This is a genomic window from Sedimentitalea sp. XS_ASV28 (assembly GCF_041224545.1).
GTDB lineage: Bacteria > Pseudomonadota > Alphaproteobacteria > Rhodobacterales > Rhodobacteraceae > Sedimentitalea.
The window spans coordinates 56,934-99,582 of sequence record NZ_JBGFGP010000090.1; the positions used below are offsets into that span (position 1 = coordinate 56,934).

A 42,649-nucleotide genomic window follows, 5' to 3' on the forward strand; every position below is an offset into this window, starting at 1 on the left:
CATCCTGCCGGGACTGCAACGGGCGATCGAGCAGGCAGGGGGGCGTTTCGTCGACGAAAAGCTGCGCGAATTGTTCACCGGCGATATCGGCGGGATGGATCAGCAAAGTGTGCAGAAGCGGCGGCAGTTCGCCCTGCGGGCGCTGATGCCGCTGGCGGTGGCGATCCTCAAGACCTGCGAGACGGCGGTCGAGTTTGAACCGCTTTCGCTCGGCATTCGTGACATCCTGCCGCTGGATGAGGGGTCCGCGGACGATCAGCACATGCCGCCCGCTCTCATCGCCTATATCGAGGACGCGGCGCACGACCTCGGGGCGGCGGATTTCCGTCTGGCCGATGTGCAACTGACCTTCAGCCGCGAGGACGTGGATGCCATTGCGCGCGAGGTCTTTCAGAAGGCATTGAGCAACCTTGCGGAGGTCATCGATCATCTCGGCGTTGACGTGGTGCTGCTGACCGGGCGTCCATCGCGGCTTCCGGCGGTGCGTGCGATCCTCGAAGAAATGCTGGTGGTGCCGCCGAACCGGTTGATTTCGATGCATGATTACAAGACCGGGCGCTGGTATCCGTTCCGCGATCCGGTGACTCAGCGGATTGGCGATCCGAAATCGACGGTCGCGGTCGGGGGCATGCTGATCGCGCTGAGCGATGGGCGCATCCCGAATTTCAAGGTGACCACCAGCGCATTCCGCATGCAATCGACCGCGCGCTATATCGGTGAAATGGACACCTCGGGTCAGATCATGAACGAGCGTGTCCTGTTCGCGGATGTCGACCTTGACGCCCGCAAGACCGAAAGCGACCTGATGGCGCGGATCACCATGTATACGCCGATCTATCTCGGCTCACGCCAGCTTCCGCTGGAGCGCTGGACGACGACGCCGCTCTATCGGCTCGACTTTGCAACCCAGTCGGCACAGGCGCGCGCGCCGCTGGCGGTGACATTCGAGCGCAGCGAATTCGACGAGGATCCGGAGCGCGAGACAAGCGAGATCGCCTTGCGTCGCGAAGCGATGCGCGAGGCGTTCGCTGTGACCGAACTCGAAGATAACGAAGGCACGGGCATGAAGGTGAGCGAGGTCGAATTGCGACTGCATACGCTGGGCTTTCAGGATGATTACTGGATCGATACGGGCCTGTTCCGGTTGTAAGAGGTGACGAGAATGACGGCGCAAGAGCAACAAGACCTGTCAGCGGATTGTACCGCGTTCGCAGAGTTGACCGCGCAGGCCCAGGCGTGGATCGAAGACCCCGAAAACGCGGAGATCGTCGGCGTCGAAACCAAGTCGCTGGTGCAGATGATGCGCCGCAATGCGCGCCGCGCGCGCCGTCTGGCCCGTGCGGCGCAGACGCGCATGTCGGTCAGCGTGTTCGGCCCCAGCCAGGCCGGCAAGTCGTTTCTGGTGTCGGTACTCGCCCGGCCCGAGAGCGGCCCGCTGATCGCGGATTTCGACGGGCCCGGCGGACCGCTGGATTACATCCGCGAGATCAATCCCGAGGGTGAGGGCGAGAGCACCGGGCTGGTCACGCGGTTCACCATGGACCGTGCACCGACGCCCGAGGGGTTTCCGGTGCGGTTGACCCTGTTGAGCGAGGCCGACATCGTGCGGACCCTGCTCAACAGCTTCTTCATGGACGGGGATCGCTCGGAACTCAGCCCCGAACCCACCGAGATCGCCGCGCATCTCGACAGGTTCAAGGCGCGCGCCGCCGGGGCCTGTCCGGGCATGACCGGTGACGACATCTATGAAATCGGCGAATATGTCGAATCCGCCTTCGGTCGCGAAGCCTATGCCGTGGCCCTGCGACCGTTCTGGGAAGAGGCCGCGACGATCGTACCGAACCTGAGCGTCGCGGACCGCGCGGCCTTCCTGGCACCTCTCTGGGGCAATCATGAGGCGTTTTCCGACCTTTATACCCGGCTGTCGGATGCGCTGGCACAACTGGGACATGCGGAAGAGGTCTATGCCGGGCGCGATGCGCTCATTCCGCGCGAGAGCTCGATCATCGACGTCAAGACCCTGTCCGGCAAGGCGGACGGGACACCGCTTTCGGTGGTTGCACAGGGGCGCGCGCCGGTGAGCTTGCCACGTTCGGTTCTCTGCGGGCTGGCGGCGGAACTGGTGCTGCCGATGCAGACCTTGCCGTCGGCGATGTTCGCCGAGACCGACCTGCTGGATTTTCCCGGCGCGCGCAACCGTTTCGAACAGGACCTTGGCAAAGCGTTTGCCGGCGGAGCCGAGAAAATTCTGCCGGAACTGCTGCTGCGCGGCAAGGTCGCCTATCTTTTTGACCGCTACGTGCAAAATCAGGAAATCACCTCGATGCTGCTCTGCGTGCCGGACAGCAATATGGAGACCGTCGATCTGCCGGGATTGGTGCAGAACTGGATCGGCACGACGCATGGCGCGACGCCGCAACTGCGCGCGAGCACAGATTGCGTGCTGTTTGTGGTGCTCACCAAGTTCGACAAGCATCTGGGCGACTCGGCGGCGCAGGGCGGGGACGAAACCCGGTTCGAGCGGCGCATGGCGGCGTCACTGCTCGAAAAATTCGGCCGGGGGAGCGACAACTGGGTCGGCGAGTGGACGCCGGGACAGCCGTTTTCAAATTGCTTCTGGCTGAGGAACCCCAACTTTTATGTCGACGGGTTGATGGAGTATGACGCGGCCAAGCGCGAAACCGGAATTCGCCCGGACAAGCAATCTCGGATGTCCGAATTGCGTGCGGGGTGTCTGGCCGCCCCGGCGGTACAGCGTCATTTTTCCGATCCTGCCGCCGCCTGGGATGCGGCGCTGGCGCTGAACGATGGCGGGGTCGGCTACCTGATTTCCGCGCTCGAACGGGTTTGCAAGCCCGACAGCAAACTGCGCCAGATCGTGGCACAACTGGATCAGGCGCGGCAGGAGTTGAAACAGGCGCTCAGCCCGTTCCACGTGGCCGACGACGTCGAAACCCGCATCGAAGAAAAGAAACAGGTGGTAAGCCGCATCATCGACGATCTAGAAGAGGCATTGTCGCGGCATCGCTTTGGCGCGGTGCTCGCCTCGCTGATGGTCGATCAGGACGAGATCGAGGGGCGCATCGCGCGTGTGCCAAGCTCGATCCGGATTTCCAGCGCGGTCAGCGCGGCGGGTGCCGCCAACGGAGCGGCCGCCAGCGCGCCGGTGCTGCAACGCCCCGGACGACCTGCGCGCCCGGCTCCGGTTGCGCGCAGCGAGGCGTCCGAGCCAGCCGGTACCACCGATCCCTCTGATGTGCGCACCATGACACTGGAACAGTTTCAGTCCGAAACCGCGATCGAACTCTGGATCGACCGCATGAAGCAGTTCCGCGACGACCGCGCCCGCCGCAGCGCCTATGGATTGGGCGATACGACGGCAGGGGACCTGGTTGCCGAACTGATCCACGCGGCGCGTCGCACCGGGCTGGGCCCGGACACGGCAGCGGGTCTCAAGGAGATCAACTTTGGCCTGACAGTCGAGAAACAGGCACAGCCTGCGGCGATCCTCGGTGCCGAAAGCATCAACCGGTTTGTGTCGACCCTGGGTATGCTTGACCTGCCGGAAAGCGATCGTCCGCAGGTGCAGACGCCGGATGGTGGCACGAGGGCGATCTTCAGCGCGCCGCCTGCGGCGGACAGCGTGGACAACCTTCCCGCGACACCACGGGCTACGGCGGAACAGATGTGGACCGATTGGGTCTTTGCGCTGGATGCGGTGGCCCATGCGAACGCCAAGGATGGCGTGGGCGGGGAAATCAACATCGAACAGAACCTGCGCCTTGGGGAGATCCTCGCATCGCTCTCGGGAGCGCGTGCTGCATGAGCCTGCGGATACATCCCGATCCTCAGGAACCTGCCGGCGGCTATGCCTTCCTTGAACTGGAAGCCGACAGCCTGGCGGACGAACCGGTGCGGGTTGCGGTGTTCGATGCCTATGCGGAACGGTGGCTGGCGCCGCCAGAGGCAAACGGCGTCGGCGGCGCGGAGCCGCACTGGCAGAGCGAACGCCACGAATTCGGCCCCTACGAGGTTTATCGTCACGACGGTGCCGACTGGGTAAGGATCGGGCCGGAGATCGTCGATCAGCTCGGCGAATATGCGCCGCTGCGCTTCATGCTGGCCGATCAGGTACATGATACCGTCTGGCCCGACGATGTGCCGCCCCGTGCCGGCGCTGCGATGCTGGGCGGCTTGCAACCGGTGGGGCGCAAGCGGGCAGAACTCATCGACCGCCGCGTCGCGCCCGCCGTGATCGACGACCCGGATGACGACATGCGCGACGATGACGCGCAGGATGACGGGATCGCGGAACTGCCTGATCTGACAGGACCCGAGGACGCGGATAAGGCGCCGGGCGCGCGGCGCGGCCGGTTCTGGCTCGTGCTGCTGCTGGCTATTCTGATCGCGGCTGCGCTGGCGTGGTATTTCCGGCCCGAACCGGCCCCGGATCCCGCGCCGCGCGTCGTTGCGGAATCAGCGGCACCTTGCACCCGCGAGACGCTGGCGGCGACCGATGGGGGATTTGGTGCCATCGCCGAGGCCATTCGCGCCTGTGGATCGGATGTGCAACCGGACACCGCGCTGAGCCTTGTGGAAGAGGCCGCCGCACGGGACGATGCGGATGCGTTGTTGTTGTTCGGGGTGCTTTACGACGGAGAGGCGCTCGATCCGCGTATCGAAAACCTGACCGGGCTTACATTTGCGGATGATCCGGCGCAGGCGGTCGAATATTATGCCCGTGCGCGCGATGCCGGGTCCGGCGAGGCGCGCACGCGGCTTGAGCAGGCCTGCGCGCGGCTGGCCAGTGACAACGCGACCTTGGCAAGAGGGGCCTTTGATGATTTCTGTTCGTGATCGGGGTCGTTTCCGCACCGCCATCGCCGGCTGCCTGATCCTGCTGGCGCCGTTGGTGGCGGCGGGCGGGGTTCTGGCGCAGGGCGCGGACCGGCCCCTGCTCGTCGAGGGGCGCAAGACGGTCTATCAGCGGGTTCTGACCCGTCCTGGTGCGCTTGGCTATCCGGCGCCGGATGCGACGCCGTCGCGGGACTATTCCGCGTTTCAGCCGCTCTATGTCTACGAGGTCCAGCCGGGCTGGTTGCGGGTCGGCCCGTCGATCAACGGTGGAGCCGAATCGTGGGTTCGGGCCGACGCTACGGTGCCGTGGAAACAGAATATCGTTGCGGCCTTTACCAATCGCGCCGGGCGCGAGCGCCAGTTCATCTTCGATAGCGAAGAGCGGCTTCGCGGGCTGATGGAGCACGAAGCCCTGCGCGACATGCAGGCGCAGATGCTGGAAGAAATGGCGAGCGACAGCTTGAGCGACACGCGCGGCGTCGTTGCCGTGGAACCGGCGGAATATGTCAATATCGTCGATCGGCTGTACCTGATGCCGATTTTGGATTTCGTGCAGGATCTGCATCCGCTGAACTACGAGGAAAACCTCTTGATGAAGGTCGCCTCGGTGCCGTTGCGCGAAGCCGACGAACCGGCGCAGGCGCAGGCCGACAGCTTTGATGCGGGCATCGTGTTCGTCTTTGACACGACGCAGTCGATGGACCCCTATATCGCGCGCACGCAGGCGGCGGTGGAACAGGTCATTGACGATCTGCGGGGCACCGAGATCGGCGAGCGCGTGCAGTTTGGCGTCGTGGCGTTTCGCGACAACGTCGAAGCAGCGCCCGAGCTGGAATATCGCACCCGCACCTTGTTGCCGCTGCAACGCCGCCAGGACCAGACCCCGGTTGTTGCCACCATCCGTGCGGCCACGCGGGTGGCGCAGGCCAATTCTCCGGGCTTCAACGAAGACAGCCTTGCGGGGGTCGAGGACGCGGTCGATCTGACCGATTGGGACGGCGGCGGGCAGGATCCGTTTGATGCGCGTATCGTGATCCTGATCACCGATGCCGGCCCCAAGGATGTGCGCGATCCCAACGCCCGCAGCCAGATCGGTGTGAGAGAGCTGCAACGGGACGCGCAGGACAAGGGTGTGGCGATCATGACCCTGCACCTGCAAACCCCGGCGGGGGGTGGCGCACAACACGCTTATGCGGCGGCGCAGTATCGGGAACTGTCCCGATTCCATGATGACACATTCTATTACGGGATCGCGGATGGTTCGCCCCAGGCGCTTCAGGACTCGGTCACGCGGCTGGTCACCGGTATCACCGACGTGATCCGCGTTGCCCGCGATGACAGGCCGGTGTTGGCTCCCGAGGACTCGGGGCAGGAGATGGTCAATCTCGGTCTTGCCTTGCAACTGGCCTATCTCGGGCGGCTGCGCGACACCCAGGCACCGGACGTGATCGAAGGATGGGTGTCGGAAAAGGCGGTCGAGGAGCCGACGAAACTTGCCATCGAACCCCGGTTGCTGGTGACCAAGAATGAAATGGCGACGATGGCCGACCTGCTGTCGCAACTTCTGACGCTGGGCGAACAGAGTCGCGATGCCGAGGACGCGGCCAGCTTTTTCACCCAGGTGCGCGATGTGGTCGCACGCATGGCGCAGAACCCCGACAGGCTGATCAATACCGAAAGCGACACGCTGGGCGGGGCGCTCGAATTTCTCGACGATCTGCCCTATGAGAGCCAGCTGATGCTGACCACCGAGGAACGCTGGGGGCAGAGCGCGATGAACCGGCGGGCCATTCTGGACGGGATGCGGCAAAAGCTGGTGCAATATCGCAAATGGTTGCTCGATCCCGAGGTCTGGACTGCGCTTTACGATGACGCGCCGGATGGCGAATACGTGTTCGCGATGCCGTTTGACGTATTGCCATAGGGGCGGCGGTGCGCGGATTGATCCTCACCAACGGGCTGATCGAACTGCGCGATGGCGACCGTGCGTTCCGGCTGTGTGTGGATCGGCTTGCGCTCGATCCGGGACAGGCGGTGGCGCTTACCGGGGCCAGCGGGTCGGGCAAGACGCTGCTGCTCGAACTGCTCGGCCTGTTGCGCCCGCCAGCTGCCGGAACCGGTTTTTCCTGCGACGGTCGCGATCTGGCCGCGCTTTGGGGCAGGGGGGCACGCAATCCGGAACTCGCGCGGATGCGTGGGCGCACATTCGGGTTTGTGCCCCAGACAGGCGGCTTGATGCCCTTTCTGACGGTTGCCGATAACATCGCCCTGCCGCAGCGCGTGACCGGGCGCGCCGATGCGGATTGGTGCGCGGCTTTGCAGGGCCGGCTCGGGCTTGCCGATGTCGCCGCATTGATGCCCGCTGCCCTGTCGATCGGTCAGCGTCAGCGCGTGGCCATTGCGCGGGCCCTGGCGCATCGTCCTCCCTTTGTCATCGCCGATGAACCGACGGCGGCGCTGGACAGCGACTCGGCTGATGTGGTGCTCGAACTCCTGCTTGCGACGGCAGCGGAACAGGGATGTGGCGTGATCCTGTCCAGCCACGACACGACGCGCATCGCACGCTTTGGAATGCCGCGCCTCATGCTCGGCACCCACGCGGAAAACGGGGTGGTGACCAGCAGGCTGGAGCCGATGCCATGCTGATCGCGAGCCTTGCGTGGCGCGACCTGATGCGCGATCGGTTCTTCCTGTTCTGCAACGTGGCGATCATGGTTGGCATCCTTGTGCCGCTGCTCGTGTTGCTGGGCGTCAAGAACGGCGTGTATGCGGCGCTGATCGGCGAGATGATGGCGGATCCTGCGAGCCTTCAGATCGACACCCAGGGCAACGCATCGTTCGTGGACAATGACCTGTCGCCCCTGCGCGATTGGCCCGAGGTTGCGTTCATGACGCCCAAGGTGCGCGGGCAGTTCGATTTCATGAATGTACGCGCCAAGGGGGGGCGTCGCATGCGCCCGGCGCTGGTCGTGCCAACCGGTGAGGGCGATCCAACCTTGCCGGATGGGGTGCGAGTCAGCGGCAAAGCGGTCGCCGTCAGCGCGCAATTGGCCGCGCAACTCGATCTGCAGGCCGGTATCGAACTGCAATTGATCAGCCAGGCCGAGGGCCGACCAAGGCAGCTGGTCCTGCCCGTCACCGTGGCGGCCGTCCTGCCCGAAGCGGCCGTTGCCGGTCGCGCGGTTCTGGTGCCGTTCGAGATGCTGGATCTGATCGAGGCGTTTTATGACTCCTACAGCCTGCCGGACTACGGTATCACCGGCACCCGTGATCTGGCCGAGCGGGTTCCGTCTTATGAAGGCGTTCGTGTCTATGCCCGCAGCCTTGAGGATGTGGCCGCGTTGCAGGCGCGCATCGAGGACCATCTGTCAATCGGGACCTCCGCCCGCACGCGCGAGATCGAGAGCCTGCTGGGGCTGGGTCGCAAGTTGAACCTGGCGCTTGGACTGACCGCCGCGCTTGCGGCCCTGGGCCTGGGCGCAGCACTGGTGCTCGGCTTCTGGTCGGATGTCAGTCGCAAGAAGGTGGTTCTGGCAGGAATCGCACTGTTGGGGATCCCCGGACATGCGCTGGCGCTGTTTCCGGTGATACAGGCGCTGATCACCTCGGTTTTTGGACTTGTCGTCTCATTCCTGCTCTATCTTGGGGCCGGGCGCATCGCGGAGGCCATGTTCGGTCGGGGTCTGCCGGGCGGCGCGCCGCTGACATTGATCCCGCTCTGGCAAGGGGTCGCGATTTGCATCGGCGTTCTCGTGCTGGTGCTCGGCGCGGCGGGGATCGCGGCCTGGTCGGCACAGCGGCTCGACCCCGCGAGCGTCCTGCGAGAGGGGATGTGACGATGCGCCTCTGGCTGTTGGCCTGTTGGACGTTGTTGGCATCGCCGCTTGCGGCACAGGAGTCATGGCCGCGTGATCTGGTCGATCCGGCGTTCGAAACCGCCCCGGCCGATCTGATGCTGCCAATGCCCTGCGGCGCGGCGATGGCATTTCAACAGGTCAATGTTCCGGTCGAGGCCGATGATCCTCTGGCCGACCGCCGGGTCCGGCTGGGCCAGACCGGGGATCAGACCGGGTATTCCGACTATCTGCTACCTGCCTATCTGCGTGGCCCGTTCCTCGACCAGGCCACCGGGACAACACATTATTTCGTCGCCCGCTATGAGCTTACGCGGGGCCAGTACCGGGTATTGATGGGCGATTGCGATCCGCCGACCCGTACCGACCGGCTGGCGCAGGGCGGGCTTGGCTGGCTCGATGCGGCGGCGCTGGCGCAGAGCTACAACGAATGGCTGCTACAGAATGCGGCCGAACGCTTGCCCCGCGCCGATGGCATTCCCGGTTTCCTGCGCCTGCCGACCGAGGCGGAATGGGAATATGCGACCCGTGGTGGCGCGCGGGTGGATGCGACCTTGTTTCCGGCCCCGTTGTTCTTTGGCAACGGAGACATGCGGGAATACGCGCTATTTCAGGGCGGCGGCGCGTCTCGCGGAACGCTGGGGCCCGTGGGTCTGCGCAAACCCAACCCGCTGGGTTTGTTCGATGTCTATGGCAATGCTGAGGAACTCATGCTCGAGCCCTTTCGCCTGAACGCGGTCGGGCGGTTCGGGGGACAGGTCGGGGGTATCGTCACGCGCGGCGGATCCGTGCTGTCCACGGCCGATCAGATTTACAGCGCGCAGAGGACCGAATATCCGCCCTATGATATCGACAAGGGCACACCATTGCGGGGTGAAACCTTTGGCCTGCGTCTGGTTCTTGCGGCCCCGATTGCGACAAGCGATCAAAGGTTGAACCGCATTCGCGAGCGCTGGATGGAACTGGCCAATGCCGACGCGGTCGAAACCGATGCAGACCCGGTTGCCCGTATCACCACGTTGATCGAGGCCGAAATCGACCCGAGACGCCGTGACGAACTGAACGATCTCAAGCTCGAATTCCGGCGTGCCCGCGACCGGACCCAGACCGCGTTGCAACAATCGGCGCGGGCAACCCTGCTCGCCGGTGCGGTGTTTGTCGAGTCGCTTGACGAGAATGCCGCAGATATAACCAGCAAGGCGAGCAATATCCGGATGCTTGTCGATCTTCAGCGCGCCGGCGACAACAGCGCGCTCTATGGCCGGCAGGTCGAAAAGCACGTCGCGGAAATCAAGCAGATGCGCCACGTGCAATCCACCTATCTGCTGTCTTTTCGCGCGGCATTGGAAACCCTGGCAACGGATATCGAGACGGCGGATCGCAACGCCGCCTATGGCGTGCTGCGCGAGGAGCTTGCCCTGTCCGATCGGGAAAACACCTTGCGGACACTTGAACGGTTCTGGGACGATCTCGCGACTTACGAGTCCCGTCCGGACATGAGCCCCGCGCAATTGCTTGAGGTTGCCCTGCGCTGAGCATCGGCGCCGGACTCTTCACTTTGCAGCCAGAAAACGCCGTTACACGCGCATTTCAGCCTGCGAATCTTGACAAGACGGGCGATGAATGGTCCGCTATGCGCGTGAGAATTGGTATTTCAACCGCAAAGGACGCTTGGCCGGGATCGTCCCCCTTCCTGAGCGTCCTTAAAAGCGCGAGGTTAAAATTATGTTCAGCAAGAAATTAATGACGTCTTTCGTGATCGCCAGCATGATCGCCGTACCGGCTCAACGTGCCGTGGCGGGGGATGCAGGCAAAATCCTGGGTGGCGCGCTGTTGGGTGCGGCCATCATGCATGGTGTCCAGCAGAACAAGCAGCGCCAGCGCACGACCACCACACGCCGAACCTATAGCAGCGGTATTTCGTCGGCGCAGCGGGCCGAGAACCGCCAGGTTCAAACATCCCTGAACTACTTCGGCTATCATGTCGGAACGGTTGACGGATCTCTGGGACGCATGAGTCGTGCCGGCATCTCGCGTTATCAGGCCGATATGGGATTCCAGCCCGATGGGTATCTGGACACCTATGAAAAGGACTTTCTGCTGAGCAGTTACCAGCGCGCGCTGGCCAGCTCGTCGGTTCCGCCCTACAACCAGATCGTCGCAAGCCAGGGCTATGCGGGCCTGTTGCGGACCTATCGGAACGAGCAACTGGGTATCCAGACGCCCAATCCGAATATTCAAAGCGCCGCGGCGCAGGCCCCTGCACCCGCACCGGCCCCGGTGGCGGTCGCCCCGGTTGCTGCGGTCGCTCCGGCTCCGGCACCCGCACCAGCCCCGGTTGCGACGCAACCCGAGCCGGTCACGGCACGGGCGGACACCGGTGCTTTGCCGGATTTCACTTTTGGCCAGGTGCCGAAATCGGTGAATGAGTATTGCAACGAAATCAACGTGCTGACCGCAGCCAATGGTGGCATCACCACGGCGGGCCGGGTGACGGATGCCGAGTTCGCTCTGAGTGAGCAATTTTGTCTCGCGCGGACCCATGCCATGGCAGAGAGCACGTCGATCGTGTCGACGATCCCGAACATGACAGAGGCGCAGATTTCGCAGCAATGCGAGGGACTGTCGCAGGCGATCGCGCCACATATGGCGGCGCTCGACACCGCGCAGCCCGACAAGGTTGTGGGCGATACCGCCGGGTTCCTGAAGAATTCGGGCCGCCCGATGGATCAACTGGTTTCGGCGGGCAAGGTTTGCCTGGGTGTGGGCTATCGCACCGACAATGCGGCGATGGCGCTGGCGTCTTCCGTGTTGCTCGCCTCTGCCGGTCAGCGTGGATATGGCGAAATGGTCAGCCACCACACGCGTGAAGGTTTCGGGACGGCCAAGGCGTCGTCGCAGCAATCCGGCGCGTGGATGAACCTTGCCCTGGAGGCGTCTGCCGCTGGCGGATCACCCGTTCTGGGGCAATCGTCGGATCGTGTCGCCGTTCTCAGGGAAGCGATGCAGGGCGGCAGTTCAGGGTCGAATTCGGCAGCACTTCCGGTATTCACGGTTCCGTCGAACAACTAAAGCGTTTCGCGATTGACTTGAAACATCTGGTATAACCTGACGCGTTGAAATCTTTGATTTCAGGCAGCGTTAGGTGATTCAGGTTTATCGCGAAATGCTATAGGGGCGGGCCAAACGACCTGGGCAAGCAACGCATCAAAAGACCCCGGCAAGCGACAAGCCCGCCGGGGTCTTTTTTGCGCAGAAGGCACTGCGTGTGCCGTATTCGCTGGAAATGCAAAATCTGACCCGAAACTTCCGCGATTGCCTTGGAAATGCGAACTCGCCTAGCGCGTCGATATATCTAGGTTGAGTTCGCGTTGCGTGAGTCGGGTTCATCGCGAAACGCGTCAGATTTTCTTCTTGAGGATTTCCTTGCGCTTCTTTTCGTATTCTTCCGGCGAAATGGCGCCGGCATCAAGTGCGGCTTTCAAATCCGTGAGTTCCTGACCCGTAGTGGTGGTTGTCATGTTCGTCGTATTCCGCGCGCCGCCGCCGCCACAGGCCGAAACCGTGGCAAGTGACAGGATGAGAATGCCGCTGATCGCGATGCGTTGCATGATTATTCCTTGCTGCTCTGTGGGTCGTGCCGCATGAGTATATCCACCGATTTGCATCGACAAGGTTAACGCGCGATACGCGGAGCGGAAATTCAGTGCGCACGTTCTGATATCAGGACTGGAATTTCCCGGGCAAACCGGTCAGCGTGAGTTGACTGCAGTATTCGGAGACCCGGCATGATCATCGTTCACCACCTCAACAATTCGCGCTCGCAACGGATACTCTGGCTGCTTGAGGAACTGGGTCTGGAGTACGAGATCAAGACCTATAAAAGGGATCCGGAAACCAACCTCGCGCCGCCGGAATTGCTGGACATTCATCAACTCGGCAAGTCGCCCATGATCGAAGATGATGGCCGCCTGATCGCCGAAAGCGGCGCAATTGTCGAATATATCTGTTCGCGCTATGCGAACCATATGGTGCCGCCGGTCGATAGCGATGCTTGGATCACACATCAGGAGTTGATGCATTTCGCCGAAGGATCGGCGATGACGCCGATTCTGCTGGCGCTTTATGTCGGTAAACTCGGCGCGGCCGGCGCGCCCCTTGGTCCGCGGATCGAGCAGCAACTGGGAGTGCATTTCAATTACATGGAAGCGGTCCTGCGCCCGTCCGGGCACTTCGTGCTCGATGATCTGTCGGCGGTGGATATCATGATGAGCTTTCCGGCCGAGGTCGCCGTGCGTCAGGGACGGGGCGACGCGCATCCGAAGCTGGCCGAATTTGTCGAACGGATCCATGCGCGCCCCGGATTTATCCGGGCGCTGGAGCGCGGCGGCAGCTATGCCTTTGCATGAAGCCCGAAGCAGGTGCCGCGGGCCTATCCGCCCTTGAGCCTCTGCATCAGGAACACTTCGCTGTCCGGCTGAACCGGTTCTGTCAGGCTGCTTGCGATGACCCGGCCATCCACCGCGACCGACACGCCGGCATCAATGGCATCCTGTAGTCCCGGATGGGCCCTGACGAGGCCCTCAAGGACCTCGCCAACGGTTTCCGCCTCGACCTCGACCTTGTCCTTGCCATCGGCAAGGGCACGCAGGCCGGACCAGAGGTTGACCTCAACCATCCCGCTGCCGTTCCAGCGCCGCGAGAATGCGGGGCGGTGACATCGGCAATTCGCGCAGGCGCACGCCCGCCGCCGCCGAGACCGCATTGGCGATGGCCGCCAGCGGCGGGCAGATCGAGGTTTCACCGACGCCGCGCACACCGTAAGGGTGGCCCGGGTTCGGGACCTCGACAATGACCGTGTCGATCATCGGCAGATCGCTTGCCACCGGGATGCGATAATCAAGGAACACGGCGTTTTGCAGGCGTCCGTCATCGCCATAGATGTATTCCTCGTTCAGCGCCCAGCCGATGCCCTGTGCGGCGCCGCCCTGATATTGCCCCTCGACATAGGTGGGGTGAATCGCCTTGCCCGCATCCTGCACAACGGTATAGCGCACGACGCTGGTCTTGCCGGTTTCCGGATCGACCTCGGCATCCACGATATGGGTGGCAAAGCTGACGCCGGCGCCTTCGGGCGTGGCCTCGAAATGACCAACGATGGGCCCACCGGTCGCCCCCATGCGTCTGGTGATCTGATCGATCGGCATCGGGTCGAAATCACCTGCGTTGGGACCGGACGGCACGGCGCAGCCGTTTTCCCATTTGACCGCATCCTCTGGGATACCCCATTTTGCAGCGGCACGGGCGCACAGTTTCCTGACCGCATCGCGTGCTGCTTCTATTGTCGCAAGACCGCTGGCATATGTCACGCGGCTGCCGTGACTGACCTCGTTATACCCGAGCGTCGCGGTGTCGGCGATGGTGACGCGGATGTTCTCATAAGGGATACCCAGTTCTTCCGCCGCCATCAGCGCCATGGATGCCCGGCTGCCGCCGATATCCGGTGTGCCCACCGCGAGCTGCGCGGTGCCATCCTCGGAAAGTGCAAGCGTGACAGCGGTTTCGCCGCCGTGGTTGAACCAGAAACCGCAGGAGATTCCGCGCCCCTGGCCGGGTTTCAGCGGTGCGGAATAATGCGGATGTGCCTTGGCCGCCTCAAGCGTTTCCACCAGACCGATCTGGTCGAACATGGGACCAAAGCTCGCCTTGGTGCCCTTTTTAGAGGCGTTCTTGAGCCGGGTTTCGATCGGATCGAGATCCAGTTTCTTGCACAGTTCATCGATCACCGATTCCACGGCAAAGGCGGCCATGGGCGAGCCGGGCGCGCGGTAGGCGGCCTGTTTGGGGCGGTTGGTGATCACGTCATAACCAACCTGGTGAACGTGCTTGAGCGCATAGGGCGCAAAGGCGCACATGGCGGTGAATTCCATGGGTGCACCGGGAAAGGCCCCGCCTTGCAGGCGGAACACGCCCTGCGCGGCGGTAATGGTGCCGTCCTTCTTCATGCCGATCTTGATGTCCATGGATGTGGACGCCGTGGGGCCGGTCGCCTTGAACACATCCGGGCGCGGCATCACCAGCTTGACCGGCTTGTTGGTCTTGCGCGCGAGCGCGAGGGCAACCGGTTCGATGAACACCGCCGTCTTGCCGCCAAAGCCGCCGCCGATCTCGGAGGCCGTGACGCGCAGGTTGGCTGTTTCGATTCCGAGCAGGGCGGCGCAGATTTTCTGTACGTTCCAGTGACCCTGGGTGCAGCACCACAGCTCGCCCTTGCCGTCACCGCCCAGCGTGGCGAGACAGGCATGGGGTTCGATGTATCCCTGGTGGGTGGCTTCTGTACGGAAGTGATCCTCGATCACGAGGTCAGCCTCGGCAAAGCCGGCCTCCACATCGCCATGACCGCTTTCGTGATAGCGCACGACATTGGGGTGCAGCCCCTCGGGCACCGATTTGTCGGCCGCACCCTCCCGGATCACCGGTGCGTCATCGGCCATCGCCGCATCGACATCGGTGACATGGGGCAGGACCTCGTATTCCACCTCGATCAGCTTGGCGGCATCCCGCGCGATCAGCGCGCTGGTCGCGGCAACGGCAGCAACCGCATGACCGTCATACAGCGCGGTGTCGCCCGCCATGACGTTTTCAAGAATGTTCCAGTTTTCGCCGGTCAGGCCGGTCGCAAAATCAGCACGGGTCACCACCGCCTTGACCCCGGCAAGCGCCTCGGCCTTGCTGGAGTCGATCTTCTTGATGCGGGCATGGGCGTGGGGGCTGCGCACGATGGTGGCGAACAGCATGCCGGGCGCGGTGACGTCGGCGCCGAAACGCGCGCGCCCCGTGACCTTGTCGAGCCCGTCCGGCCGGTTCGGTCGTGTGCCGACCTGAGTGAATCCGCTGGTTTTTCGATCGTCAAGTGCCATCACGATGCCTCCCGCATCTCTGCCGCCGTATCCATCACGGCGCGAATGATCTTGTCATAGCCGGTGCAGCGGCAGAGGTTGCCCGCCAGCCAGTAGCGTACCTCGGTCTCTGTCGGGTCCGGGTTCTTTTCCAGCAGCGCCTTGGTCGCGACCAGAATGCCGGGGGTGCAGATCCCGCATTGCAACGCGGCATATTCGATGAATTTCTGTTGCAGGGGATGCAACTCTTCTCCGGTGGCCATGCCCTCGATGGTGGTGATTTCGTGCCCGTCGGCCTCGGCCCCCAGCATCAGGCAGGAACAGACAAGGCGCCCGTCCAGCGTGACCGAACAGGCCCCGCAATCGCCGGTGCCGCATCCTTCCTTGGCACCGGTCAGTCCAAGCCGGTCGCGCAGCACGTCCAGCATGGTTTCGCGCGGGTCGCACAGGTACTCGACCTCGTCGCCGTTGATCGTGGTTGTGACGTGTATCTTGCTCATGATCAGCTGTCCTTCTGGCCCGTGGCGCGGGCATAGGCGATCCGGGCGGCGCGTTGCGCCAGAACGCCTGCAACATGGGTGCGGAACTTGATTGTGCCGCGTTTGTCATCAATCGGGGAACAGGCGGCGCTGGCGGCCTCCGAGAGCGCGGCCAGCGCTGCGTTGTCCAGCGTGGTGCCGATGATCGCCTGTGCCGCCTCCTCGACCAGCAGCACGGTCGGCGCCACCGCGCCGAGGGCAACGCGGGCCTCGGTGATGGTGTCGCCGTCAACGCGCAGGTTGATACCGCAACCGACAACCGCGATGTCCATCTCGGTGCGCGGAATGAACCGAAGATAGGCGTCGCCTCCATTCTCGCCGCGCGGCGGCAGTGTGACCCGGGTGATCATCTCGCCACTGGCGAGGCTGGTCTTGCCCGGACCAGTGGGAATGTCTTCGACGGCGACCTCACGCGTCCCGTCCAGGCCGCTCACCGTCACGGTTGTGCCGGCGGCGACCATCGCGGGAACGGCGTCGGCGGCAGGCGAGGCGTTGCAGAGATTGCCCACCATGGTGCAGCGCCCCTGAACCTGCGTCGAGCCGATCAGGTCGGTGGCCTCGACCACGCCGGGCCAGTCACGGCCCAGTTCTGCATGTTCTTTCATTTCGGCCCCGGATACGGCGATTCCGATCTGCCAGCCGCCTTCGGGCGTGCGGGTGATATCCTTGACGCCATCGATGCACTTGACGTTGATCAGGGTGTCCGGGGTCAGGATGTCGGCACGCATCTGGACGAGCACATCCGTGCCCCCCGCGAGAAAGCGTGTCACGCCGTCGGCCTGCGTGGCGATTGCGATTGCGTCATCGAAACTGGTCGGGGTGTGGTACTGCATGTGTCGGGCTCCCGCTGGACTTGCGCCGCAACTGTTTCAGATCGCGCGGGCAACGGCAACACCCCGCAGACGGATTGCATCGCGCCTGGACCTGCGCTTAGGATCAGGCCAGATCAGCAGGGGGCAGGACATGACAGAGTTGAACGGCGCAGAGAGTCTTGTGCGGTCGCTGATCGCCAGCGGCGTGGATACCTGTTTCACCAATCCGGGAACGTCAGAGATGCATTTCGTGGCGGCGCTGGACAAGGTGCCGGGAATGCGGTCGGTTCTTGCGTTGTTCGAAGGCGTTGCGACAGGCGCGGCGGACGGCTATTTCCGGATGGCGGAAAAACCGGCCTGCACGCTGCTGCATCTGGGGCCGGGGCTGGCGAACGGGCTGGCCAACCTGCACAATGCGAAAAAGGCCGGCTCCGGCGTGGTCAACATCGTCGGCGAACATGCGGCCAGCCATATCGAGCTCGATGCGCCGCTGACCTCGGATATCGCCGGTATCGCCCGCCCGATGTCGCATTGGGTACATGCCTCGATCAGCGCCGCAGACGTGGGTGCCGACGCCGCGCGCGCGGTACAGGCGGCACGCACCCCGCCGGGGCAGGTGGCGACGCTGATCCTGCCCAGCGACACGGCCTGGACGTCGGGCGGGCAGGTGGCCGAGCCCTTTGCCGTGCCCGAGCGTGGCCATCTCGATACCGCCGCGCTGGACCGTGCGATTGCGGCGCTGGACGGGCCCGACAGTCTGCTCTTGCTCGGCGGTCGTGCATTGACCGAAGCAGCGTTGGAGACGGCGGGGCGGATCGCGGCGCAAACCGGGTGCGCGTTGCTGTCCGAGTGGTCCAACGCCCGGATGGAGCGGGGCGCGGGGCGGGTTGCCGTTGGCAAGGTGCCTTATCCGATAGATCTCGCGCTTGAGGCGCTCGACAGATACCGACGCATCGTCCTTGTCGGCGCGCGTGCGCCCATCGGGTTCTTCGCCTATCCGGGCAAGCCTGCGATCCTGAGCCGCGACGGTGCCGAGATCATTTCGCTCGCCGGGGCAGGGGATGATCTGGCCGGAACGCTCGAGGCGCTGTCGGATGCAGTTGGCGCCTCGCGGATGGCTCCGAGCGGTGTCGGCACCCGTCAGGACATTGCTCTGCCACAAGGGGCGGCGACCCCGGAAACGATCGCTGCGGTTCTGGGGCGGACGATTCCCGAACACGCCATCGTGGTGGACGAGTCGGTGACCACCGGGCGCGGGTTCTTTGCGGCGACCACCGGGGCCGCGCCGCACACATGGCTGAACAATTGTGGCGGTTCCATCGGGTATGGCCTGCCGGTGGCCATCGGTGCGGCAATTGCCTGTCCGGATCGCAAGGTTCTGGCGCTGACCGGCGATGGAAGCGCGATGTACACGCCACAGGCGCTCTGGACGATGGCACGCGAGCAACTGGATGTGACCATCGTGATTTTTGCCAACCGCAGCTATGAAATCCTGCGCGGCGAGCTGACCAATGTCGGTGTCCGCAATCCGGGCCCGCGTGCCATTGACATGCTGTCGCTGAGCCGGCCCGACCTGGGCTGGGTCGGGATGGCGCGGGCGATGGGGGTTGACGGGTGTCGTGCCGGGGATGCGCCCGGGCTCGAGGCCGCGATCAAAACCGGTCTGGCAAAGCCGGGTCCGTACCTGATCGAGCTGGAGTGCTGAACCGCGATGCCCTGCGACCGGCGGGCCGCCGGTCGTTGCGCTTTTCGGATCGGGGGCCGCAACCGCGTTGCGGCGCGCCGGTCTCAGAACGGAATTTCGTCGTCCATGTCGCGTGAGGAAGGCGCGCTCTGACCGCCGCCATACTGGTTGTCCTGCGGGCCGCTGTCATATCCGCCCCCCTGGCCGCCGCCATAGCCTCCCTGGCCTCCGCCGTAGCCACCACCGCTGCCGCCGCCGCCATCGCGACCGTCGAGCATGGTCAGCGTGCTGCCGAACCCCTGCAGGACGACCTCGGTCGAGTAGCGATCCTGTCCCGACTGGTCCTGCCATTTGCGTGTCTGCAACTGGCCCTCGATATAGACCTTGCTGCCCTTGCGCAGATATTGTTCCGCGACCCGCACCAGCCCTTCGTTGAAGATCGCGACCGAATGCCATTCGGTCCGCTCGCGCCGTTCACCGGTATTGCGGTCCTTCCATGTTTCGGACGTGGCGATCCGCAGGTTGCAGACCTTGCCGCCGTTCTGAAACGTGCGCACTTCGGGATCGCGGCCAAGGTTTCCGATGAGAATGACTTTGTTGACTGAGCCGGCCATGGCGCTTCCTGTTCCTGTGAGTTGTAGACTGACTGCGAATCCTGACGATCCGGTTTGCGCCAGCCTATACGTCCGGCGCCGGGGATAAAACATTGGAAAAACCCGTCGTGACGCCGATGTCTGGTCTTTCCGGACGAATTGGGTATATTGCGCGCCGAGGAACAGTGAGCAGGAAGTGAACCGGATGCGCATGTTGGCGTTGACGATTGCGATTGCCGGGCTGGGAATGACACATGCCGCAAAGGCGGACATGTTCTCGACCCGGGGCAAGCGGGACCTCTTTGCGTCGCAGACCCGGGTGCTGGATGGACGCGCAGCCAAGCAATACGCCAACTCGGCCCGGCTGAAGCCACCCACGATCCACACACCGAGCAAGGGCGGCGTTCAGACCTATCGCGGCAAATACCGTGGCAAGTACCTGAACATGGCCAAGGAAGCGGCCCGGCGTCATAATGTGCCCGAGGAATTGTTCGCCCGGCTGGTGCAGCAGGAATCCGGCTGGAACCCGAACGCACGCTCGCACAAGGGGGCGCTCGGATTGGCGCAGTTGATGCCGTCCACCGCTCGCGCCCTGGGGGTCGATCCCCGGGACCCTTACGAAAACCTGGATGGCGGCGCACGATACCTGGCCCGCCAGTATCGGGAATTTGGATCATGGCGCCTGGCGCTGGCCGCCTATAATGCCGGCCCGGATGCGGTCAAGAAACACGGCGGCGTTCCCCCCTACAAGGAAACCAAGAATTACGTAAAGGTGATCTGGGGCAGCTAAAGCGCTTCGCAATTGATTTGAAACATCTGGTATCACCTAACGCGTTGAAATCCTTGATTTCAGGCAGGGTTAGGTGATTCAGGTGTATCGCGAAACGCTATAACGCGCACTCCGCGACGCGCACCACCGGCCCGTTTAACGGCGAAAGGGGCCGGCGTCGGTAACGTCTATTCGGCGGCGACCTTGATCACCGGTTCCATTTGTGCGAGTTTTTCGTCGCTCAGGTGGCATTTGATCTGGTGATCGCCTGCCAGCATCCGGATCGGTGGCACCTCGGTTTCGCAGAGATTGCCGGGCACTTCGGATTTCCAGCGGCAGCGGGTCTGGAACGGGCAGCCGCTGGGCGGGTTCATCGCCGAGGGAATGTCGCCCTCAAGGACGATATGTTTCTTTTCGACCGACGTGTCGGCGATGGGAACCGCAGAGAGCAGCGCCTCGGTATAGGGGTGATAGGGCGGCGCAAACACCTGATCGGTGGTGCCAAGCTCGACCACGTGGCCGAGGTACATCACCATGACCCGATCCGACAGATACCGCACGATCGAGAGGTCATGGCTGATGAACAGCAACGTGGTTTTCTCGTTGCGCTGGATTTCCATCAACAGATCGGTCACGGCGGCCTGCACCGACACGTCGAGCGCCGAGACCGGTTCGTCCGCGACCACGATCCGTGCGCCGCCGGCAAAGGCACGGGCGATGCCCACACGTTGTTTCTGGCCGCCGGACAGCTGCCGTGGCATCCGGTCGGCAAAGGCCCGGGGCAGCTTCACCAGATCGAGCAATTCGAGCATTCGGGTCCTGCGTTCGGCCTCGCTGTTGCCGATGCCGAAAATTTCGAGCGCACGAATGATCTGGCGACCGACCGTCATCGACGGATTCAGCGTGTCGAACGGGTTCTGGAACACCATCTGTATGTCGCTGACCGTCTTGGTATCGCGCTTTTCGATGGGCACCTGTTCGATGTTGCGGTTGTCGAGCAGGATTTGTCCTTCGGTCGCGGTTTCCAGACCCATCAGCACCTTGGCAAAGGTGGACTTGCCGCAGCCCGATTCACCGACGATGGCCAGTGTCTCGGATTCGCGCGCCTCGAAACTCAGGGTTTCGTTGGCCTTCACCACTTTCGTGCTGCCACCGCCGAATATCGCATTGGCAGCGACCTCGTAGTATTTCTTGAGCTTGTCCATCTTGAGGACGACCTGGCCGATCTCGCCTTTCTCCTTGGTTTCGGCCATTTCCACGGGTGCGCTCCAGTCGATTTCCCGGAACTTGAGACAGCGCGTGTGGTGGCGGTCATTGCCGGGCACAGGCTCCATCATGATGTCGCCCTGGTCGCAGCGTCCGGCCTCGAAATAATCGCAGCGCGGACCGAAATTGCACCCCGTGGGCCGTTCGTGGGGTAGCGGGAAGTTGCCGGGAATTGCCACCAGCGGGCGGGTGTTCTTGTCGGCACCGGGCAACGGGATCGACCGGAACAGGGCCTGGGTATAGGGATGTTGCATCTCGTCAAACACGTCCCCGATACTGCCGCGCTCGACGGCCTCGCCAGAATACATCACGCAAATCCGGTCGCATGTTTCCAGCACGAGACCCAGATTGTGCGAGATGAACAGCATCGACGTGCCGTATTTGCGGCCCAGATCCTTGACCAGTTCGACAATTGCCGCCTCGACCGTCACATCCAGCGCCGTGGTGGGTTCGTCCAGGATCAGAAGCGCCGGTTCCGACATCAGGGCCATGGCGATCACGATGCGCTGCTGCTGACCGCCGGAAAGCTGGTGGGGAAAGGAATTGAGGATGCGTTTGGGGTCGGGCAGCTTGACGTCGGTGACCACCTGCAGCGCGCGCTCATAGGCGTCTTTGCTGGAAAGCCCCTGATGGATCATCGGCACTTCCATGAGCTGTTTGCCGATCTTCATCGCCGGGTTCAGCGAGGCCATTGGTTCCTGGTAGATCATGGCGATCTCGCTGCCCCGGATGTCGCGCAACTCCTCTTCGCTCATAGAAGACAGATCGCGGCCCTTGAACTTGATCGAGCCGCCGACGATGCGGCCATTCTTGCCGAGATCCTGCATCACGCCGAGCGCGACGGTGGATTTTCCGCATCCGGACTCCCCGACAAGTCCGACAGCCTCGCCGGGTTGCACGGTCACCGAGAAATCCATGACCGCCGGGATCTCCCGCAACCGGGTGAAGAACGAGATCGACAGTTTGTCGATTTCCAGGATTGGTCCGTCAAAGTCCCATTTTGCCATGATCTTCTCCCCGTACAGGTTCTTTTTCTTGCTTCAAATATCCCGGGGGTCCGGGGGCTGGCCCCCGGTCCGGCCTTCGAAATCAGTCCCTCAGACTTTCTTCGCGCAGACCATCGGCCAGCAGGTTGAGCCCCAGAACGAGACTCAGCAATGCAAGCGCCGGGGGCAGGGCGGGATGCAGGTAGATCGACAGGAGCTTGCGCCCCTCGTTGATCGTGCTGCCCCAGTCCGGGCTTTCCGGTGGCAGGCCAAGGCCAAAGAAACCGAGTGTTCCCAAAAGGATGGTCGTATACCCGATGCGCAGACAGAAATCGACGATCAGCGGTCCGCGCGCATTGGGCAGGATTTCCCACAGCATGATGTACCATGGTCCTTCGCCCCGGGTCTGCGCCGCAGCCACGTAGTCGCGCGTCTTGATGTCCATCGCCAGTCCGCGCACGATGCGGAAGACCGTCGGCGAGTTGACGAACACCACCGAGACAAAGACCACGAGAATGCCGCCGGGAATGTCGAACGCGTCGAGCACGTCCGGCAGGATTGCGATCTTGGTGCCAGACTCGGAAATCAGCGACAGGTAGAGCCAGAGCATCACGCCCAGCACCGCGATGAGCAACGGCGTGCGAAACCGCGGCTGCGTATAATAGCGCGAGTTCAGCAACACGCCCACAAAGACGATGGGAAAGACGAAGAGCACGGTGGCCATATAGTTCGGCACGCCCGTCGCCACGATTTCCGGAGTCACCAGCAGGTAAAAGAGCAGGATCACCGGAAAGGCGAGGATCAGGTTGGCGAGGAAGGACAGAAACGTGTCGAGCCGGCCGCCGTAATACCCCGCAGGGAGCCCGAGCGTGATACCGACCATGAAGGCAAACAGGGTTGCGAGAGGCGCGATCTGCACCACCACCCAGGCCCCCTTGACCATGCGGCTGAAAACGTCGCGTGCAAGATTGTCGCCGCCAAGCAGATACCAGGCATACTCTCCGCTCTCCGGGTCTGGCAGCGGAGTGCCGGGCACCTTGTTCTTCATGCCGGAAATCTGCGCCAGCGGATCATGGGTCACGATCAGGTCGAAGGCGCCGAAGATGCCGGTGAATACCCAGAACATCACAAGCGCAAAGCCGACCATGCCGATCGGGCTGTCAAAGAGTTTGCCGTAAAGCCCGAGCTTGCGCTTGAAGGTGATCGAGACGGTAAACAGGATGACGAGCGCGATCCAGACCGGAATGAACTGATAGAGGACGCGAAGGATGATGTCGAATGTGCCGAGAGGTTCCATGTTCTCTGTCCTCCCTCAGGAAATACGGATGCGCGGGTTGAGGTAGACATAGCCGATATCCGATATCAGCTGGGTCACCAGCACCACGATCACGGAGACCACCGAAACCGCAAGCAGCAGTTCGATGTCGTTATTGCCGGCGGCCTGCACCAGAACCCAGCCAAAGCCCTTGTAGTTGAAGAGCGTCTCGACGATGACGACGCCGTTCAGAAGCCAGGGAAATTGCAGCATGATGACCGTGAAGGGCGCGATCAGCGCGTTGCGCAGCGCGTGTTTCAGGACGATGTCGCGGAATTTCACGCCCTTCAGACGCGCGGTGCGGATATATTGCGCGGTCATGACCTCGGTCATGCTGGCGCGGGTCATGCGGGCGATGTAGCCCATGCCATAGAGCGAGATCGTCAATACCGGCAGAAAGAAATTCTCGAAATTGGCGCTTTCCATCGCCGAGGTCGCGGTGCCCTTGAACCATTTCAGCCCCACCGCCGACGAGGTAAAGACCGCGATGAAGATCACGCCCGAGACATATTCGGGGGTTGCCGTGGTGATGATGGAAAAGGTTGAAAGGGTACGGTCGGTGACCGAGCCTTCGCGCATGCCCGCGAGCACACCGATCAGCAAGGCGCTCGGCACCATGAGAACCAGAACCCAGAACATCAGCTTGCCCGTCAGCCCGAGACGTGTCGAGATGATGCCTGAAACCTCGTCCTTGAACACGGTGGAATAGCCCCAGTCGCCTTGCAGGATGCCACAGAACCTCGGGGCATCGGCGGCTTCCTCGACCGTTGCGGTTCCCTCGATGCAGCGCCCTGTCACGCCTTCGTCGCTTTCCAGGGTCCAGCCCGGCAACACGCCGAGCCACTGACCGTATTTCACCGGTAGAGGCTGCATATAGCCACCCTTGGTCAGCCAGCTTTCGACCGCTTCGTCGGACATGCGAAAGTTGCCCTGGGTCTTGGCGAGTTTTTCGAGGTTCGGGTAGAGATTGGTCAGAAAGAACACGATGAAGGTGAGGCAGATCGCCGTCAGTATCATCACGCCCGTTCGACGCAGAATGAAAAGTCCCATGAAGTCCCCCTGTCTACTGCTGGCTCCGCGCCGGGTTGTCCGACGTCTGGCGGGCTGGCGGCACGAGCGCCCGAATGCTGCCGCACGCTAGGGACGCGCGGCAGCAATTCGTTCTTCAGGCGGCAAAACCCCATTTGTAATGGTGGTGTTCGAAGGTCAGATGCATGTCGGTGTTCACCAGTCCTTCCCTCATGTGACGATAGAGAGAACGCCAATAGGGCTGGATCGTGACGCCTTCTTCCTGGATCAGCGCCTGGCCCTTGGCCGAGATCTCGCGCCGCTTGTCGGCATCGGCGATGGCGAGCGCCTCTTCGAGCAGCGCGTCGAACTCGGGATTGGACCAGCCGAATTCGTTCCAGGCCTCGCCCGAGCGGTAGGCCAGCGCCCAGATCTGCACACCCAGCGGACGCGGATTCCAGTTGGTCGAGCTGTAGGGGTATTTCGTCCAGTCGTTCCAGAAGGTCGATCCCGGCAGCACGGTCCGCTTGACCTTGAAACCGGCATCGCGAAGCTGTGCGGCGACGGCATCGGTGGTGTTCTTGCGCCAGTCGTCGTCGATCGACATCAACTCGTGCTCGAAATCCATCATCCCGGCTTCTTCCATCAGGGCGCGGGCCCGCTCCGGGTCGGGTGCGATTGGCGGCAATTCGGCATATTCCGGATGCAGCGGTCCAACATGATGGTTTTCTGCCGGTCTGCCGCGATTGCCATAGCCCAGTTCCAGAAGAACCGAGTTGTCCACCGCCAGTTGCAGCGCCTGTCGCACGCGCTTGTCCGCATAGGGCTTGACGCCGTCGAACTCGGCAAACTGGTTGGGCCGGATAACGATGGTCGCTGCGGTTACCACCTCGGATTTCACATAGCCGAGATCGTCCATCACGTCGATGAATTCGCCCACGGATTCATAGAGCATATCGACCTCGTCTGATTCCAGCGCGGCCAGCCACGAGGACGGATCGGTGCCATAGTCGATATACTCGATGCGGTCGAGATAAGGCCCGCCATAGACCTCGGTGCCCCACCAGGTGTGGTCTTCGTTGCGCACCAGCGTCGCCTTGACGCCAACTTCCATCTCTTCGAGCAGGAAGGGGCCAGTGCCGACATTCTTGGTGAAATCATCGGTCTGATAGCTGGAATGCACCACCGCCGCCGGATAATCGGCCATGCCGACGATCAGGGTGATATCAGGCCTTGGCAGGTTCAGGCGGACGGTGGTGTCGTCGACAACTTCGATGGCGCCGTCGCGGGCTTTGCCGGTCTCGTCGTCGATCAGCGTCGCGAAGCGTCCGGCCATGGAATTGCCCTCGACCGACTTGTCGCACCAGCGTTCGATATTGCGGGCAACGTCCTCGGCGGTGAAATCGTCGCCGTTGTTCCATTTCACGCCCGGACGGACATTCAGCGTATAGACCGTCGCGTCGTCGTTGATCTCCCAACTGTCGAGCAACATGCCCCGCACCGTGCCGTCATTGTTGTATTCGACCATGTATTCGAGCGTGCCGCGAGTCTGGTTGCCCAGTTCGGACCAGTCATAGGTGCGGGTATCCTTGAGCGCCTTGATCTGCATCTGCACCCGCAATGTCCCGCCCTGTTTCGCTTCCTGCGCCTGGGCCGGCATCGGCAGCCCGATCATGCCATAGGCCGCCGCGGTCGTGACGCCAAAGGTCGACGCACGTGCAAGGAAATCCCGGCGCGTGATCTTGCCGTCGCGATATTCCTTGGCGTGCATCTCGGCAGCCCAATGGATCGGCTTGCCGTTGATTGTCTGCTGGGTCATCTGGCTCTCCCTGTTGATGTGATGAGGATATCGGAATGACACGCTCGTCATGACCTGTCAGATACACAGGTCCACGCGAGGCTTATGATCGCTTGTGACTTCATTCCCTGAGGGTATTCGGCACAAGATTGGCCCACAGGTCAATGATCGCTTTCGACATTCTGGTAATATTTACGACATTGCTAAAGCAGTAGAGCAAATTCGGGAAACGACATCCGATGTCGTGATCTATCCGGGGCGGTTGAATGCGAATCGTTCCGGACGGCCCAGTCAGCACAATTGTGGCCGCGCAAGGCAGATCAGGATTGTGGCTGCGCAAGGCAGATCAGATTGTGGGTGTGATCGAGATCCAGTCCCGCATCCGGGCGCGGAACCATGTGCGCTGGCGTTTCGCGAATTGGCGCGTGGCAACGGTGGCGCGCGCGCGGGCCTCCTCAAGGGTCAGATCGCCCTGAATATGTGCGATCAACTCCGGCACGCCGATCGCGCGAAAGGCGGGCAGGGCGGGGTTGTGGTGTGGCATCATCTCCTGCACTTCGTTCAGCGCGCCCATGTCGATCATCTGGTCAAACCGCCGCGCAATTCGTTCGTTCAGCCAGTCGCGGGGCGCATCAAGGACGAGAGGCGTCGTGTGCGCAAGCGGCAGCGCGGGCGGTGGAGTTTCGGCTTTCCAGTCCGCGAGCGTGCGCCCGGTCGTGGCCTGAACTTCATAGGCGCGCTGGACCCGGGTCCGGTTCCGGATGTCGAGCCCCGCAAGCGTGTGCGCATCAACCGCCGCGATCAGAGCTTCGTGACTCATTGCGTCGGCGGCGCGGCGGATCTCCGCCGGGGTGGGTGGAATGTCGGCGATTCCCTGGGTCAGCGCGGAAAAATAGAGCCCTGTGCCGCCGATGATGATCGGACGCTCGCTCCCCGTCAGAAGCGGAACGACCTCGCGCAGCCAATGGCCCGTGGAATAAGGTGCGTCGTGGTCGATATGGCCATACAGGCAATGCGGCACGCGCGCTTCCTCCTCCTCCGAGGGGCGCGCGGTCACGACACGCCAACACGCATAGACCTGGCTGGCATCCGCATTGACGATGACTCCACCGTCGCGCTCGGCAATTTGCAGCGCCAGCGCGGATTTCCCCGATGCCGTGGGGCCCGCGATCAGAACAGGCTTGTCTATTGGAATATCAGGGAGTTGCGCGTGGTTTTTCATGTTTATCTGTCGCCTGTAACGATTTTTCTGCGGCGCTTTGCCTGCCTCAGCAGGATGGCGGATTGTACCCGGACGCAATTTCCTTCATTTTGCCCGAAGTAAACCCGTCCTGCCGCGGAGCGCAACATGACCACGTCCTCACCATCCGAACCTGCAACCGCCCCGGACGCAACGGCCTTTCGCAGGGTCATGCTCAAAATCTCGGGCGAGGCCCTGATGGGAGACCAGGGGTTCGGACTGCATCCGCCAACCGTCGAGCGGATTGCCAGGGAAGTGCAGTCGGTTCACGAGCTTGGCGTCGAAATCTGCATGGTCATCGGGGGCGGCAACATCTTTCGCGGATTGCAGGGCTCGGCGCAGGGGATGGAACGCACCACCGCCGATTACATGGGGATGCTGGCGACGGTGATGAACGCGTTGGCGATGCAATCGGCGCTTGAGGCGCTGAATATCCACACCAGGGTGATCAGCGCGATCACAATGAACGAGGTGGCGGAACCCTATATCCGCCGCCGCGCGGTGCGGCACCTGGAAAAGAAGCGCGTCTGCATCTTTGCCGCCGGCACGGGCAACCCGTATTTCACCACCGATACGGCCGCGACCCTTCGCGCCAACGAAATGAAATGCGAAGCGATCTTCAAGGGCACCAAGGTGGATGGTGTATATGACAAGGATCCGGCCAAATATGCTGACGCCAAACGCTATGACACCGTGTCCTATGACGATGTATTGGCGAAACGTCTGGGCGTGATGGATGCCAGCGCCATCGCGCTGGCGCGCGACAACAGCTTGCCGATCATCGTGTTCTCGCTCGACGAGCCGGGGGGATTTCGCGGCATTCTCGCGGGCGAAGGGACCTATACCAAGGTTCAGGGGTAAGTTTGCACCAGGGGTCAGGGGGGCAGAGCCGGCCGGCAGGGGCGGACGGTCGCCTCATGCGGGCAGGGCGCACAAGTGCCGCTGGTCTTTCCCGCTTCATCTGCTAATAACGTGGCGTTAGGCCTGCAGGTATACTGAACGGCACGAAACGGAACGCGCATTTCTGGAGAATAGAGCGACATGTCTGACGACTTCATGCTGGACACGGATGATCTTGAGCGGCGAATGGATGGCGCAATGGCCAACCTGCGCACGGAATTTGCGTCGCTGCGGACCGGACGGGCCAGCGCATCCATGCTCGAACCCGTGATGGTCGACGCTTATGGGTCTGCGACGCCGATCAACCAGGTCGGCACCGTCAACGTGCCCGAACCGCGCATGGTGACGATCAACGTCTGGGACAAGGGTCTTGTCGGCAAGGTCGAAAAGGCGATCCGCGAGAGCGGTCTGGGTATCAATCCACAGTTGAACGGCACGATCATCATGTTGCCCATTCCCGAGTTGAACGAGGAGCGCCGCCGCGAGCTTGGCAAGGTGGCGGGCCAATACGCCGAAAGCGCGCGGGTTTCGGTCCGCAACGTCCGGCGGGATGGCATGGACCAGATCAAGAAAGCCAAATCGGACGGTGCGGTTTCCGAAGACGATCAGAAATTCTGGGAAGAGACGGTTCAGGAACTGACCAACAAGCATATCGCGGCCATCGATGCGGCGCTGGAAGCGAAACAAGCGGAAATTATGCAGGTTTGAGACAGCACGGCAAGACATCTGTAGCGGAGACCGCGCCTCCGGGCGGGCCGCGTCACGTGGCCATCATCATGGACGGCAACGGTCGCTGGGCGCAGGCGCGCGGGCGGCCGCGCCTGTTCGGTCACCATGCCGGGGCGCGGCGGGTGCGCGATGTCGTCGAGGCCTGCCCGGATCTGGGTATCAAGTATCTGACGATATTTGCATTCTCGACCGAGAACTGGAAACGGACCCAGGTCGAAGTGGCCGGGTTGATGAGTCTTTTTCGCCGCTACATCACCCGCGAGGCCCGTGCGCTGAAGGATCGAGGGGTGCGTGTGCGGTTCATTGGCGACCGTCTGAGGCTGGATGAAAAGCTCGTCGTCCTGATGGATCAGCTTGAGGAAATGACCGCAGGCAATGACGTCGTACATCTGACGATCGCGTTGAACTATGGCGGTCGCGACGAGGTGGCCCGCGCGACCAAGCGCCTGGCGCAGGATGTCGCCGCAGGGTGTCTGAGTCCGGATGACGTCGATGAGGAAACATTGCCGCGTTATCTCGACACCCATGTTCTGCCCGATCCGGACCTCGTGATCCGTACCAGCGGCGAGGCGCGGATATCGAACTTCCTGCTCTGGCAATCGGCCTATGCGGAATACGAGTTCATCGACACGCTCTGGCCGGATTTCTCCGCTGAGGAACTCCGCCGTCTGTGCACCAGCTACGGCGCGCGCGATCGCAGATTCGGCGCCGTTCCCGCATGAGCGGCGGTGGCCGCTGGGCGGATCTGGCACCGCGTATCGGATCCGCCGTGGTCATGGTGGCCGTTGGTGTGCTGGCAATCTGGGCCGGTTCTGATGTGTTCCATGTCTTTGTCGCCGTGCTCTGCGGGACGATGACGTGGGAATTGCTGCGGATGCTGAACGGGCAATCCGGATCTCTGATCCTGATCGTTGCCGGGGTGGCGGCGCTGTCGCTGTTCGCCGCGATCCATCTGCCGTCAGCCTATGCCGTGCCGCTATGCGCGGTGCCGCTTGTGTTGGGGCTGCTGGTGACGCGTCGGCATCGCCTCGTCTGTGCGGCTTACATGGCGCTCATTCTGCTGGCCGGGCTGGAAATGATGATGCTGCGCGATGAGCTGGGCCTTGTCTGGATCATCTGGCTGATCCTGATCGTGGTGGTATCCGATGTCGCCGGCTATTTTGCCGGTCGCTTGCTGGGCGGGCCGAAATTCTGGCCGCGGGTCAGTCCGAAAAAGACATGGTCGGGAACCGTGGCGGGATGGCTTGGCGCGGCGGTGGTCGGTGCGGTTTTCGCGGTGCAGCAGGAAACAAGCCTCCTGCTCGTGCCCTATTCCGTTCTCGTGGCCTTTGCGGCGCAGATGGGCGACATCGCCGAAAGCGCCGTGAAGCGGTTGGTCGGCGTCAAGGATTCCAGCGCGCTGATCCCCGGACATGGCGGTTTTCTCGACCGGTTTGACGGGATGCTGGGGGCATCCTTCTTCATGTTCGTCATCGCGGGACTCTGCGGATTGCCACCAGGATCCGTGTGATGCGGCGGGTGTCGATTTTCGGAGCAACCGGCTCGGTCGGACAGAATACGATTGACCTGCTGCGCCGGGACCCGGGCGCCTATCATGTGGCTGCGCTGACGGGCGGGCGCAATATCGCGCAGCTCGCACGGGACGCGCGTGCGCTGCGGGCCGACGTTGCGGTGACGGCCTTTCCCGAGTTGATCGACGATCTGCGCGCGGCCCTGTCGGGCAGCGATGTGGTGGCCGCCGCCGGGCCGGATGCCCTGGTCGAAGCGGCCTCACGCCCCGCCGATTGGGTGATGTCCGCAATCGTCGGGGCCGCCGGGCTGAAACCCGGACTGGCGGCACTGGAGCAGGGGGCGACGCTGGCGCTGGCGAACAAGGAATCGCTGGTTTGCGCCGGCCCTCTGGTTCTGGAAACCGCGCGCAAGGGGGGTGGGCGACTGCTTCCGGTGGACAGTGAACACTCGGCTGTGTTTCAGGCTTTGATCGGTGAAGACATCGCCAGCGTCGAACGGGTCATCATCACCGCCAGCGGCGGCGCGTTCCGCGACTGGCCGCTGGAAAAGCTGCCGGAGGCGACGTTGGCGCAGGCATCGAGCCACCCCAATTGGGACATGGGACAGCGGATCACGATCGACAGCGCGTCAATGTTCAACAAGGCGCTGGAACTCATAGAAACAAAAGAATTTTTTGATGTTTCTCCTGACATGATCGAAGTGATCGTGCATCCGGAATCGCTGATCCATGCAATGGTCGGGTTCAATGACGGGGCGTTGATGGCGCATGTGGGTCCGCCAGACATGCGCCATGCGATCGGCTTTGCATTGCACTGGCCAGAACGGCTGAGCCTGCCGGTGGAGCGCCTTGACCTCGCCAAGGTGGCACGCATGACCTTTCGCGATCCGGAAGATGCGCGGTATCCGGCCCTGCGCCTCGGGCGCGCGGTGATGCATCGCGGCGGATTGTCCGGTGCGGTCTTCAACGGCGCCAAGGAACGCGCGCTTGACGGCTTTCTCGCCGGGCGCATCGGGTTCGTGGACATGGCGGTGATCGTGGAAGACGTGTTGAACCGTTTCGAAGCCAGTCCCGGCCTGATGGATGGCGAGATGACCCTTGAAAACGTGATGCGCACGGACCATCTCGCGAGGGACTGGGCCGATATCGCAATGCAAGAACGAGCAGGATAACAGTTTGGATTTCTTTTCGTTGATTCCGCAGTTTGGCGGACTGCTATACACTTTGCTCGCGTTCATTGTGGCGTTGTCGGTCATCGTGGCGGTGCATGAATACGGCCATTATATCGTTGGCCGCTGGTCGGGGATTCATGCCGAGGTGTTTTCGCTCGGCTTCGGTCCGGTGCTTTACAGCCGCGTCGACCGGCGCGGCACCCGTTGGCAGATCGCCGCGCTGCCCTTTGGCGGGTATGTCAAGTTCCTCGGCGATGCCAATGCCGCTTCGGGCAAGGATGAAGAGGCCATGGCGCAGGCGGGCGGAGACCCGGTTGCGTTGCGACGGACCATGCATGGGGCACCGCTCTGGGCCCGCGCCGCGACGGTTGCCGCCGGCCCTGCGTTCAACTTTGTCATGTCGATCATCGTGTTCTCGGCGATTGCCCTGACACGCGGCGTGATCAGCGAACCGCTGACCGTGGGCGAGGTTCAGGAGCTGCCTTCCGGTTTTTACCAGCTGGCGCAAGGTGATGAGATCCTCGCCATTTCCGGGGCCTCGGCGCCCTCTTTTGACAATGATGTGGCCTGGTCGGCGTTTACGGCGGACATCCCTGTCGAACCGGTGTTGGAGTACACGGTGCAGCGAGGTGATCAGGAACGGGTCGTGCAGGGGCCATACCTGTTTCCGCCCTATGTCTCGCAGGTGGCGCCGCGCAGCGCCGCAATGGATATCGGGCTTGAATCCGGTGACGTGATAACCGCCATTGATGGCGCGCCGATCTTTGCCTTTGAGCAACTGAAATCCGCGGTTGAGTCCTCGGATGGCCGCGTGCTCCTTCTCGATGTGTGGCGGCAAGGCGAGACTCTCGAATTTGCCCTTGCTCCGCGCCGCACCGACGAACCGCAGGCGGATGGCGGCTTTGTCACGCATTGGCGGATCGGAATCGCCGGTGGCATGGCTTTTGTTCCCGCGACCGAGTCCGCAGGTCTGGGGCAAGCCGTTACCGGCGGTGCCGTGCAGACCATGGCGATCATTTCCAGTTCACTCTCGGGGCTCTGGCACATGGTGACCGGGGCGATCAGCACCTGCAACATGTCCGGCCCGATCGGAATCGCCGAAACCTCCGGCGCGATGGCGTCGCAGGGCGCGCAGAGTTTCATCTGGTTCATCGCCGTGCTGTCAACGGCGGTCGGCCTGCTGAACCTGTTTCCGATCCCGGCGCTGGATGGAGGGCATCTGGTGTTTTACGCCTACGAAGCCATCGCGGGAAAACCGCCCAGCGATGGCGCCTTGCGCATCCTGATGGCGATTGGCCTGGGATTGATCCTCTCGCTGATGGTGTTTGCCTTGGGGAATGATATTTTCTGCTAGGCGTGGGCTGGCCGCTCCGCTTCGGCAGCGTGCGACAGGGCACGCCTGATCTGCCTGCGGCCGGTGCCGCCCCAGTGTTGCCACATTCTTCCGGTAGTTGTATGCGCGTGCGCCCAAGTCGGCAAAGATCGGGAGAACATGATCTTGCACGCATTGCAAAAAACCTGTCGCGGTCTCAGCCTCATGGTTGAGTTGAACGCGGACCGCCTCTTGTTCCTGTTGGCGATTATCGCCGGACTGATGGCCGGTGCGTTCGTCGTCAGCCTCTGACCTGCGCCGCCTCTTGAACCTTGCCCGATCCGGGTTTGAACGGATCGTCGCCGCATGCGGTTTTGACATCATCCTACAATCCCGATAATCACGGTTCCAAAGCTGTGATAAACGGGGTTAGGACAGATGGGTTTGGGCTGGGCTGTGGGTATATCTCGTGATCGCGCATGCAGTCGATTCAATATGTTGTGTCGGCGGATAATTCCACTTTTCCTTGTTGTTGCAACGGTTTCGCTGCTTTCGACCGGTTTCGCGTCGGCGCAGAGCTATACGTTCAATTCGATCCAGGTCGAGGGCAACAAGCGGATACCGACGTCGACCATTGCCGCCTACACGGGAATCAAACCTGGTGAAGCGGTCAGCGCGGGTGAGTTGAACGCCGCCTATCAGCGAATTGTCGACAGCGGCGTTTTCGAGAGCGTCGACCTGGAACCGCGGGGCCGCACCCTGCAGATCAGCGTCACGGAACGCCCGACGATCAACCGGATCAGTATCGAAGGCAACCGACGTCTGAAGGATGAGGATCTCGAAGGGTTCATCGAGTCGAAATCGCGCCAGGTGTTCAACCCGACCATCGCCGAGAACGATGCCTCGATCATCGCCGAAGCCTATACGCAGCAGGGCCGCATTGCCGCCGTCGTCACGCCCCGTATCATCCGGCGCAGCGAGAACCGCGTCGATCTGATTTTTGAAGTCGCCGAGGGCGAAACCATAGAAGTCGAGCGCATCAGCTTTGTTGGCAACAGGGTGTATTCCGATGGGCGTCTGCGCCGTGTCCTGCAAACCAAGCAGGCGGGCATTTTGCGGGCCTTTGTCCGCTCCGACACGCTGATCGAGGACAGGATCGAATTCGACAAACAGGTTCTGCGCGATTTTTACCTGTCGCGTGGATATGTCGATTTCCGGATTCTGGGAACCAACGTGGAGCTGACCAAGGAACGGGATGGCTTTTACCTCGTTCTGAATATTCAGGAAGGCCAGCAATTCAAGTTCGGGCAGATCACGACCGTCAGCGAAATAAACGGCGTTAGCGCCCAGGACTTTCAGGATGTGCTGAAGATACGTCCGGGTGTCGTGTACTCGCCCACACTGGTCGAGAATTCGATTGCGCGCATGGAACGTCTCGGCATCAGGCAGGGGGTCGATTTTCTCCGCGTCGAGCCACGGGTCACGCGCAATGACCGGGACCTGACGCTTGATGTCGAATTCGCGTTGGTCAAGGGTCCGAAAATTTTTGTCGAGCGCATCGACGTCGAGGGCAACACGACGACGCTTGACCGCGTGGTGCGCCAGCAGTTCCGCATCGTCGAGGGCGATCCGTTCAACCCGCGCGAAATTCGCGAAAGCGCCGAGCGGATCCGCGCACTCGGATTTTTCGCGACGGCAGAGGTGGATACGCGGCAGGGATCGAGCCCGTCGCAGGTCATCGTCGACGTGGATGTCGAAGAGCAACCGACCGGGTCGCTCAATCTCGGTGGTTCATACTCGGTCGTCGATGGCTTTGGCATTGCGATCGGTCTGACCGAAAACAACTTCCTCGGACGTGGTCAGCGGCTGTCATTCAACATTTCGACCGCGCAGGAATCGGACGCCTACACGCTGGGATTCTCCGAGCCTTACCTGCTGGGCCGGGATCTCAGGTTCGACATTGAATTGGGTGTTGCGACACGTTCGTCCAGCTTTGCCAGCTATGACATCGACCGGGGCTTCTTTTCACCGGCCCTGACCTTCCCGATCAGCGAGAACGGACGCATTCAGACGCGCTACAGCTTTGACGACAGCGAGATGGAAGCACGCGGAGAGCCCGCATCCGACTATAGCGGTGAGGTCATTCAACGCGAGATCGCCCAGGGGCGGCGGTCGAGCAGCGTGCTGGGCGTGAGCTATATCTATGACAGCCGCCTGACCGGGCTGAACCCGAATGCGGGTGTGCTGTTTCAGGTCGGTGCGGACATTGCAGGGCTTGGCGGTGATAACCAGTATATCAAGTCCTCGGCCAAGATCATCGCGCAACGGCGTATCCTGAATGAAGAGGTGGTTCTGAGAGCCTCATTCGAGGCGGGCGCGCTCAACTGGCAGTCGGAGACGCCCAGCCGTTCCATCGACCGCTATATCCTGACACCGTCGATCATCCGCGGGTTTGAACCTGCGGGTATCGGGCCGCGGGACCAGTCCAACGGGTTCGACGATGCCATCGGCGGCAATTATTTCGCGGTTGCCCGCTTCGAAGCGGAATTTCCGCTGGGTCTGCCCGAGGAACTGGGCCTGCGTGGCGGTGTTTTCTATGACATCGGCAACCTCTGGGGCATCGAAAACGTCGATACCGCGGGGGCGACCTGCGGCGGTGCGCCCGGCGTTTGTGGCGCGGATGGGTCCTGGCGCTCGGCAATCGGCGTATCCTTGCTCTGGACGACCGGGTTCGGACCGCTGCGTTTCAACTTCAGCAAGGCTCTGCAGAAAGAGGTCTTTGACAAGGAGCAGAGCTTTGACCTGACCATTCAGGCGCGGTTCTGAGGGCTTATGAAACGTCATGCGGCGCGTCTTGGGACCGGGCTGATTGCCCTGCTTCGGGTGGTCGCGCTGCTTGTCGCGGTCCCGATCGGAGCATCGGCGCAGCAGCTCGGATTGCCGGACAGCGTAATCCTGACGATTTCGTCGGAGCGCCTGTTCAACGATTCCGCTTTCGGGCAGCGCGTGGCGCGCGAGTTCGAGGCCGCGAGCGGCGAACTGGCCAAGGAAAACCGGCGGATCGAGCAGGAACTGACCGAGGAAGAGCAGGAGCTGACCGACCGTCGCCCCGAGATGGACCCGGCGGCGTTTCGTGAACTGGCGGATGCGTTCGATGCCAAGGTCAAGGAGTTTCGACGCACGCAGGATGCCAAGGCCCGCGCGCTGGTTCAGAAGAACGAAGAGGAGCAGGTCAAGTTCATCCAGGCGGCACGCCCGATCCTGACCGATCTGATGCGGGAAGCGGGGGCCGGCGTTGTGCTTGAACGATCGAGCGTGTTCCTGAGCGTCACCGCGATTGACGTGACCGAAGTGGCGATCAACCGGCTGAACGCCACCATCCAGGATGGCGTGGCGTCGCCTGAGGAACCTGCCGGTCAGAAATGATCGGCATGGGCCCGGCTGCGCGCCTCTCGCCCTCTCTTCGCCGGTTTGCCGCTAATTCAACGGCACAACTTGCCCAAGCCCGAGCGGGTTGCTACTCAGGTCTCCGCAGCCCCAATTTCAGGAACATGCTTGATGACCGACGACTTGAAACGCGCAGACATTCATATGATTCAGCGAATCCTGCCGCATCGCTATCCATTCCTGCTGGTGGACAAGGTGGAAGAGATTAACGGCACTGCCTCGGCGCGCGGATACAAGAACGTCACCATGAACGAGCCGCATTTCCAGGGGCATTTCCCCGGCACGCCGGTGATGCCCGGAGTCACCATCGTCGAGGCGATGGCGCAGACCGCCGGCGTCATGATCGGCGTCGGCGCCGATGTGGTCGATCAGGACCTGTTGATCTATTTCATGTCTATCGACAAATGCAAATTCCGCCGCAAGGTGATACCGGGCGATGTTCTGGTCATGGAGCTTGAGACATTGCGGGGCAAGCCGGGGGGAAAGGTCTGGAAATTCGGGGGAAGGGCAACGGTTGACGGTGAGCTCGCCGCCGAGGCGGAATTCTCCGCCATGATCGAATTTCCAAAGGGCTGATGGCATGGCTCAGGTGCACCCAACGGCGGTGATCGAGGACGGGGCCCGTTTCGGTGAGGATTGCGTCATCGGCCCGCTCTGCATCGTCGGCGCGGGCGTGGTTCTTGGCAACCGGGTGGTTCTGAAAAGCCATGTGGTGATCACGGGCAATACCGAGATCGGTGATGATACCGTGATCTTCCCTTTTGCCGTGATCGGCGAGATTCCGCAGGATCTCAAGTTCAAGGGCGAGGAAAGCCGGCTGATCGTCGGGGCGCGCAACCGCATCCGCGAGCATGTGACGATGAACGCCGGCACCGATGGTGGCGGCGGTGTGACACGCATCGGGGATGACGGGCTTTTCATGGCGGGATGCCATATCGCCCATGACGCGCAGGTCGGCAATCGGGTCATCGTTGTCAATTCGGCGGCCGTCGCCGGGCATTGTGTGCTCGAGGATGATGTCATCATTGGCGGACTGGCCGGGATCCATCAATGGGTCAGGATCGGACGCGGTGCGATCATTGGCGCCGTCACGATGGTGACAAACGATGTCATCCCCTATGGTCTGGTTCAGGCGCCGCGCGGCGAATTGCACGGGTTGAACCTGGTCGGTCTGAAACGGCGTGGCGTCGCGCGATCCGACATCACGGCCCTGCGCGCCGCGTTCCAGATGCTGGCGCAGGGCGAGGGCACCTTCCACGAGCGCATAGAGCGGCTGGGCAATGAAACCGACAGTCAGCAGGTGCAGGAAATGGTGAATTTCGTTCTGGGTCATACGGATCGATCGTTTCTGGTTCCGGGGCGCTAGGCATGGGGCTGGCAATCATCGCGGGGGCGGGTGGCTTGCCGCGCGCTCTGGTGCGGCAGCTTGCGACGCGTCCGATCGTCTGTGCGCTGTCCGGATTTGAGCCGGACGGGGTGGATGTCGACGAGATATTTCGCCTGGAGACGCTCGGCACGCTTCTCGAAGGGCTCAGGGCCAAGGGTGTCGACGAGATTTGCCTTGCGGGGTCGATCAGCCGCCCGGTGATCGATCCGACGGCCATCGACGCCGCCACGCGGCCTTTGATCCCGCTGTTGCAGCAGGCGCTGATGCGGGGTGACGACGGGGCGCTGCGCGCGGTCATGTCGGTATTCGAACAGGCGGGGTTCTCGGTGCGCGCGGCCCACGAGATCGCCCCGGGTCTTTTGCCGCCTGCGGGGTGCCTCACCCGGAACGAACCGGATGAGGCGGCGCAGGCCGATGCGACCCGGGCCGAAGAGATCGTCGATGCGATGTCGGCGGTGGATGTCGGGCAATGCTGCGTCGTGCAGGCAGGGCAGGCATTGGCCATCGAAACGGTCTATGGCACCGACTGGATGTTGAGGTGGCTCGCCGCCCGGCCAGAGCACGCCGCGCAAGGGGGCATCCTGTTCAAGGCGACCAAGCGCGATCAGGACAAGCGCGCGGATATGCCGACCATCGGCGTCGATACGGTCGCATCCGCCATAACGGCCGGGGTACGGGGCGTGGTCGTGCAGACAGGCGGCGTTCTGGTTCTCGACCAGGATGAGGTGACGCGGGCCTGCGACGACGCGGGCCTGTTCCTCTGGGTGCGGAACCGGGGCGGCTGATGCGGGTCTTTCTGATTGCCGGAGAGCCTTCGGGTGACCGTCTTGGCGGGGCGTTGATGCAGGGCTTGCGCAGCCTTGTGCCAGATGTCGAGTTTCAGGGCGTCGGCGGCGCGCAAATGCAGGCGCAGGGCCTGCAGAGCCGGTTTCCGATGGACGAGCTCAGCGTCATGGGCATTGCCGAGGTGCTACCGAAATACGCGCATCTGAAGCGCCGCATCGCCGAGACTGCGCAGGCGGTGATCTCCGAGCGGCCGGACGTGCTCATCACCATCGACAGCCCGGATTTCTGTCTGCGCGTGGCCAGGCTGGTCAAGGCGGCTGCACCGATCCGCACCGTGCATTACGTCGCACCGACCGTCTGGGCATGGCGCCCCGGGCGCGCGCAGAAGATGGCGCAGATGATCGATCAGGTTCTTGCGCTGTTTCCGTTCGAGCCGCCCTATATGGAAGCGGCGGGTATGGACTGTGATTTTGTAGGGCACCCGGTCGTCGCCGAACCACAGGCCACGCCCGAAGAGATAAGCGCATTTCGCGCGGCCTTTGATCTGGGCGACCAACGGTTCGCGCTTGTGCTGCCGGGGTCGCGCAAGGGCGAGGTATCGCGTCTGACGCCGGTATTCGGCCGGGCGCTGTCGCGATTGGCGCAATCGCACCCGGATTTGCGGATCGTGGTTCCGGCGGCGGCGCCGGTGGCTGATCTCGTGCGCGAACGTGTGGCAGACTGGCCGGTAGGCACTGTTGTCATCGACCCGGCGGATTTCGACCCCGAACAAGCGCGTGCGCACAAGCGGGCCGCGTTCCGGGCGGCGGACGTGGCCCTTGCGGCGTCGGGCACGGTGTCGCTGGAGCTGGCGGCGGCACAGACCCCGATGGTCGTGGCCTATACCTTCAACTGGCTGAGCTGGCAGATCATCAGCCGCATGGCACTGATCGATACGGTTACGCTGGTGAATCTGGTGAGCGATACCCGGGTTGTCCCGGAATGTCTTGGCCCCGACTGCGAGCCGGAACAGATCGCGCAAGCGCTGAACACGGTGCTGGCCGACCCCGATGCGCAGCGTCAGGCGATGGAAGTGACCATGCAGCGGTTGGGTCTGGGAGGCGACGCGCCGGGCTTGCGGGCGGCGCAAGCCGTGCTGGCGCGGCTCTGAGGCGGAGACCGACGCTCCGGGCATCACCGACATAGCCGGAATGGCGGTGCCTCTCACCTTGCGCATCTGCGGCGCGGCGTGCCGTACCGGGTGCCCAACGACAGAGCGGCTTCCCTGCGCGCGTGAATGCCGGGATCAGCCGCGCCAGATCCACCCGCCACCAAAGACACGGCTGCCTCCGGTTTCGTAGAACACGCAGGCCTGGCCGGGTGACACGCCTTCTTCGGGATCGAACAGTTCGACGGTTGCGGTCGTATCGCTCAACGGGCGCAGGATCGCCTCGCGCGGGGGACGGGTCGAGCGGACCTTGACCGAAATATGCCATTCCGACCGGCTCGTCAGGGGGGCATCGCCCAGCCAGTTGATCTCGCGCACGGGCACGGTGCGGGTTGCCAGCAACTCTTTGGGGCCGACTATGACCTGCCGTTTCCCGACGTCGAGCTTCACCACGTAGAGCGGCTCGGACAGGCCACCGATACCCAGGCCGCGCCGCTGACCGATCGTGTAATGGATGATCCCCTCGTGATGCCCCAGTACCCGGCCGTCCGCGTGCACGATGTCGCCGGGGTCGGCGGCATCCGGGCGCAGCTTCTCGATCACCGCCGCATAGTTGCCGTTGGGGACAAAGCAGATGTCCTGGCTGTCCGGCTTGTCCGCGACACTCAGCCCGTATTTTGCCGCGAGGGCGCGGGTTTCCCCCTTGGACGGCAAATGCCCGAGTGGAAAGCGCAGGAAATCGAGTTGCTCCGGGGTCGTCGAGAACAGGAAATAGGATTGGTCCCGCGCGGCATCTTCGGCGCTGTGCAATTCCGCTCCGTGCGCTCCGATCTTGCGCTGGATATAATGGCCTGTCGCCATGCAATCGGCATCGAGATCCCTGGCTGTTTCCAGCAAATCCTTGAATTTGACCCGCTCGTTGCACCGGATGCACGGCACTGGTGTTGCACCGGCCAGGTAACTGTCGGCGAATTCGTCGATGACCGCATCCTTGAAGATATTCTCGTAGTCCAGCACGTAATGCGGAAAGCCCCGCTCCTCGGCAACGCGACGTGCATCATGAATGTCGAGTCCCGCGCAACAGGCCCCCTTTTTCGCGAGCGCCGCGCCGTGATCATACAGTTGCAGCGTCACGCCGACGACATCATAACCCTCATCCGCGAGCAGGGCCGCGACGACGGAACTGTCGACCCCGCCGGACATGGCCACAACGACCCGCGTTTCGGCCGGGGGTTTGGCAAAGCCGAGAGAATTGAGCGGGGTGTCTGAATCCAGCGCCATGTCGGCGTCTCCTGCGCGGTTGGGAAGGCCTCGCAGAATATAGGAAAATCGTACAGACTCTCAAGGGGCGGTTTCATGCCTCGTTAAGCCTGCTGCGGCACGTTGACGGGGGTGAAGCAGAGGAATGACAGATGTTTCTGAAAAAGGTGGAGGGGCCGCGAGCCGTGACGCTTCCGGACGGAACGATCATGACGCGGGCCGATTTGCCCGCGCCGAATACCCGGCGTTGGGTTGCCTCGCGCAAGGCGGCGGTCGTGCGGGGGGTTCTTTACGGGCTGATAACGCAACCGGACGCATTGCGAAAATACGGGTTGAGCGATGAGGAGTTCAAAAGCTGGGTCGCCGCCGTCGCCGATCATGGCGAAGATGCGCTGAAGGCAACGGCTCTTAAAAGGTATCGACAACCATAAGTTGCAATGCCATAGTTATTTCGACGGTAACGCACGGTTAACTTTTCTTGTTCAAGGTTAATGCGGAACGGGAAAACGATTGAGGCGGAGAACTCGGAATGCGCGTATTATTGGTTGAGGATGATCCAACGACGTCAAAGAGCATCGAATTGATGCTGACGCATGCCAATTTGAATGTCTATGCGACCGATCTTGGCGAAGAAGGAATCGACCTTGCAAAGCTGTATGACTACGATCTTATTCTTCTTGATTTGAATCTTCCGGATATGCACGGTCACGACGTCCTGCGCCAGTTGCGCATGGCGCGGGTCGAAACACCGATCCTGATACTGTCGGGGGCGGACGACACCGAAAACAAGATCAAGGGATTCGGTTTTGGCGCGGATGATTACCTGACCAAGCCATTTCACCGCGAAGAGCTTGTCGCGCGTATCCATGCAATTATCCGCAGGTCCAAGGGGCATTCGCAGTCGGTCATTCACACGGGAAAGATATCGGTCAACCTGGACGCGAAAACGGTCAGCGCGGGCGATCAGCCTGTGCACCTGACCGGCAAGGAATACCAGATGCTGGAATTGCTGAGCCTTCGCAAGGGCACGACCCTGACCAAGGAGATGTTTCTCAATCATCTTTATGGCGGCATGGATGAGCCAGAACTCAAGATCATCGATGTGTTCATTTGCAAACTTCGCAAAAAGCTGAGCAATGCCACCGATGGTGACAACTATATCGAAACGGTGTGGGGCCGCGGGTATGTCTTGCGCGATCCGCAGGACAATCACCTCTCGGGCCCTCGAATCGCGGTAGGTGCCTAGGCCGTGTTGACAAAAGGTGTTAACAGGGCGGGCTGAACGTGATTCAAACTGGTATCTGCAATGGAGACCAGCTTGGCACGAGACCTGATGTCGGACGAAGAGTGGGCGTTTCATGAACGCTTCATCCTGGCCG

Annotated in this window: 37 protein-coding genes (1 of these 37 running past the window's edge); 25 read left to right on the top strand and 12 right to left on the bottom strand. The window is 62.4% G+C overall.

Features of this window, described 5'->3' with window-relative positions; translation table 11 throughout:
* From AB9K34_RS04990 to AB9K34_RS05025, 8 genes are all read left to right on the top strand, one after another.
* Positions 1 to 1,150: the final stretch of a virulence factor SrfB gene (locus AB9K34_RS04990; protein ID WP_369953334.1), read on the top strand. Its footprint begins 1,931 nt before the window's first position; the window shows 1,150 of its 3,081 coding nt (coding positions 1,932-3,081); its start codon lies beyond the left edge, outside the window; the stop codon is at positions 1,148 to 1,150.
* 12 nt (positions 1,151 to 1,162) lie between these two features.
* Complete coding sequence (locus tag AB9K34_RS04995; RefSeq protein ID WP_369953335.1) at positions 1,163 to 3,826, top strand: virulence factor SrfC family protein; 2,664 nt, start codon at positions 1,163 to 1,165, stop codon at positions 3,824 to 3,826.
* On the top strand, positions 3,823 to 4,857 hold the full coding sequence (locus tag AB9K34_RS05000) for a hypothetical protein (protein WP_369953336.1): 1,035 nt from the start codon (positions 3,823 to 3,825) through the stop codon (positions 4,855 to 4,857). The genes AB9K34_RS04995 and AB9K34_RS05000 overlap by 4 nt, the downstream gene beginning before the upstream one ends.
* The gene (locus AB9K34_RS05005) at positions 4,841 to 6,781 is read left to right on the top strand and encodes a vWA domain-containing protein (RefSeq protein WP_369953337.1); all 1,941 of its coding nucleotides are present in this window, start codon (positions 4,841 to 4,843) and stop codon (positions 6,779 to 6,781) included. The genes AB9K34_RS05000 and AB9K34_RS05005 overlap by 17 nt, the downstream gene beginning before the upstream one ends.
* Positions 6,782 to 6,789: 8 nt before the next feature.
* Entirely contained in the window at positions 6,790 to 7,503 is a 714-nt protein-coding gene (locus tag AB9K34_RS05010; RefSeq protein WP_369953338.1) for an ABC transporter ATP-binding protein, read from the top strand.
* The gene (locus AB9K34_RS05015) at positions 7,497 to 8,693 is read left to right on the top strand and encodes an ABC transporter permease (protein ID WP_369953339.1); all 1,197 of its coding nucleotides are present in this window, start codon (positions 7,497 to 7,499) and stop codon (positions 8,691 to 8,693) included. Before AB9K34_RS05010 ends, AB9K34_RS05015 begins: the two co-directional genes overlap by 7 nt.
* Positions 8,694 to 8,695: 2 nt before the next feature.
* Positions 8,696 to 10,246, top strand: a complete 1,551-nt coding sequence (locus tag AB9K34_RS05020; RefSeq protein ID WP_369953340.1) for a formylglycine-generating enzyme family protein — start codon at positions 8,696 to 8,698, stop codon at positions 10,244 to 10,246.
* Between the two features lie 190 nt (positions 10,247 to 10,436).
* Entirely contained in the window at positions 10,437 to 11,783 is a 1,347-nt protein-coding gene (locus tag AB9K34_RS05025; RefSeq protein WP_369953341.1) for a peptidoglycan-binding domain-containing protein, read from the top strand.
* A 329-nt stretch (positions 11,784 to 12,112) separates the two neighbouring features.
* Here the strand turns inward: AB9K34_RS05025 and AB9K34_RS05030 are convergent, their stop codons facing one another.
* Entirely contained in the window at positions 12,113 to 12,322 is a 210-nt protein-coding gene (locus AB9K34_RS05030; RefSeq protein WP_369953342.1) for an SHOCT domain-containing protein, read from the bottom strand.
* Positions 12,323 to 12,499: 177 nt separating this feature from the next.
* Between AB9K34_RS05030 and AB9K34_RS05035 the strand changes: the two genes are divergently transcribed.
* A complete protein-coding gene (locus AB9K34_RS05035) occupies positions 12,500 to 13,120 on the top strand; it encodes a glutathione S-transferase (RefSeq protein ID WP_369953343.1) in 621 nt (206 codons plus the stop codon).
* A gap of 23 nt (positions 13,121 to 13,143) precedes the next feature.
* Here AB9K34_RS05035 and AB9K34_RS05040 read toward each other — a convergent pair whose 3' ends face one another.
* The 4 genes from AB9K34_RS05040 to AB9K34_RS05055 are packed head-to-tail and all read right to left on the bottom strand — an operon-like array spanning position 13,144 to position 16,982.
* The gene (locus AB9K34_RS05040) at positions 13,144 to 13,389 is read right to left on the bottom strand and encodes a MoaD/ThiS family protein (RefSeq protein WP_369953344.1); all 246 of its coding nucleotides are present in this window, start codon (positions 13,387 to 13,389) and stop codon (positions 13,144 to 13,146) included.
* Positions 13,382 to 15,631 (bottom strand): xanthine dehydrogenase family protein molybdopterin-binding subunit, encoded by a 2,250-nt coding sequence (locus tag AB9K34_RS05045; RefSeq protein WP_369953345.1) that lies wholly within the window; start codon positions 15,629 to 15,631, stop codon positions 13,382 to 13,384. The genes AB9K34_RS05040 and AB9K34_RS05045 overlap by 8 nt, the downstream gene beginning before the upstream one ends.
* Entirely contained in the window at positions 15,631 to 16,110 is a 480-nt protein-coding gene (locus tag AB9K34_RS05050) for a (2Fe-2S)-binding protein (protein WP_369953346.1), read from the bottom strand. Before AB9K34_RS05050 ends, AB9K34_RS05045 begins: the two co-directional genes overlap by 1 nt.
* A gap of 2 nt (positions 16,111 to 16,112) precedes the next feature.
* Complete coding sequence (locus tag AB9K34_RS05055) at positions 16,113 to 16,982, bottom strand: xanthine dehydrogenase family protein subunit M (RefSeq protein ID WP_369953347.1); 870 nt, start codon at positions 16,980 to 16,982, stop codon at positions 16,113 to 16,115.
* A gap of 130 nt (positions 16,983 to 17,112) precedes the next feature.
* Here AB9K34_RS05055 and AB9K34_RS05060 point away from each other — a divergent pair, with 130 nt between their 5' ends.
* A complete protein-coding gene (locus AB9K34_RS05060) occupies positions 17,113 to 18,666 on the top strand; it encodes an acetolactate synthase large subunit (protein ID WP_369953348.1) in 1,554 nt (517 codons plus the stop codon).
* Positions 18,667 to 18,749: 83 nt separating this feature from the next.
* On the opposite strand, the gene AB9K34_RS05065 is transcribed toward AB9K34_RS05060, so the two are convergent.
* A complete protein-coding gene (locus AB9K34_RS05065) occupies positions 18,750 to 19,259 on the bottom strand; it encodes a single-stranded DNA-binding protein (protein WP_369953349.1) in 510 nt (169 codons plus the stop codon).
* 184 nt (positions 19,260 to 19,443) lie between these two features.
* Between AB9K34_RS05065 and AB9K34_RS05070 the strand changes: the two genes are divergently transcribed.
* A complete protein-coding gene (locus AB9K34_RS05070) occupies positions 19,444 to 20,028 on the top strand; it encodes a lytic transglycosylase domain-containing protein (protein WP_369953350.1) in 585 nt (194 codons plus the stop codon).
* Positions 20,029 to 20,195: 167 nt separating this feature from the next.
* Here AB9K34_RS05070 and AB9K34_RS05075 read toward each other — a convergent pair whose 3' ends face one another.
* The 5 genes from AB9K34_RS05075 to miaA form a co-directional block, all read right to left on the bottom strand.
* A complete protein-coding gene (locus tag AB9K34_RS05075) occupies positions 20,196 to 22,280 on the bottom strand; it encodes a dipeptide ABC transporter ATP-binding protein (protein ID WP_369953351.1) in 2,085 nt (694 codons plus the stop codon).
* Positions 22,281 to 22,362: 82 nt separating this feature from the next.
* Positions 22,363 to 23,556 (bottom strand): ABC transporter permease, encoded by a 1,194-nt coding sequence (locus AB9K34_RS05080; RefSeq protein ID WP_369953352.1) that lies wholly within the window; start codon positions 23,554 to 23,556, stop codon positions 22,363 to 22,365.
* Positions 23,557 to 23,571: 15 nt separating this feature from the next.
* Positions 23,572 to 24,624, bottom strand: coding sequence for an ABC transporter permease (locus AB9K34_RS05085; protein ID WP_369953353.1), 1,053 nt, complete (start codon positions 24,622 to 24,624; stop codon positions 23,572 to 23,574).
* A 115-nt stretch (positions 24,625 to 24,739) separates the two neighbouring features.
* Complete coding sequence (locus AB9K34_RS05090; RefSeq protein ID WP_369953354.1) at positions 24,740 to 26,401, bottom strand: ABC transporter substrate-binding protein; 1,662 nt, start codon at positions 26,399 to 26,401, stop codon at positions 24,740 to 24,742.
* Between the two features lie 325 nt (positions 26,402 to 26,726).
* On the bottom strand, positions 26,727 to 27,602 hold the full coding sequence (miaA, locus tag AB9K34_RS05095) for a tRNA (adenosine(37)-N6)-dimethylallyltransferase MiaA (protein ID WP_369953355.1): 876 nt from the start codon (positions 27,600 to 27,602) through the stop codon (positions 26,727 to 26,729).
* Positions 27,603 to 27,728: 126 nt separating this feature from the next.
* On the opposite strand from miaA, the gene pyrH reads away from it, so the two are divergent.
* The 12 genes from pyrH to lpxB all read left to right on the top strand — a co-directional run bounded on the left by pyrH (position 27,729) and on the right by lpxB (position 40,013).
* On the top strand, positions 27,729 to 28,481 hold the full coding sequence (pyrH, locus tag AB9K34_RS05100; RefSeq protein WP_369953356.1) for a UMP kinase: 753 nt from the start codon (positions 27,729 to 27,731) through the stop codon (positions 28,479 to 28,481).
* Positions 28,482 to 28,661: 180 nt separating this feature from the next.
* Positions 28,662 to 29,228: a ribosome recycling factor gene (gene frr / locus AB9K34_RS05105; RefSeq protein ID WP_369953357.1), complete on the top strand. Its 567-nt coding sequence runs from the start codon at positions 28,662 to 28,664 to the stop codon at positions 29,226 to 29,228.
* A complete protein-coding gene (gene uppS / locus AB9K34_RS05110; protein ID WP_369953358.1) occupies positions 29,225 to 29,971 on the top strand; it encodes a polyprenyl diphosphate synthase in 747 nt (248 codons plus the stop codon). The genes frr and uppS overlap by 4 nt, the downstream gene beginning before the upstream one ends.
* Positions 29,968 to 30,759: a phosphatidate cytidylyltransferase gene (locus AB9K34_RS05115; protein WP_369953359.1), complete on the top strand. Its 792-nt coding sequence runs from the start codon at positions 29,968 to 29,970 to the stop codon at positions 30,757 to 30,759. The genes uppS and AB9K34_RS05115 overlap by 4 nt, the downstream gene beginning before the upstream one ends.
* Positions 30,759 to 31,931, top strand: coding sequence for a 1-deoxy-D-xylulose-5-phosphate reductoisomerase (gene dxr / locus AB9K34_RS05120; RefSeq protein WP_369953360.1), 1,173 nt, complete (start codon positions 30,759 to 30,761; stop codon positions 31,929 to 31,931). Before AB9K34_RS05115 ends, dxr begins: the two co-directional genes overlap by 1 nt.
* 4 nt (positions 31,932 to 31,935) lie before the next feature.
* Positions 31,936 to 33,285: an RIP metalloprotease RseP gene (gene rseP, locus AB9K34_RS05125; protein ID WP_369953361.1), complete on the top strand. Its 1,350-nt coding sequence runs from the start codon at positions 31,936 to 31,938 to the stop codon at positions 33,283 to 33,285.
* Between the two features lie 453 nt (positions 33,286 to 33,738).
* The gene (gene bamA / locus AB9K34_RS05130) at positions 33,739 to 36,069 is read left to right on the top strand and encodes an outer membrane protein assembly factor BamA (protein WP_369953362.1); all 2,331 of its coding nucleotides are present in this window, start codon (positions 33,739 to 33,741) and stop codon (positions 36,067 to 36,069) included.
* Between the two features lie 6 nt (positions 36,070 to 36,075).
* Positions 36,076 to 36,669: an OmpH family outer membrane protein gene (locus AB9K34_RS05135; RefSeq protein ID WP_369953363.1), complete on the top strand. Its 594-nt coding sequence runs from the start codon at positions 36,076 to 36,078 to the stop codon at positions 36,667 to 36,669.
* Positions 36,670 to 36,801: 132 nt separating this feature from the next.
* Positions 36,802 to 37,266 (top strand): 3-hydroxyacyl-ACP dehydratase FabZ, encoded by a 465-nt coding sequence (fabZ, locus tag AB9K34_RS05140; protein ID WP_369953364.1) that lies wholly within the window; start codon positions 36,802 to 36,804, stop codon positions 37,264 to 37,266.
* A 4-nt stretch (positions 37,267 to 37,270) separates the two neighbouring features.
* Positions 37,271 to 38,056 carry an acyl-ACP--UDP-N-acetylglucosamine O-acyltransferase gene (gene lpxA / locus AB9K34_RS05145; protein ID WP_369953365.1) on the top strand — a complete coding sequence of 262 codons (786 nt, stop codon included), beginning with the start codon at positions 37,271 to 37,273 and terminating at the stop codon, positions 38,054 to 38,056.
* A gap of 2 nt (positions 38,057 to 38,058) precedes the next feature.
* Positions 38,059 to 38,862: an LpxI family protein gene (locus tag AB9K34_RS05150; protein ID WP_369953366.1), complete on the top strand. Its 804-nt coding sequence runs from the start codon at positions 38,059 to 38,061 to the stop codon at positions 38,860 to 38,862.
* Positions 38,862 to 40,013, top strand: coding sequence for a lipid-A-disaccharide synthase (gene lpxB, locus AB9K34_RS05155; RefSeq protein ID WP_369953367.1), 1,152 nt, complete (start codon positions 38,862 to 38,864; stop codon positions 40,011 to 40,013). Before AB9K34_RS05150 ends, lpxB begins: the two co-directional genes overlap by 1 nt.
* A 135-nt stretch (positions 40,014 to 40,148) precedes the next feature.
* Here the strand turns inward: lpxB and mnmA are convergent, their stop codons facing one another.
* Positions 40,149 to 41,291: a tRNA 2-thiouridine(34) synthase MnmA gene (mnmA, locus tag AB9K34_RS05160; RefSeq protein WP_369953368.1), complete on the bottom strand. Its 1,143-nt coding sequence runs from the start codon at positions 41,289 to 41,291 to the stop codon at positions 40,149 to 40,151.
* 131 nt (positions 41,292 to 41,422) lie between these two features.
* Here mnmA and AB9K34_RS05165 point away from each other — a divergent pair, with 131 nt between their 5' ends.
* Both AB9K34_RS05165 and ctrA read left to right on the top strand, forming a co-directional pair.
* Entirely contained in the window at positions 41,423 to 41,701 is a 279-nt protein-coding gene (locus AB9K34_RS05165; RefSeq protein WP_369953369.1) for a DUF1153 domain-containing protein, read from the top strand.
* A gap of 98 nt (positions 41,702 to 41,799) precedes the next feature.
* The gene (gene ctrA, locus AB9K34_RS05170) at positions 41,800 to 42,516 is read left to right on the top strand and encodes a response regulator transcription factor CtrA (RefSeq protein WP_369953370.1); all 717 of its coding nucleotides are present in this window, start codon (positions 41,800 to 41,802) and stop codon (positions 42,514 to 42,516) included.
* The last annotated feature ends 133 nt before the right edge of the window (positions 42,517 to 42,649 follow it).

Bases quoted from the DNA above. Each gene is read 5' to 3' on its own strand.
- AB9K34_RS04995 (WP_369953335.1), top strand. From the start codon at position 1,163: ATGACGGCGCAAGAGCAACAAGACCTGTCAGCGGATTGTACCGCGTTC.
- AB9K34_RS05000 (WP_369953336.1), top strand. From the start codon at position 3,823: ATGAGCCTGCGGATACATCCCGATCCTCAGGAACCTGCCGGCGGCTAT.
- AB9K34_RS05005 (WP_369953337.1), top strand. From the start codon at position 4,841: ATGATTTCTGTTCGTGATCGGGGTCGTTTCCGCACCGCCATCGCCGGC.
- AB9K34_RS05015 (WP_369953339.1), top strand. From the start codon at position 7,497: ATGCTGATCGCGAGCCTTGCGTGGCGCGACCTGATGCGCGATCGGTTC.
- AB9K34_RS05020 (WP_369953340.1), top strand. From the start codon at position 8,696: ATGCGCCTCTGGCTGTTGGCCTGTTGGACGTTGTTGGCATCGCCGCTT.
- AB9K34_RS05025 (WP_369953341.1), top strand. From the start codon at position 10,437: ATGTTCAGCAAGAAATTAATGACGTCTTTCGTGATCGCCAGCATGATC.
- AB9K34_RS05030 (WP_369953342.1), bottom strand. From the start codon at position 12,322: ATGCAACGCATCGCGATCAGCGGCATTCTCATCCTGTCACTTGCCACG.
- AB9K34_RS05035 (WP_369953343.1), top strand. From the start codon at position 12,500: ATGATCATCGTTCACCACCTCAACAATTCGCGCTCGCAACGGATACTC.
- AB9K34_RS05040 (WP_369953344.1), bottom strand. From the start codon at position 13,389: ATGGTTGAGGTCAACCTCTGGTCCGGCCTGCGTGCCCTTGCCGATGGC.
- AB9K34_RS05045 (WP_369953345.1), bottom strand. From the start codon at position 15,631: ATGGCACTTGACGATCGAAAAACCAGCGGATTCACTCAGGTCGGCACA.
- AB9K34_RS05050 (WP_369953346.1), bottom strand. From the start codon at position 16,110: ATGAGCAAGATACACGTCACAACCACGATCAACGGCGACGAGGTCGAG.
- AB9K34_RS05055 (WP_369953347.1), bottom strand. From the start codon at position 16,982: ATGCAGTACCACACCCCGACCAGTTTCGATGACGCAATCGCAATCGCC.
- AB9K34_RS05060 (WP_369953348.1), top strand. From the start codon at position 17,113: ATGACAGAGTTGAACGGCGCAGAGAGTCTTGTGCGGTCGCTGATCGCC.
- AB9K34_RS05065 (WP_369953349.1), bottom strand. From the start codon at position 19,259: ATGGCCGGCTCAGTCAACAAAGTCATTCTCATCGGAAACCTTGGCCGC.
- AB9K34_RS05070 (WP_369953350.1), top strand. From the start codon at position 19,444: ATGCGCATGTTGGCGTTGACGATTGCGATTGCCGGGCTGGGAATGACA.
- AB9K34_RS05075 (WP_369953351.1), bottom strand. From the start codon at position 22,280: ATGGCAAAATGGGACTTTGACGGACCAATCCTGGAAATCGACAAACTG.
- AB9K34_RS05080 (WP_369953352.1), bottom strand. From the start codon at position 23,556: ATGGAACCTCTCGGCACATTCGACATCATCCTTCGCGTCCTCTATCAG.
- AB9K34_RS05085 (WP_369953353.1), bottom strand. From the start codon at position 24,624: ATGGGACTTTTCATTCTGCGTCGAACGGGCGTGATGATACTGACGGCG.
- AB9K34_RS05090 (WP_369953354.1), bottom strand. From the start codon at position 26,401: ATGACCCAGCAGACAATCAACGGCAAGCCGATCCATTGGGCTGCCGAG.
- miaA (WP_369953355.1), bottom strand. From the start codon at position 27,602: ATGAAAAACCACGCGCAACTCCCTGATATTCCAATAGACAAGCCTGTT.
- pyrH (WP_369953356.1), top strand. From the start codon at position 27,729: ATGACCACGTCCTCACCATCCGAACCTGCAACCGCCCCGGACGCAACG.
- frr (WP_369953357.1), top strand. From the start codon at position 28,662: ATGTCTGACGACTTCATGCTGGACACGGATGATCTTGAGCGGCGAATG.
- AB9K34_RS05115 (WP_369953359.1), top strand. From the start codon at position 29,968: ATGAGCGGCGGTGGCCGCTGGGCGGATCTGGCACCGCGTATCGGATCC.
- dxr (WP_369953360.1), top strand. From the start codon at position 30,759: ATGCGGCGGGTGTCGATTTTCGGAGCAACCGGCTCGGTCGGACAGAAT.
- bamA (WP_369953362.1), top strand. From the start codon at position 33,739: ATGTTGTGTCGGCGGATAATTCCACTTTTCCTTGTTGTTGCAACGGTT.
- AB9K34_RS05135 (WP_369953363.1), top strand. From the start codon at position 36,076: ATGAAACGTCATGCGGCGCGTCTTGGGACCGGGCTGATTGCCCTGCTT.
- fabZ (WP_369953364.1), top strand. From the start codon at position 36,802: ATGACCGACGACTTGAAACGCGCAGACATTCATATGATTCAGCGAATC.
- lpxA (WP_369953365.1), top strand. From the start codon at position 37,271: ATGGCTCAGGTGCACCCAACGGCGGTGATCGAGGACGGGGCCCGTTTC.
- AB9K34_RS05150 (WP_369953366.1), top strand. From the start codon at position 38,059: ATGGGGCTGGCAATCATCGCGGGGGCGGGTGGCTTGCCGCGCGCTCTG.
- lpxB (WP_369953367.1), top strand. From the start codon at position 38,862: ATGCGGGTCTTTCTGATTGCCGGAGAGCCTTCGGGTGACCGTCTTGGC.
- mnmA (WP_369953368.1), bottom strand. From the start codon at position 41,291: ATGGCGCTGGATTCAGACACCCCGCTCAATTCTCTCGGCTTTGCCAAA.
- AB9K34_RS05165 (WP_369953369.1), top strand. From the start codon at position 41,423: ATGTTTCTGAAAAAGGTGGAGGGGCCGCGAGCCGTGACGCTTCCGGAC.
- ctrA (WP_369953370.1), top strand. From the start codon at position 41,800: ATGCGCGTATTATTGGTTGAGGATGATCCAACGACGTCAAAGAGCATC.